At 59.9% G+C, this 56366-nt stretch carries 62 protein-coding genes (2 of these 62 running past the window's edge); 21 read left to right on the top strand and 41 right to left on the bottom strand.

Going from position 1 to position 56366, the window contains the following annotated elements:
* Positions 1-324, top strand: partial view of a response regulator gene (locus NG895_RS11485; RefSeq protein WP_252852634.1) — the 3' portion only. Its footprint begins 867 nt before the window's first position; 324 of the gene's 1191 nt are visible here — the last part of the coding sequence; its start codon lies beyond the left edge, outside the window; it ends in the stop codon at positions 322-324.
* A gap of 14 nt (positions 325-338) precedes the next feature.
* Here the strand turns inward: NG895_RS11485 and NG895_RS11480 are convergent, their stop codons facing one another.
* The 3 genes from NG895_RS11480 to NG895_RS11470 all read right to left on the bottom strand — a co-directional run bounded on the left by NG895_RS11480 (position 339) and on the right by NG895_RS11470 (position 3005).
* A complete protein-coding gene (locus NG895_RS11480; RefSeq protein WP_252852632.1) occupies positions 339-1661 on the bottom strand; it encodes an HD domain-containing protein in 1323 nt (440 codons plus the stop codon).
* A gap of 19 nt (positions 1662-1680) precedes the next feature.
* A complete protein-coding gene (locus tag NG895_RS11475; RefSeq protein WP_252852631.1) occupies positions 1681-2394 on the bottom strand; it encodes a hypothetical protein in 714 nt (237 codons plus the stop codon).
* 113 nt (positions 2395-2507) lie between these two features.
* Positions 2508-3005 (bottom strand): acetolactate synthase, encoded by a 498-nt coding sequence (locus tag NG895_RS11470; protein WP_252852629.1) that lies wholly within the window; start codon positions 3003-3005, stop codon positions 2508-2510.
* 220 nt (positions 3006-3225) lie between these two features.
* Here NG895_RS11470 and NG895_RS11465 point away from each other — a divergent pair, with 220 nt between their 5' ends.
* Both NG895_RS11465 and NG895_RS11460 read left to right on the top strand, forming a co-directional pair.
* On the top strand, positions 3226-3618 hold the full coding sequence (locus tag NG895_RS11465) for an acyl-CoA thioesterase (RefSeq protein WP_252852628.1): 393 nt from the start codon (positions 3226-3228) through the stop codon (positions 3616-3618).
* Between the two features lie 122 nt (positions 3619-3740).
* Entirely contained in the window at positions 3741-4310 is a 570-nt protein-coding gene (locus NG895_RS11460) for a DJ-1/PfpI family protein (protein ID WP_252852627.1), read from the top strand.
* A gap of 349 nt (positions 4311-4659) precedes the next feature.
* On the opposite strand, the gene NG895_RS11455 is transcribed toward NG895_RS11460, so the two are convergent.
* The 7 genes from NG895_RS11455 to NG895_RS11430 form a co-directional block, all read right to left on the bottom strand.
* Entirely contained in the window at positions 4660-5310 is a 651-nt protein-coding gene (locus tag NG895_RS11455; RefSeq protein WP_252852625.1) for a PEP-CTERM sorting domain-containing protein, read from the bottom strand.
* A gap of 529 nt (positions 5311-5839) precedes the next feature.
* Complete coding sequence (locus tag NG895_RS30590) at positions 5840-6397, bottom strand: imm11 family protein (protein ID WP_341871449.1); 558 nt, start codon at positions 6395-6397, stop codon at positions 5840-5842.
* A 10-nt stretch (positions 6398-6407) separates the two neighbouring features.
* Complete coding sequence (locus NG895_RS11445; RefSeq protein WP_252852623.1) at positions 6408-6809, bottom strand: AHH domain-containing protein; 402 nt, start codon at positions 6807-6809, stop codon at positions 6408-6410.
* A gap of 106 nt (positions 6810-6915) precedes the next feature.
* Complete coding sequence (locus tag NG895_RS11440; protein WP_252852622.1) at positions 6916-7218, bottom strand: hypothetical protein; 303 nt, start codon at positions 7216-7218, stop codon at positions 6916-6918.
* 429 nt (positions 7219-7647) lie between these two features.
* Positions 7648-7938 carry a polymorphic toxin-type HINT domain-containing protein gene (locus NG895_RS11435; RefSeq protein WP_252852621.1) on the bottom strand — a complete coding sequence of 97 codons (291 nt, stop codon included), beginning with the start codon at positions 7936-7938 and terminating at the stop codon, positions 7648-7650.
* 122 nt (positions 7939-8060) lie between these two features.
* Positions 8061-8654 carry an imm11 family protein gene (locus NG895_RS30875; protein WP_425267217.1) on the bottom strand — a complete coding sequence of 198 codons (594 nt, stop codon included), beginning with the start codon at positions 8652-8654 and terminating at the stop codon, positions 8061-8063.
* Between the two features lie 4 nt (positions 8655-8658).
* Positions 8659-9333: a polymorphic toxin-type HINT domain-containing protein gene (locus NG895_RS11430; protein WP_252852620.1), complete on the bottom strand. Its 675-nt coding sequence runs from the start codon at positions 9331-9333 to the stop codon at positions 8659-8661.
* Positions 9334-10022: 689 nt separating this feature from the next.
* On the opposite strand from NG895_RS11430, the gene NG895_RS11425 reads away from it, so the two are divergent.
* Both NG895_RS11425 and NG895_RS11420 read left to right on the top strand, forming a co-directional pair.
* On the top strand, positions 10023-10262 hold the full coding sequence (locus NG895_RS11425; RefSeq protein ID WP_252852619.1) for a hypothetical protein: 240 nt from the start codon (positions 10023-10025) through the stop codon (positions 10260-10262).
* 336 nt (positions 10263-10598) lie between these two features.
* Positions 10599-12308, top strand: coding sequence for an esterase/lipase family protein (locus NG895_RS11420; RefSeq protein WP_252852618.1), 1710 nt, complete (start codon positions 10599-10601; stop codon positions 12306-12308).
* 147 nt (positions 12309-12455) lie between these two features.
* Here NG895_RS11420 and arsB read toward each other — a convergent pair whose 3' ends face one another.
* Positions 12456-13550: an ACR3 family arsenite efflux transporter gene (gene arsB, locus NG895_RS11415; protein WP_252852617.1), complete on the bottom strand. Its 1095-nt coding sequence runs from the start codon at positions 13548-13550 to the stop codon at positions 12456-12458.
* A gap of 120 nt (positions 13551-13670) precedes the next feature.
* Entirely contained in the window at positions 13671-14519 is an 849-nt protein-coding gene (gene arsM, locus NG895_RS11410; protein WP_252852616.1) for an arsenite methyltransferase, read from the bottom strand.
* A gap of 98 nt (positions 14520-14617) precedes the next feature.
* On the opposite strand from arsM, the gene NG895_RS11405 reads away from it, so the two are divergent.
* On the top strand, positions 14618-14956 hold the full coding sequence (locus tag NG895_RS11405; protein ID WP_252852615.1) for an ArsR/SmtB family transcription factor: 339 nt from the start codon (positions 14618-14620) through the stop codon (positions 14954-14956).
* Between the two features lie 183 nt (positions 14957-15139).
* Here NG895_RS11405 and NG895_RS11400 read toward each other — a convergent pair whose 3' ends face one another.
* Together NG895_RS11400 and NG895_RS30585 are read right to left on the bottom strand one after the other, a co-directional pair.
* Positions 15140-15883 carry a gamma-glutamyl-gamma-aminobutyrate hydrolase family protein gene (locus tag NG895_RS11400; protein WP_252852614.1) on the bottom strand — a complete coding sequence of 248 codons (744 nt, stop codon included), beginning with the start codon at positions 15881-15883 and terminating at the stop codon, positions 15140-15142.
* Between the two features lie 564 nt (positions 15884-16447).
* Positions 16448-17182 (bottom strand): CPBP family intramembrane glutamic endopeptidase, encoded by a 735-nt coding sequence (locus NG895_RS30585; RefSeq protein ID WP_252852613.1) that lies wholly within the window; start codon positions 17180-17182, stop codon positions 16448-16450.
* A 109-nt stretch (positions 17183-17291) separates the two neighbouring features.
* Between NG895_RS30585 and NG895_RS11390 the strand changes: the two genes are divergently transcribed.
* A complete protein-coding gene (locus tag NG895_RS11390) occupies positions 17292-18353 on the top strand; it encodes a 3-oxoacyl-ACP synthase III (RefSeq protein ID WP_252852612.1) in 1062 nt (353 codons plus the stop codon).
* A 65-nt stretch (positions 18354-18418) separates the two neighbouring features.
* Here the strand turns inward: NG895_RS11390 and NG895_RS11385 are convergent, their stop codons facing one another.
* The 15 genes from NG895_RS11385 to NG895_RS11315 form a co-directional block, all read right to left on the bottom strand.
* Positions 18419-20002: a serine/threonine protein kinase gene (locus tag NG895_RS11385; protein ID WP_252852611.1), complete on the bottom strand. Its 1584-nt coding sequence runs from the start codon at positions 20000-20002 to the stop codon at positions 18419-18421.
* 294 nt (positions 20003-20296) lie between these two features.
* Positions 20297-21124 carry an enoyl-ACP reductase FabI gene (locus NG895_RS11380; RefSeq protein WP_252852610.1) on the bottom strand — a complete coding sequence of 276 codons (828 nt, stop codon included), beginning with the start codon at positions 21122-21124 and terminating at the stop codon, positions 20297-20299.
* 98 nt (positions 21125-21222) lie between these two features.
* Positions 21223-21657: a 3-hydroxyacyl-ACP dehydratase FabZ family protein gene (locus tag NG895_RS11375; RefSeq protein WP_252852609.1), complete on the bottom strand. Its 435-nt coding sequence runs from the start codon at positions 21655-21657 to the stop codon at positions 21223-21225.
* 89 nt (positions 21658-21746) lie between these two features.
* Positions 21747-22196 carry a putative signal transducing protein gene (locus tag NG895_RS11370; protein WP_252852608.1) on the bottom strand — a complete coding sequence of 150 codons (450 nt, stop codon included), beginning with the start codon at positions 22194-22196 and terminating at the stop codon, positions 21747-21749.
* 22 nt (positions 22197-22218) lie between these two features.
* The gene (locus NG895_RS11365; RefSeq protein WP_252852607.1) at positions 22219-23697 is read right to left on the bottom strand and encodes a phytoene desaturase family protein; all 1479 of its coding nucleotides are present in this window, start codon (positions 23695-23697) and stop codon (positions 22219-22221) included.
* 128 nt (positions 23698-23825) lie between these two features.
* On the bottom strand, positions 23826-24644 hold the full coding sequence (locus tag NG895_RS11360) for a hypothetical protein (protein ID WP_252852606.1): 819 nt from the start codon (positions 24642-24644) through the stop codon (positions 23826-23828).
* Between the two features lie 174 nt (positions 24645-24818).
* Complete coding sequence (locus tag NG895_RS11355; protein ID WP_252852605.1) at positions 24819-26144, bottom strand: hypothetical protein; 1326 nt, start codon at positions 26142-26144, stop codon at positions 24819-24821.
* A 108-nt stretch (positions 26145-26252) separates the two neighbouring features.
* Entirely contained in the window at positions 26253-26912 is a 660-nt protein-coding gene (locus NG895_RS11350; RefSeq protein ID WP_252852604.1) for a hypothetical protein, read from the bottom strand.
* Positions 26909-27676, bottom strand: coding sequence for a hypothetical protein (locus tag NG895_RS11345; RefSeq protein WP_252852603.1), 768 nt, complete (start codon positions 27674-27676; stop codon positions 26909-26911). Before NG895_RS11345 ends, NG895_RS11350 begins: the two co-directional genes overlap by 4 nt.
* On the bottom strand, positions 27673-28302 hold the full coding sequence (locus tag NG895_RS11340; protein WP_252852602.1) for a hypothetical protein: 630 nt from the start codon (positions 28300-28302) through the stop codon (positions 27673-27675). Before NG895_RS11340 ends, NG895_RS11345 begins: the two co-directional genes overlap by 4 nt.
* Entirely contained in the window at positions 28299-28943 is a 645-nt protein-coding gene (locus tag NG895_RS11335) for a hypothetical protein (RefSeq protein ID WP_252852601.1), read from the bottom strand. Before NG895_RS11335 ends, NG895_RS11340 begins: the two co-directional genes overlap by 4 nt.
* Positions 28940-29602, bottom strand: a complete 663-nt coding sequence (locus NG895_RS11330; RefSeq protein ID WP_252852600.1) for a hypothetical protein — start codon at positions 29600-29602, stop codon at positions 28940-28942. Before NG895_RS11330 ends, NG895_RS11335 begins: the two co-directional genes overlap by 4 nt.
* Positions 29603-29750: 148 nt before the next feature.
* Positions 29751-31133, bottom strand: a complete 1383-nt coding sequence (locus NG895_RS11325; RefSeq protein ID WP_252852599.1) for a phytoene desaturase family protein — start codon at positions 31131-31133, stop codon at positions 29751-29753.
* Positions 31134-31209: 76 nt separating this feature from the next.
* Positions 31210-31470, bottom strand: a complete 261-nt coding sequence (locus NG895_RS11320; protein WP_252852598.1) for an acyl carrier protein — start codon at positions 31468-31470, stop codon at positions 31210-31212.
* 55 nt (positions 31471-31525) lie between these two features.
* On the bottom strand, positions 31526-32770 hold the full coding sequence (locus tag NG895_RS11315) for a beta-ketoacyl-[acyl-carrier-protein] synthase family protein (protein ID WP_252852597.1): 1245 nt from the start codon (positions 32768-32770) through the stop codon (positions 31526-31528).
* 170 nt (positions 32771-32940) lie between these two features.
* On the opposite strand from NG895_RS11315, the gene xylB reads away from it, so the two are divergent.
* Positions 32941-34467 carry a xylulokinase gene (gene xylB / locus NG895_RS11310; RefSeq protein WP_252852596.1) on the top strand — a complete coding sequence of 509 codons (1527 nt, stop codon included), beginning with the start codon at positions 32941-32943 and terminating at the stop codon, positions 34465-34467.
* Between the two features lie 46 nt (positions 34468-34513).
* On the opposite strand, the gene NG895_RS11305 is transcribed toward xylB, so the two are convergent.
* Positions 34514-34849 (bottom strand): hypothetical protein, encoded by a 336-nt coding sequence (locus tag NG895_RS11305; RefSeq protein ID WP_252852595.1) that lies wholly within the window; start codon positions 34847-34849, stop codon positions 34514-34516.
* Between the two features lie 431 nt (positions 34850-35280).
* Here NG895_RS11305 and NG895_RS11300 point away from each other — a divergent pair, with 431 nt between their 5' ends.
* The 3 genes from NG895_RS11300 (at position 35281) to NG895_RS11290 (ending at position 37883) form a co-directional block, all read left to right on the top strand.
* Positions 35281-36765 carry a DUF6798 domain-containing protein gene (locus NG895_RS11300; protein ID WP_252852594.1) on the top strand — a complete coding sequence of 495 codons (1485 nt, stop codon included), beginning with the start codon at positions 35281-35283 and terminating at the stop codon, positions 36763-36765.
* Between the two features lie 15 nt (positions 36766-36780).
* Complete coding sequence (locus NG895_RS11295) at positions 36781-37518, top strand: HAD family hydrolase (protein WP_252852593.1); 738 nt, start codon at positions 36781-36783, stop codon at positions 37516-37518.
* 98 nt (positions 37519-37616) lie between these two features.
* Positions 37617-37883: a hypothetical protein gene (locus NG895_RS11290; RefSeq protein WP_252852592.1), complete on the top strand. Its 267-nt coding sequence runs from the start codon at positions 37617-37619 to the stop codon at positions 37881-37883.
* Between the two features lie 220 nt (positions 37884-38103).
* Here the strand turns inward: NG895_RS11290 and NG895_RS11285 are convergent, their stop codons facing one another.
* Together NG895_RS11285 and NG895_RS11280 are read right to left on the bottom strand one after the other, a co-directional pair.
* A complete protein-coding gene (locus tag NG895_RS11285; RefSeq protein WP_252852591.1) occupies positions 38104-38376 on the bottom strand; it encodes a hypothetical protein in 273 nt (90 codons plus the stop codon).
* Positions 38377-38397: 21 nt separating this feature from the next.
* On the bottom strand, positions 38398-39504 hold the full coding sequence (locus tag NG895_RS11280) for a hypothetical protein (protein WP_252852590.1): 1107 nt from the start codon (positions 39502-39504) through the stop codon (positions 38398-38400).
* A gap of 187 nt (positions 39505-39691) precedes the next feature.
* Between NG895_RS11280 and NG895_RS11275 the strand changes: the two genes are divergently transcribed.
* Positions 39692-39979: an acylphosphatase gene (locus NG895_RS11275; RefSeq protein WP_252852589.1), complete on the top strand. Its 288-nt coding sequence runs from the start codon at positions 39692-39694 to the stop codon at positions 39977-39979.
* 106 nt (positions 39980-40085) lie between these two features.
* Positions 40086-41573: an ABC transporter permease gene (locus NG895_RS11270; protein ID WP_252852588.1), complete on the top strand. Its 1488-nt coding sequence runs from the start codon at positions 40086-40088 to the stop codon at positions 41571-41573.
* 24 nt (positions 41574-41597) lie between these two features.
* Here NG895_RS11270 and NG895_RS11265 read toward each other — a convergent pair whose 3' ends face one another.
* The 4 genes from NG895_RS11265 to NG895_RS11250 form a co-directional block, all read right to left on the bottom strand.
* Complete coding sequence (locus NG895_RS11265) at positions 41598-42665, bottom strand: Gfo/Idh/MocA family protein (protein WP_252852587.1); 1068 nt, start codon at positions 42663-42665, stop codon at positions 41598-41600.
* 109 nt (positions 42666-42774) lie between these two features.
* Positions 42775-43581 carry an acyl-ACP--UDP-N-acetylglucosamine O-acyltransferase gene (gene lpxA / locus NG895_RS11260; protein WP_252852586.1) on the bottom strand — a complete coding sequence of 269 codons (807 nt, stop codon included), beginning with the start codon at positions 43579-43581 and terminating at the stop codon, positions 42775-42777.
* A 106-nt stretch (positions 43582-43687) separates the two neighbouring features.
* Entirely contained in the window at positions 43688-44566 is an 879-nt protein-coding gene (lpxC, locus tag NG895_RS11255; RefSeq protein ID WP_252852585.1) for a UDP-3-O-acyl-N-acetylglucosamine deacetylase, read from the bottom strand.
* 146 nt (positions 44567-44712) lie between these two features.
* Positions 44713-45339 (bottom strand): OmpH/Skp family outer membrane protein, encoded by a 627-nt coding sequence (locus tag NG895_RS11250; RefSeq protein WP_252852584.1) that lies wholly within the window; start codon positions 45337-45339, stop codon positions 44713-44715.
* A 379-nt stretch (positions 45340-45718) separates the two neighbouring features.
* Between NG895_RS11250 and NG895_RS11245 the strand changes: the two genes are divergently transcribed.
* The 4 genes from NG895_RS11245 to NG895_RS11230 all read left to right on the top strand — a co-directional run bounded on the left by NG895_RS11245 (position 45719) and on the right by NG895_RS11230 (position 50031).
* Complete coding sequence (locus tag NG895_RS11245) at positions 45719-46477, top strand: SGNH/GDSL hydrolase family protein (protein ID WP_252852583.1); 759 nt, start codon at positions 45719-45721, stop codon at positions 46475-46477.
* Between the two features lie 420 nt (positions 46478-46897).
* On the top strand, positions 46898-47851 hold the full coding sequence (locus NG895_RS11240) for a PEP-CTERM sorting domain-containing protein (protein ID WP_252852582.1): 954 nt from the start codon (positions 46898-46900) through the stop codon (positions 47849-47851).
* A gap of 406 nt (positions 47852-48257) precedes the next feature.
* Positions 48258-48923, top strand: a complete 666-nt coding sequence (locus tag NG895_RS11235) for a helix-turn-helix domain-containing protein (protein WP_252852581.1) — start codon at positions 48258-48260, stop codon at positions 48921-48923.
* Between the two features lie 271 nt (positions 48924-49194).
* Positions 49195-50031 (top strand): serine hydrolase, encoded by an 837-nt coding sequence (locus tag NG895_RS11230; protein ID WP_252852580.1) that lies wholly within the window; start codon positions 49195-49197, stop codon positions 50029-50031.
* A gap of 36 nt (positions 50032-50067) precedes the next feature.
* Here NG895_RS11230 and NG895_RS11225 read toward each other — a convergent pair whose 3' ends face one another.
* Both NG895_RS11225 and NG895_RS11220 read right to left on the bottom strand, forming a co-directional pair.
* Positions 50068-51261, bottom strand: a complete 1194-nt coding sequence (locus NG895_RS11225; protein WP_252852579.1) for an exo-beta-N-acetylmuramidase NamZ family protein — start codon at positions 51259-51261, stop codon at positions 50068-50070.
* A gap of 15 nt (positions 51262-51276) precedes the next feature.
* Complete coding sequence (locus NG895_RS11220; RefSeq protein WP_252852577.1) at positions 51277-51897, bottom strand: TetR/AcrR family transcriptional regulator; 621 nt, start codon at positions 51895-51897, stop codon at positions 51277-51279.
* Between the two features lie 173 nt (positions 51898-52070).
* On the opposite strand from NG895_RS11220, the gene NG895_RS11215 reads away from it, so the two are divergent.
* Entirely contained in the window at positions 52071-52634 is a 564-nt protein-coding gene (locus NG895_RS11215) for an OsmC family protein (protein ID WP_252852576.1), read from the top strand.
* 78 nt (positions 52635-52712) lie between these two features.
* Here NG895_RS11215 and NG895_RS11210 read toward each other — a convergent pair whose 3' ends face one another.
* Positions 52713-53180, bottom strand: a complete 468-nt coding sequence (locus NG895_RS11210; protein ID WP_252852575.1) for a hypothetical protein — start codon at positions 53178-53180, stop codon at positions 52713-52715.
* Positions 53173-53970 carry a methanethiol S-methyltransferase gene (gene mddA / locus NG895_RS11205; protein ID WP_252852574.1) on the bottom strand — a complete coding sequence of 266 codons (798 nt, stop codon included), beginning with the start codon at positions 53968-53970 and terminating at the stop codon, positions 53173-53175. Before mddA ends, NG895_RS11210 begins: the two co-directional genes overlap by 8 nt.
* Before the next feature lie 175 nt (positions 53971-54145).
* On the opposite strand from mddA, the gene NG895_RS11200 reads away from it, so the two are divergent.
* From NG895_RS11200 to NG895_RS11190, 3 genes are read left to right on the top strand one after another with little or no spacing between them, the layout of a single operon-like run.
* Positions 54146-54733, top strand: coding sequence for a TetR/AcrR family transcriptional regulator (locus NG895_RS11200; protein WP_252852573.1), 588 nt, complete (start codon positions 54146-54148; stop codon positions 54731-54733).
* Positions 54730-55056: a hypothetical protein gene (locus NG895_RS11195; RefSeq protein ID WP_252852572.1), complete on the top strand. Its 327-nt coding sequence runs from the start codon at positions 54730-54732 to the stop codon at positions 55054-55056. The genes NG895_RS11200 and NG895_RS11195 overlap by 4 nt, the downstream gene beginning before the upstream one ends.
* 52 nt (positions 55057-55108) lie before the next feature.
* Positions 55109-55699 (top strand): cysteine hydrolase family protein, encoded by a 591-nt coding sequence (locus NG895_RS11190; protein WP_252852571.1) that lies wholly within the window; start codon positions 55109-55111, stop codon positions 55697-55699.
* Positions 55700-55726: 27 nt separating this feature from the next.
* On the opposite strand, the gene NG895_RS11185 is transcribed toward NG895_RS11190, so the two are convergent.
* On the bottom strand, positions 55727-56366 hold the 3' portion of the coding sequence (locus NG895_RS11185) for an Nramp family divalent metal transporter (RefSeq protein WP_252852570.1). The gene runs 743 nt beyond the window's last position; the window shows 640 of its 1383 coding nt (coding positions 744-1383); its start codon lies beyond the right edge, outside the window; the stop codon is at positions 55727-55729.

The following is a 56366-nucleotide window of genomic DNA, read 5'->3' as shown; positions in this document are numbered from 1 at the left end:
GCCGAGATGCGGCAGTTGCTGCCGAAACTGCATACGGTGTTCGACCAGGAACTCGAACGAACCCCCATCTGCTCCGATCATCTGACGCCGGTCAGCTTAACACTGGAAGAGCTGGAAGAGGGCATGGTGTTGTATGCCGACGTCATGACCCGCGACGACTCGCGGCTGCTGCGTCGCGGCCAACGCCTGTCGGCCGTGGCTCTGGAAAAGCTGCTGAACCACTACGGCAACCTATTGGCGAGCGACGTGGTAACAGTGTGTGCTTCTTCATGCCCGAACGATGTCACTCACCTGGCGGTCGATAACGCCACGGTGACGGTCTAGCACCACGAACTCCGCTAGCTGGCCACCAAGGTAAGCAGCTCGTCCAGATCCAACTGGGCTACGGCATTCGCCACCGGCGGGCTGGCGAACACGCGGACTCGCTTCACGTAGTTGTCGAACTGCTCGCGGGCGAGCGTCCGCACCACCGGCGAGACTTCGCCCAGGGGACGGTAGGTGTTCGCCTTGCTGGAGTAGACGTCGACATTAAACTGCACCTCCAACTTCACTGGCGGGGCATCGATCAGCACATCGTGCGACGCAACCACCTCGCCCGTTTTATCGGCGATACGTTCCGCCAGTCGCGTGCTGCAATTCACCAACCACTCGTACGGCCGTCGGGCCACCAGTTCGTACACGGCTGGCGAGTCGAGCAAACTGTACTGGCCCACTCGCTTGTAAAGTTGTCGCTGTCCGCCAAACAGCGACCGCACCAGCCCCTCGGCAGGCCGCCCTTGGCCGACGGCCAACAGATGGCTGGCGAACTGTTCGTCGGTGGCCGAAAAAATCAGCCCCCAGTCCAGCTCGTTCTCCAGATCGTACACAGCCCGCTGCAACATGGCGGTGGCCGACCGCGCTGCATGGTGCCAGTACACCTCGCTGAACATCACATAGCGGGCAAACACCATCAATTCGGCGGCCGTCTTGCCTTTCTCAGTCACCGCCAGGCGATCGCCCGATGCATTCAAGCACAGGCTCGACACCAGCCGCCGCTGATCGAAGTTCCGCCCGTAGGGCACGCCGCAATGCATGCTATCGCGGGCCAGGTAGTCGACCTTGTCGACATCGATGGGACCCGAGAGCATGCTGCTGAGCGCCCGCTCGCCAGGCGTGTCGACTCGGCCTTCGATCAGGTCGGCCACCTGCTGCGGCGAGACGTTCCAATCGTCGGCCAAGGCCGCCGCCACGGGTCCTTCGGTAATCGCGGTGCGGGCGGTCGCCTCGTGATGAATCACGCTGTCCAGGGCGATGTCTTCCAACGGGTGGCAGTACGGGTAGTGGCCGATGTCGTGCAGCAATGCCGCCAGCAGAAAGCACTCGGCCTGGCGAGCGGTCACCAGTCCGGCGAAGCGGGTGTCGCTCGCGAGTCGCTCCAGGAAGTCGAGCGCCACGCGATACACGCCCAGCGAATGCTCGAATCGCGAGTGCCCTGCCCCGGGATACACCATGCGAACCAGCCCCAGTTGCGAAACGTCGCTCAATCGCCGAAAGGCGGGGGTATCGATCAGTCGACGGATCCGCGGCGTCAGCGGCACGTCCTCGCCCGGTGGCAGGCGAAGCAATCCTTGCGGCGCGTGACGCGAAGCGAACTCGGGAATGGAGTGCAGATCGTCCGTCATGGCGGCCGTCGGTTTGTGGTTAGCCGCCTAGCACCAGGCCCGGCAGGAACGACAGGCCCATCAACAGCCGCAAGAGTCCGGTGAAGATGAAGAACAAGGCAAACAGCATTACCGCACTGGCGGGGTCCAGCTCCAAGCTCGCGTAGGCCGAGAGCAAACCCACCATGAACATCACGGCCAGCGGTATCAAAAGTTGCCATAATTGCAGGCCCGACTTTACATCCTCCGGCGTGGTAAGCCGGCTGAGGATGAACGCGAACAACAGCCAAGCCAGGGCGAACCCCACACCGCATGCCGCGGCCCGCAACCAGAGCTGCGCCCCGCGATAGGGCTCGAGTTCGTCGTCGCGCAGGAACATGTATCCTCCGGCCGCGACAAACGGGCCCAGCACCGCCGCGGCGCCACACATCACCAGCACGGCGGGGACCACGCTCGCCGTTGCCACGAAGCCCTTGAGCAAGAAAGCCACTAAACAGGCCACCACCACGACACCCAACGCACTGAGGGCCATCAGCGGCGAGAACTTGCTGTCCTGGCGGCGGAAGGTCTTCAGAACGCTGCGACCCTTCGAGTCCACCGGACCCGAGGGCTGCTCGTGGATGACCACCTGGTCTTCCAGCTTGGGAATGGTGATCGTCTTCTTACAACTGGGGCACGGGCCCTGCTTTCCCGCGTGCTTATCGGCAACGGTAAAACGCTTCAGGCAACCGGGGCAAGTTACTTGGATGGGCATCGGAGGGGGAGGTCGATCGAGGTGGAAGGCGGCCGCGGACTAAGTCGCTACTCTGCAAGTGTGGACAGCCCTCTGCGACGGGTCCATACCGGGCTGTGAGGAAAATTCGCAACTCACGGCGAGTCGTATTGCTTCAGCTCATCTTCGTTGATCAGCTTGAAGCCCTGGCTGGTGAGAGTATCGAGCGCCATTTCGATGTTGTCGACCATCACCGCTACGGCCGGCCGGCCCGTGGGGCGGACCAGCAGCGGATAGACCTGGGTAATGTTGATTTCTGCCGCCAACAGGGCCGTACACATCTGTAGCATCGGCTGGGGCGTATCGGGCAATTCGATGCCAATCAGGTCCGATTCCACCAGGGCCAGGCCCGCCCGTTCCAGGATTTCGCGCCCCGCCTCGGGGTCGCTGAGCAGGAAGCGAACCAACGCACATTCGGTCGAATCGGAGATACTCAGGGCCACAATACGAACCTTGCTGCCCTGGAATTTCCGCACCACTTCGACCAATTGGCCGACGCGGTTTTCCAGAAACACGGTGAATTGCCGGATCGACGGATAGTCTCGGCCACGCGCTGTGACAAAGTCGGTTCCCGCTCCCTCGCCAATACTCATAGAGGTTCTTCCTTCAAGTTACGTTTCGGATGGCCGACGTCGATGTCGGCGATGAGATGAGCCTGAGCTGCGAAGTTTGACGTAAGTATAGGTCTATTGGGTAGTTAATTCAACGCGACTCTTTTCGCCCCCCCGACACCGGGCGCTGCCGTGCTGTGGCGGGTCCGCTATAACGGATGGCTGGTCCAATTTCACCCCGCCATGGAGGGCCGTGGCCACCGTGTCTCGCGAATTTAAGTTCTCCGTTGAAGTTCGTTACTACGAAACCGATGCCCAAGGCGTCGTGCACCACGCCAACTTCTTCAAGTATTTCGAAGTCGCCCGCGTGCACCACCTCCGGTTCCTGGGGCACGAGTACGCCGACCTCGAACGCGACGGCGTGATCCTGGTGGTCAACAAGATTGCCTGCGCCTACCGCATGCCCGCCCGGTTTGGCGACACCCTGGAGATCTCCGTCCGGACGATCAAGGCGCGGGGCGCCCGCATCGACCACGAGTACCTGGTGCACCGCGATGGCCTGTTGATCGCCGAAGGCTCCAGCACCCTGGCCTGCGTCGACCGCGAGGGCAACATCCAGCGGATACCCGATTACTTGCTGCTCGACAAAGAGTAGCCGCGGCGACGTCCCGGTAGTTGGCCGGCAGACTGTCGCATGTTAAACAGCAAACAACGTTGCATCGCCCAACGTCCCGGCGGGCGACCATCCCCTCCCCCAACTCAGGCCTGCACAAACTCATGTCCAAGATTCTGATGATCGTTGGCGACTTCGTCGAAGACTACGAAGTGATGGTTCCCTTTCAGATCCTGCAGGCGTTTGGCCACGAGGTCCACGCGGTGTGCCCCGACAAGTCGGCCGGCGACACCGTGGCCACCGCCATTCACGACTTTGAGGGCCAACAAACCTACAGCGAAAAGCGAGGGCACAACTTTGCCCTGAACGCCACGTTCGCCAAAGTGGAACCCGAAAGCTACGACGCCCTGGTGGTGCCCGGCGGGCGGGCGCCCGAGTACCTGGCGATCGATCAACGGGTGCTCAAGGTGGTGAAGTACTTTGCCACGGCCGACAAACCGATTGCGGCCACGTGCCACGGCCCGCTCATTCTGACGGCCGCCGGCGTGGTGAAAGGCAAACGCTGCCAAGGTTACCCGACCGTCCGCCCCGAAATCGAATCGGCCGGCGGCACGTGGGACACCCCGGCCGAAGGCCTCGACAGCGTCTGCGTCGACGGCAACCTGGTAACCGCCCCAGCGTGGCCCGCCAACGCCGTATGGATGAAGGCGTTTCAAGAGGTGCTGGTTGGGTAGTGGCGAGTTTCGAGGAGCCGAGAACCGTTACTCAAAACACTCAAAACTCCAGTTGGCCAAGCTACAGCTCCGGTGAGCCGGAAGCGTCAGCGTCTGGAGTATCCGCTGCCGTAACTCATTGGGTGGCAGCGACAGTCGGTCGGAGTAGGTTTAGCCATCGGGAGAAGCTGGTTCGACCGATTGTCGGTGTCGCTGGCGACAAGAGGTTTTGCAGGCAACTGGATGCATTCCCCCCGACCTCTTGTGCTACGCACACGGACAACTGGCCGGGGAAGACGCAACAAGTGGCAGGAGCAACTCCGCCCAGCTGTCCGTGCTATCCGGCCTGCGTTCTAAGAGACGGCGGGTACTACTTCGCTCGCCATCGGTACGAGCCCAGCAGCCCCAGGCAGAAGAGACCCGACAAGGTTAGCGTGCCCGGTTCCGGTACGGCTGTTGTGACATCGAAACGCAATGTCGGCCAGTCGGCCGCTAGTTGCCCACTCCAGTCGGTACCGTAGGCAACCGTCACCGAATCGGCCGTCCAGGTGACGACGGGGTCGCTCGGTCGAGTGGCGCCAGTTGGGTTGGAATCGGGATCGAACAAGTAGGACGAGTAGTCGCTATCGGCAAAGTTGAAACTGGCGCCAATGATATCGACCGTACTGCCCGGCGATGACTCAAACTGCAGGTCGGACAGCGTAAGCGAGAAATCGAAATTGGAGCTCGCCCCCTCGATGGCGATGTCGAAACTATCGTCATCGGCCCATTCAATGTAAACGTCGGGGTTGGTTAGCACCGACAAACTGGACATGCTCGCCGTGGTGGTGGTTGGGCCAATCGAGCTGCCGTCGAGTTGCCCATCGATTTGAATGCTGTCGCCCAGGATCGACGCAGCAGGGGCCTCGGCAGATGCCAGCAGCAGAAGAGCACATACCGGCCCCATGGCCAATCGGAGTGATTTACTGTCGCAGAGACATTGCAGAGCAGCCTCACACGCCGCGTGGTCGTCTTTTCGCATCGCTTTCTCCTGTGCAGTTGAGCAGAGTTGATATTTCTCGAGCATGCCGAAGGCACCTGGTTCGGACGGATGATGAGCTGCTTGACCCGCCCCACTCCAGCCCGGCATTGTAGGGGTTCGTGCTTCCAATCGATACCATTTGCGACGAAATTCTGCGAAACTTTGGAGGCTTCCCCTCAGAGTGGCCCACCCGCCGTCGACAGCACCTGGGGCTCAACCTGACGAGTCGCGGTATTGCTGGCGTTCTCGAGGTTCCATGCAGTTGGAACGCACGGCGGGCACGGCCAACGCAAGTCCCCCTGGCCCCACCGGTGTACGGCCCGAATGGGGCCAGCCGACGATTCTGGGACTTCGCCAGGGACAGCTATCTCAGTGCCTCCACAACATGAGCGGTGCCGTGAGACTGCAATACCCAAACGTCGAACGCCAGGTCCGCTCAGGGCGATGAAGTACGTAGGATACTCGCTGACGCGGAAGTTGTAGACCGTGACCGACTGGTGGGTGTCGGTGATTGACAACAATCAGATCGTCAATCCTCTGCAGAAACTGGCCAAAAGTCAATGCCGGATATGCCAGTGTCCTGTAATGCCATCCTAAGTCTCTCCGACACAATGGTAGCCACACGCCACCCCTTTGCCATAAAAAGATCATGTCCCTGAGTTCGATTGCCGTTGATCACCAGCTTGACTACCATGCGAGGGTTTCCTGCGAGCCTTGGATGATCGGGCGGATAGTATTGGATATCTGATCGATCATGGTCGATGCAATCAACTACATGCAGTGGATTGATCAACTCCCAGCTCCCTTCCGCGGCTATGACCGTCGGAATTCGCTGAATTTCATCGGGCGCGATTTCGTCGATGATGTTCGCCATCCGCGTCGACATAATCTCAGAGCCAAAAGCTGTAGGCACATAGTCTACGGGTCTACCCTCTCGCTGCACTAAGATTGGCACTGGTTGCAGCCCTGAGTATGCTACTCCCTTTCGAAACGCCCAAACGTCTAAATCTTCCCCGTTCGGAAACGTATCGGGGAGCTGCAAATGCCAACTTGAATCATCGTCTGCAACCAATCGAAAGTAATTCATATTCGCTAGCTCAGAATTTCCCCAGAACATCAGCTCTAGACGCCGCAGCTTTAAAAAGATCACCAAAGTCAGTATTGTGAATTTGACGACGGAGATCCCAAAGTTCGTCCAACAATTGGTTCCTAAAGGATGTGCCGGACAGGCCTTCAGTTGCAGTGACTAATCGGTCAAGAATGATCTGATTGACGACTTTTCCATGCGGCCCAACATGGCCTGGCAGGCGCGTGATATTCAGAGGATGCTGAAGCGAGAGTCCAGCTTTCTCAAATAGCACTTCTAACTGTGGGGCAAACAGTGCATCTTTATCTGTTGCAATATGATGGAGTTCGCCACGTAGTCTCCTTATTTTCCTGAGTCCAAGGGTTCCAGCTTCGATCGCGTCATCTACCTGTTGACCATAGCTATTATGCACCCAAACGTCGAACGCCAGGTCCGCCGGGGCGATGAAGTACGTATGATACTCGCTGACGCGGAAGTTGTAGACCGTGACCGATTGGTGGGTGTCGGTAAACTCAACCCTACTTAAGTAGGTGGATGATGGCTACGGCCGTAGGAAACTTTCCCTCAATGTCAGCTAGGTCCAAGATCTCTCGCCAAACAACAAAATGAGTTGACTTCAGAACGTTGCGTTCAAACTCAAAGCAACGCATATCAGGTGAGAACAGAACGCCCGCCTCCAACCCTTCACCATTCTCAATAAACCCGACCAGCTTAGCCGTATTTGGATCAATACCATGCGCAAGAATCGCTCGCCTAAGGTCTTCAAGTATCGGTTCAGTGCGTAACAATTCTGTAAGCTCATTCATCTCGTCTTTCAGCATGTCTGGCTTGAACCTCTCCGATCGGCACATTTTCACTTTCTCCCCGTCACGATCTTTAAACGTGGGATCGCCGCCTGGCAGTAAGTGCAGATGTCACGTGTGGCCCCAATGGCCTCAATAATAGCTCCCTCACGTCTGGCGGTTCGCATGATGTGCCTCTCTGCATCATTGATTCGCGGCACCAGAGCATGCTGCGGCAGAGCTGGGCTTTTCACGTTACGAGAGGCCCCACGAATGGCACGGCGCGCTGACCCCGTACGCCCAGCACCTGCGACCCACATCTCAGTCAAACCTTCGCTCGTTCGAACTTCAGCTGCAGCATATGTTGTGTTGGCAATTTCATAGTCCGACATATTGAGCTTGATTCTATCAATCTCCTTGCGGACATTCGCGGTGGCTGCTGCGGCAGCATTTGGTTTTCGATACGCATTATGCACCCAAACGTCGAACGCCAGGTCCGCTCAGGGCGATGAAGTACGTATGATACTCGCTGACGCGGAAGTTGTAGACCGTGACCGACTGGTGGGTGTCGGTGATTGACTCGACGGCTAGCCACTCGCCAGTGGCCGTGCTGACCAGGTCGCCCGGCTGCAATTCGCCGGCGGCCGTCCAGCCCTGGCCCTGGACAAAGAACGGATGCTCGGGCGTGGTCCGCAGCACCCGCCCGGCAATTTCGACCTCAAGCAGCTGCCCTTCGCGAGTGAAAACCTCCTCGACCACTTGCGGCGTGGGAACGGCCGTGCCATCGTCGCTCGTTGGTGGTTACTTCACAAATTTGTTTACGGTATTCTCACATGGAAGTCTTGTTGCTACTCATTTGTGCGAGATAGAGTAATTGATATCTAGATGCCAAAATCTACGTGATAGTCTTGTTGACCAATGAACTGGAAGTTTGTGAATTTGTTCGAGTAGACGAAGTCCACGAATCGTTGAGAAGTTAGGATTTCACCAAAAAGATTGGCGGTCCTAAAAATGTCTTCGCCTAACCACGTCTCTTCTCTCAATACAACTCGATCAATACTTTTGATCGACATAGCTCTACACTTGTCACATCCACGAAAATTATTGATGGCGATTCCACTCGCGGACTCATCCAAGAGCGTGTAGGTGCATACAGGCGATGCCATGTAATATGCAAGTGCCGTATTGCACAATTCGATGGTAGTATCTGAAAACTCTAAGCCAGAGAGACCCGAAACACTATATGATTCTACGAATCTTGTGGATACGGCGATATCCATGCCATCGGTTAACAGATCGCCTGGATGGTTGCCGTGCTTCAGTCGATAGCGATGAGGCGGAAGACGGCGGAGATTAGACAGTCTTGCTCCACAGGCGACACACTTGGGAGGCTCGGCACGCTGTGGCCTGTCAACCAACTCAAACTCTGCGTATGTAGATTTTGCAGTGGCGAGGGAAAGTATATAGAAGTGCATAATTCTAAAAGCCCAGGTTAACTCCAGGAATCCTCCAACTCAATTCCGGCTGCTGGTAGTAGTTGTGTATATGTTGAAGAAGGGCATTCTCCGTAAGGTCCGGACCTTGTTGTCTAATGTATCGCACCATGTCGTCGTCCATGATTCTGTGCCAATCTTCGTAGCCTACATGCCCACCAGGAGAAGACATATATTGAAGACTTCGTCGGTTGCGTAGCGCATGACCACCAGCGAATCCAACGTCATCCAACGCACTCAGCATCTTATTTGAAACTAGGTGGTGATTCTCAATTACATTGATCGCTGATCTCTGGGCCGCTTGATGCGTTCTCCATCCGTCAACCAAATCGTCGATAAAGTCGTCCAGATGGTGTGCACCGTCAACGGCAGCCAGTGGCGCGTTGCACGCGTTATGCACCCAAACGTCGAACGCCAGGTCCGCCGGGGCGATGAAGTACGTATGATACTCGCTGACGCGGAAGTTGTAGACCGTGACCGACTGGTGGGTGTCGGTGACTGCTTGGACCGGTAGCCACTCGCCAGTGGCCGTGCTGACCAGGTCGCCCGGCTGCAATTCGCCGGCGGCCGTCCAGCCCTGGCCCTGGACGAAGAGTGTTTCCCTTTGGTTCGTTTGGTCCCCGTTTGAAGCGTGGATAGTGGCGGCGCGGTCGGGCGTCAAAATCTCGGTTGTAATAAAATCGCCGTAGATATCGCGCGGTGGTGTGATCTAATGAAGATGCCGCGCGGGCTGGGTGGATGGGCCGAAGGTGCGCAAGCCAACTGAGCCGACGGCGCTAGCCGCGGGGGAGTAGGTGTTGGCTGGGGGCTCGTGGAGCTCGTCCCCAGGCATCCCGCGGACGTGAGTGGCAGTGCACGGGAACCTGTGAGGAGTTTTGGGCCTGCTCGGTGAGTTTTGGGCCCACCTGGGAGTATTGGGACAACTCGCTGTATAGGTGGGGACTACTCTCGGGGTTTTGTCGCACCTTGCGGGTGGTTGGGCCTGGAAAACAAGGGGTTTCTCCACCTGGGGGGTGACCAAAACCCTCCGAGTTTTGGGCCCACGAATGCGAATGGGGGAGGCTGGGGAGAAAAACCAGCTGTAGCAAAACTCGCCGGGGGTGTCCCGATACGCCGAGGGGTGGCTGCTTGTTGTGGACCTGCGGGAAGGAAGGTTGGGGGCCGATCCGCCGCGCCGGCTAGGTTGTCCCTGTTTTCACCCTACGACGCCAAGAATCGCCCTTCGCGGGCGAAACGTCTGTTGAGTGCCGCTTTTGCCCGATAGACTGTCAGGTGGTTCGCTTCGCGATTTGAGCCAATGATGCGGCCGAGGCCCTTGATTCGAAACGCTTGCTGAAAGCAAACATCGTCATGTTGCAGACTATCTACGAGAATCCCTGGCTGCTGCCCGCCACGGCCGGCGCGGTGCTGGGCTGTCTGGTTCCGATCGTTGCCATTATCACCGACCACCAGCGCAAGCTTCGCCAGGCCGAGCTGGACCATGAACTGAAACGCGAGTTGCTCGCCCAGGGGAGAACTCCCGACGAGATTCAACAGATCCTGGAATCAACGTCGGAGCCAAGCCCCTGGTGGGTGAAGCACACGCAGTAGTCGCCCCGGCGATGATGCAACGGATAAGTGGTACTCACGAGCATCTCATCTCCTGCGGAGAAAGCCCCAAAGCACCTGTTCGCCCTTGCTCGAAACGCATCGCGCCGCCTGGGTAAACTCTGCTGCCTGCGCAAACGTCGACAACTGCCATCGTTGTAGGCTCCGCGGTCCAAAAAACTCCGCAGCATTCCGCGGAATCTGCCCCCTTCGCCCAGCCGCGCGCAGCAGGTGGTGTATGTTCCCATAGAGGTGGTGATCCGTACCGAGGCGGATTCCCCCCCTGCCCCGTTGCCATTCCTGTTTCGTCCTCGATGCGTGCCCACGGAAGGGACCCGCGTGCGTTTCCTGCCTGCCAACCCGACCCGGCAAGTCGCCGCTGCCGCAGCGCTCTGCTTGCTGCTGGCCACGGGTTGCAGTTCGCACCGCAACACCTGGCGGTCGCCGGCGGTAGTGGCCCCCCTCGATCTCCAATCGCCACAGGCCCTGGCCGGAGGACTCAGTCCGGCCGAATGGAATTACGCGCAGGCCTTTGCGCTCGAGCAATCGGGCCAGGCCGAATGCGTCGACTTCTACTACCAGGCGGCTGTCGCGGCATGGCCTACCATCGCCGCATCCCATGGCGGCGGCGCATCCCGAGAGCAGGACCTGTACCACTCGGCTGTAACGCGAATGCTCGTAGCAGCACAGCACCACGGCCGGTGGCGACCAGGGCAAGGTTTGCTGGTCGCCGGTCGGGGCGGACTCGTGCCGGTGCCAACCGCGTACGATGGATTTGCCTGGCAGCCTGCGGAGTTCAGCGAACTGGCGCCCGTCGGCGAGTACGAGCTGGCCCACCTGAAACGGCGGTATAACGCCCCGGGACTTGGTGTGCCGCTGGTAGTGGTGCGGCGGGGGCCGTGCATCGAGCCGTTCATGCAGGTGGAAGAATCGTTCGCCGCGACGGCTGTCCTGCGTCCTTGCTCGGCGAGCGCGGACGGTAGCGCAGGCGGGGTTTTCACGCTCGAGCTGATCAATCCCCTGGCCAGCGATACGATCTCCACCAGCGGCCGCAGCACCCCGCTCGCCCGCGACATCTCGGCTCCCTTCGCGTACCCGCCGCCGGAGAACAACGATTTGTGGCTGCAGGACTTCCTGCTGCCGGGATCTAGTACCGAGGATGGTGGCCTGTACATGCTCGAACCATACCAGCCCAATAAGATTCCTGTGGTGCTGATCCACGGCCTGCTGTCCGATCCGGCCACTTGGCTCAACATGGTGAACGACCTGCGGGCCGACCGCGATATTGCCGACAAGTACCAGTTCTGGGCGTTCCGTTACTCCACCGGCACGCAGTTCTTCCGCAGCGCGGCAACCTTGCGAAAGGAGCTGCACCAACTGCGGGCCACGTACGATCCACAGCGGGACCATCCCGCCCACGCGCAAATGGTGCTGGTGGGGCACAGCATGGGAGGATTGGTAGCCAAGCTGCAGGTTATGTTCGCCGGCGACGCGCTGTGGAGCACGCTGGCCAATCGCCCCCCATCGCAGATCGTCACCACGCCAGCGACGCGTGATGGTTTGGTAAGCCAGATGTTCTTCGACCCCAATCCCGATGTGTCCCGCGTGGTATTCATCGGCACGCCCCATCAGGGCTCGTCGGACGCCTCGCGGTGCATTGGCCGGCTGGGTTCGCTACTGGCCGAACAGTCGCCCGAAACGAAACAAGAGCACGATCAGTTGCTGCGCGACAACCCGGGCGTGTTCACCGCGGAGATCGAGCGAAGGATCCCCAGCAGCATTGACCTGCTGAAACCGGACAATCCGTTCCTGCTGACGATGCTGGGCATGCCCTTCTCGCAACGGGTGCGAGTGCATTCGATCTGCGGCGTCGTGAACCGGCCGCTCCGCCCGGAGCCGACCGACGGCGTAGTGCCGCTGTGGAGTGCCCAACTGGCCGGCGTGTGCAGCGAAGCGATAGTCGACAGCAAGCACACCGAACTAACGCACGATAACGCCACGATCCGCGAGGTGGCCCGCATCCTGCGGCTGCACACGCAGTGCCGGTGAGCTTGGAGTGTTTTGAGCGCCGGACGGTTGTACGCAGGTAGGTGGCCGAGGCATTCTTAGCCGCGGAGCGGCTGGGAGAAGCAGTTCCAGCGTGACACACCTCTGCTCCCGTCGCGACCTGTGCCATCGCAAACGGCGTAAACCACGTCATACCGCTGGAGTGGTCGCAAAATACCGTCGTTGGAACCAGAAGGCGACGTTCACCAGCCCGATCATGACAGGCACTTCCACCAGCGGCCCAATCACGGCCGCAAATGCCGCACCTGAGTTGATTCCAAACACGGCAACCGCCACGGCGATGGCCAGCTCGAAGTTGTTGCTCGCCGCGGTGAAGGCCAGCGTGGTTGTCTTCGAGTAGTCCGCACCCACTTTGCGGCCCATGAAGAAGCTGACAAAAAACATCGCCACGAAGTAGATTAACAGCGGCACCGCGATCAGCAGTACGTCGCCGGGGATACGGACTATCTGATCCCCCTTGAGGCAAAACATGACGAGGATCGTGAACAACAGGGCGACCAGCGTGAGCGGACTGATCCGCGGGATAAACGTCTGCTCGTACCACGCGCGTCCCTTTGCCCGCAGCAACACCCATCGGGTCAGCATTCCGGCCAGGAACGGTATGCCAAGGTAAATGAAGACACTCTGGGCAATCTCGCCCATGCTCACTTGCACCACACTACCTTCCAGCCCCAGCAGCGGTGGGAGCCAGGTGATGAAGAACCAGGCGTAAACGCTGTAGAACAACACCTGGAACACGCTGTTGAAGGCCACCAACCCCGCGGCGTACTCGGCATCGCCCTTGGCCAGGTCGTTCCATACAATCACCATGGCGATGCACCGCGCCAGACCGATCAAGATGAGCCCGGTCATGTACTCGGGGTAGCCCCGGAGAAAGACGACCGCCAGCACGAACATCAGCACCGGGCCGATCACCCAGTTCTGCACCAGCGACAGGCCGAGGATCTTCCAGTTGCGAAATACGTCGCCCAATTCCTCGTACCGCACCTTCGCCAGCGGCGGGTACATCATGAGGATCAAGCCGATGGCAATCGGTACGTTGGTGGTGCCCACCTGAAAGCGGTTTATAAAAGTTTCGGAGCCTGGCAGGAAATAACCGATCGCCACGCCTGCGGCCATGGCCAAGAAGATCCACAACGTCAGAAAGCGATCCAGAAAGCCCAGTCGGCCATCAGGACAAACCCCCGTGGGGCAGGTCTGTGTGCTGCTTGTTTCGCTCGCCATGATCGCTAACCTCCAATGCCTCGGGAAGCGTCATCATGCAGACGCGAATCCTTCGGCTGCACGTACAGTGCCGATGCTTATTGAGTCTTCTGAGGACGCTCTGGCCCTGTTCGCGCAAACTTAACCGCCGGGCTTCACCGCATACACTTTCACGCTGGCAGCGTAGTCGTTCACGTTGTAGCGGGCCAGCAAGTCCTTCAGCCGCTCGTGCAATCCTTCGTCGCCCGACGACACGACCGGCAGGTCGCCGTCCGTCGAGGGCGAGCAGCAGGCCGACTGGTTTTCGACCTTAGCGTAGGCGTTTAGATCGCTGTGGGTGTCGACCACCTGCACGGCGTCGAACCCAGCGGCCACCAAGCCCGCCTGGTACTCCTCGATGGGAATCGCGCCCGCGATGCAACCGACGTAGGCCAACAAGTCGCCGGCAAGGTCCGGCGGCAGTTCGGCCTTCAGGGCAATGTCGCTTACCGCCAGTCGTCCCCCTGGCTTGAGTACGCGAGCCACCTCGGCGAACACCGCCTGCTTGTCAGTCGCCAGGTTGATGACGCAGTTGCTGATCACGCAATCCACCGAACCGTCGGGCAAGGGAAGCTGGTCGATGGTGGCCTGGTGAAACTCGACGTTCGTCGCGCCCGACTTCTCCGCGTTGCGACGCGCCAACTCGAGCATCTCGGGAGTCATATCGATGCCGATGGCACGGCCGGTCGGTCCGACCTTTCTGGCGGCCAGGAACACGTCCAAACCGCCACCACAGCCCAGGTCGACCACCACCTCGCCTTCGGTGATCGAGGCCGTGGCAGTTGGGTTGCCACACGAGAGTCCCATGTTGGCTTCGGCTGGAATCGATCCCAGTTCCTCCGACGAGTAACCAAACGCCTCGGCCACGGCCTTTACGCCCTGGTGATCGCTGGAAAGTCCGCTGCCAGCAACGCTTCCGTATTTCGACTTCACGGCATCTTGTACGTTCATCTCAACTCCTTCCGCCAAACGGCTCGGACCAGCGGGGACAAGGATCTGGGATTCGAAACTCTATTGCCTCGTTACGACATTTTTAATATTATGGAATTATGGAAGTCAAGACCGCCGTCACTGCCTTGGCCGCCCTGGCCCAAGAATCGCGACTCAGTATTTTCCGACTGCTGGTCCCAGCCGGTCGTGTCGGCATGCCCGCCGGCGAGATCGCCGAAGCGCTGGACATCCCCCCGGCGACGTTGACATTCCACCTCAAGGAACTGACTTACGCTGGACTGATCGATTCGCAGCGTGAAGGCCGATCGATCCGCTATTCGATCCGCGAGGAGGGGGTCTGCGAGCTGTTCACCTACTTGCTGCTGGATTGCTGCAACGGCCAGCCCGAACTATGCGGAGGAAGCTGCGGCCCCAAGAACAGACGCGGGAAGCGATAGCCGCACAAGCTTCGCCAGCGTTGAGGCTTTGAGCACCGCTCGGCAGGTGACGCGAAACACTCGCCCTGCGCGGGGTACCCCAAAAAGTGAGCCCGCCTCGTACGATCCGTGTACAAGGCGGGCTCTAACGACGTCGATCGGAAGGCAGGAGGCATCCAGGCCTGCTGTTGGTTGCGGCGACGTTTAGGCCACCAGGCGAACCGCTTCGTGGTTCTCTTTCACGCCGATCACGAACTCTTCAAAAATACGCATATCGAGTGCCGAAGCGGTGTTGGCTTCGGGGTGGAACTGAGTGCCCAGCGCGAACCACTCGGGACCCTGGTACTCGATGGCCTCGATAATGCCGTCAGGGCATTTGGCCGTCACGGCAAAGCCTTCGGCCAGTTCATCCACAGCCATGTGGTGACGACTGTTCACACGCAGCTCGCCATCGCCGTACACGCGATCGAGCAACGATCCGGGCATGATCTCCAGCGTGTGGCGATGCTGCGAATCGATGGCGTCGCGGTGCGGCAGGGCGTCGGGACGGTCCTCGGGGATATGCAACAACAGGTTGCCTCCCATGGTGACGTTCAACAGCTGCATACCGGCACCAATGCCGAACACGGGAACGCGACGTTCGCATACGAGCCGTGCGAGGGCTCGGTCGAACACTTCGCGGCGGGGATCAAGCGGCTTGATAGTGGGATGGAGCATCCATCCATCGCGACGCGGATCGAGGTCGGCACCGCCGACCATCAACATGCCATCGACGATATCCAGCATCTGGTTCATATCGTCCAGATCTGCCACAGGGGGCAAGATCAGCGGAATAGCATCCGCTTTTATAATGGCGTCGTAGTATCCGGCGCCAACGTAGGAGAAAGCGGGGGTATCGCCCTGGGCGGCACGATAGTCTGCATTCAATCCAATGACCGGCTTCGACATCTCTCAACACTCCCTGTGAGGTGACTGGGATAGACGGCACAGGCCCCGACTTTCTCTTAAAGCCGGTGGTATGGCGCTGCTGAAATCCGTCCTCCGTGCATGCCGGAGTTGCTATAGAAGGACAAAAGGAAAATCACCACCCACCAAAATCCGTACCTGGATTGGATCAGAGCTTGCGCCCGGATCTCAAACCGATGGCACGGAGATTTCTACGGTAAGCGAGCTTGGTAAGTGAGCGCCAGGTAGGGTGAGGCACTCAGGCGGAAGAAAGTGTAGCGAGCCAACTCCCTGGCTTAGCTATCACAACCCCCAATGTTCGTCGCACACCAAGACACAAGCCATGTGCGACAACGCCCGATTTCCCTATCGTTCGTCTTTTTGCAATCTCCTTTTGCGGGTAAGCCGTGTCACTCGGCAGTTGAAAAGATGCAAGTCGTGGATGAATCTAGTCCATCAAGACCAAAACGCAAGTGCGGCGGAACATTTTGCGACAAATAAACTGTTGAACCCCAATATGCTGTGCTAGATGGGACTATCCGTAGTGTGATAGCATTTTCACGCCAGCTAGCCAGAAAACAGTGGTCCGGCCAAGTGGAAGCCCAAAGAAAAGATGGCCGCGTCGACCAGCAAATGGCTTATCCATGCAGGAAATATAGACTCTGAGCGGCTATAGAGCCAAGCCCAAACGCCGCCACCCATAGCCACGCATAGAGCCAGGAAAATCGTCATGCCGGGGGAGTGTGCGAAGTAGGCCCACAGCACCACCACATGGTGGGCGGCAAACGCGAGGGAAGAAATCACGATCGCCCAGCTTAGATTTACGTATTGCCGCATGCCACTGAATACGAACCACCGCCAGTAGTACTCTTCGAGTAAAGAGTGAAACAGAGAATAGAACACTCCCAGGGCGATGAAACCGACGGGACTGTCGACCCCCATCTCCCTGATCTTCTCACGAATGGGCTGCAATGCCTGCTCCAGCAGTGGTTGACCCTGCAGCCCCCAATACAGCAGCCATAATGCAGCGGCCACGGCCAAACCGAAAGCGATACCAAGGCCCGTGCCGCGGGTGCTCCAACGCGGCCAGCCCAGGCGTTCTCGCCACGCTACGGCGGTCCAGACCACTGGCAGCGAGAACTGCACCACCTTGGCGATCGAGAACACCACCTGCTGCACGCCCGACGGCCAACTGGCGGCCCACACAAAGTAAACCAGCGTTACCAGTGTGGGCAGCACGCAGGCGAACGCCAACACCCAGGGATCAAGCTTCCGCCGTCGCTGCATCGATCGATTGCCCACTGTATGTGCTCCGCCGCTTTACCCGACTGGCTGCGCCGTCTATCTTCGCTGGAAACGTCTCACGTCCCTGCTACCCCCGCGAATCGCCTTCAGAGAATTGCCAACTGCCATGCGTTACTCTCGTGTCCACGTCGAATCGTTGGGTTACACGCTGCCCGCGAAAGTGGTGACCACCGAGGCCATCGAGCAACGTCTAGCGCCCGTCTACCAGCGACTGAGGCTTCCCGAGGGCCGCCTCGAGCTGATGACCGGCATTGCCGAGCGGCGATTCTATGCTCCCGGCACGCGCCCCAGCACTATCAGCATACAGTCGGCCCGACGGGCGATCGAGGCCAGCGGCATCGACCCGAGCCACTTCGGTGCTCTTGTGCACGGCTCGGTTTGCCGCGATTTCCTTGAGCCGGCCACCGCGTGTCGAGTGCACCACGAATTGGGACTGCCGGACAGTTGCGTGATCTACGACGTGTCGAATGCATGCCTGGGACTCCTCAATGGAATACTACAGGTGGCCAACATGATCGAGCTCGGTCAGATTCGGGCCGGCGTGGTCGTCGGCACCGAAAGCGGTCGCAACCTGGTCGAGGGCACCATTGAGCAACTCAACACCAATACGTCGCTTACCCGCAGCGACATCAAACTGGCCGTCGCTTCGCTGACCATTGGTTCGGCCAGCGCCGCGATCGTACTGGCCGATGCCGAACTGACCAGCACCGGCAATCGGCTGGTGGGTGGCGCGGTTCACTGCCGTACCGAACAGCATCAGCTTTGCCAAAGCGACGGCCACGCAGAACTGATGCAGACCGACAGCGAAAAGCTAATGCACGAAGGCGTTGCCACAGGCCGGGCGACTTTTGAGTCTTTTGAGTCCGAAACTGGCTTCTCGCCAGCCAGCATCGATCGGACGTTCTGTCATCAGGTGGGCGTGGCGCATCGCAAACTGCTGTTCGACCAACTGGGACTCGACACCGCGCTCGACTACGCCACACTCGAAGTGCTCGGCAACACGGGCTCGGCCGCGCTACCGATCACGATGGCTCGCGGCCTCGAGGAGCGACCTGCAGCACCGGGCGATCGGATCGCGATGCTCGGTATCGGATCAGGCATCAACTGCGTCATGCTGGGCTGCCAATGGCAAACGACCAAGGTCGCTGGCGGCCTCGAAGAAGCTTAGCACTCGGCACCGGTGCCACGAGAGCCGCTTTCCAGCGATAGAGAAGAGATTTGGCCGGACCGCGATCAACCGTTGGAGATGATGATCATCAAAATGCCCACGGCGGCCACGGCCACCAGGCCAATGGTGACGATCAGGCCCCAAGGCGTCTTCTTATAGGGGCTCGTGTACCCCGGTGGGTGCAGCGGGTTGTAGTCGTATTCGCCCGAGAAGCGCGGCTTCACCTCTTGTTGCTGCTCCAGGAACTCTTCCTCGAACAACGACTTGGTGGGAGGTCCGCTGGAAGAAGTGGAGGGAGACTTGGGCTTGGTACCCGGACCGCCCAACACGTCCGAGGAGCGTGCTCGATCCCTGTCCTTCTTGCTCGATGTGGGCTCGTCGTCTTCGATCGGCGCCAGGCTAATGTCGTCGTCATCAATAATCACATCGGAGTTGGCGGAGTCGTCCAACCGCCGGGTGTCGCGATCGGCCGCGGCGTTCGACATGGTCTCGCTGCTGGGCGGAGTGCTGATGGCGCTGCTCGGCGGACGGACCCCAAAGCGGGTGAGAATACCGCTGCCAACTCCACTGCCTTCGTCGCTCGGCTCAATGCTGCCGCCACGAACCTTGCGGCCGCGGCTCGCCAGCCACTGCGTTAGCTTGTCGGCCACATCGCTGGCCGTCTCAAACCGCAGCTCCGGCCGCTTGTTCATCATCTTCTGGCAGATTTCGACCAGCGACATCGGCAACTCGGGCCGCAACTTCAGCAGGTTGTCCGGCTCTTCGACCTGATGCTTCAGCAACCGTTCGCTGATGGTTCCCTCGGGGAACGGCGGCCGGCCCGTCAACAGGAAGTACAGCGTACAGCCCAGGCTGTAGATGTCGCTGCGATGGTCGGCTGAATGGCTGTTGAGTGCTTGCTCGGGCGCCAGGTAGTCGGCTGTTCCCAGCACGTTCTCTTCGTTGGCCAGGGTGAGCGAAGTCTGGTCTTCTTCGGCCAACTTCGCCAGTCCCAGGTCGAGCAGCTTGACGGTTTGTGCGCGATCGACCAACAGATTGGCCGGCTTGATATCGCGGTGCACCAGTTCCTTGGCGTGGGCGTGGGCCAGTCCGGTGGCGGCCTGGGCGATGTAGTCCGCGGCCATATCCGGTTCCAGCGGACCACTATCCGACACCAGGCGGTGCAGGTCCTTGCCGTCCACGTACTCCATGACGATGTAGTGGATGTCGCCTTCGTTATCGATGTCGAAGGCACGCACGATGTGCGGATCGTCGAGCTTCGCAACAGCGCGGGCTTCCAGACGGAACCGCTCGAGGTACGACGAGTCCTTCACACGACTCTTGGGAAGAACTTTGATGGCCACCCGGCGACGCATCAAGATGTGCTCGGCCAGATAGACGGCGCTCATACCGCCCTTGCCGACTTCGCCCAGCAATTTGTACTTGCCCAGGCGGAAACCTTTGTGCTTGCCGGCCAGCAGCTTCTTGCTCTGCCATTCGGTCAACAGACCTTGATCGACCATCTCGGCCGCGAGCACTTCGGGGTCGTCAGGTACAGACCCTCCGTGCTTCGCAGCGGTTTTCTTGAGGAACGACTCGATTTGGTCGTCTTCAACGAGTTCGCTGCGTTTCAGGTCGTGGAGCAGTTTGTTAGTGATGGCCTCTGGCATCAGTTTGGGGGCTGGATGAATCGGCCGCCTGAAAAGTGTGTCTCTGTTCCGCTTGTTCTCTACGGTATTGCGTGCGCTGGAACAACGAAATGTGGTATCCGGCCGGGCCCCTCGCGCAGCCCTGCGCACGCGTTGCGGCCCCCAGCGGCCATCGACCGCCAGCTTGTGGGGCCGCCGTAGCGGACCCGAGGGTCGCCTTCTCCTCACCTATCACGATAGCACGACCGGCCTAAATCATCCAGTAGATTTCACTTGGGATTGCCGGCAATCCCCCTGCCCCGCCCGGTCCAATCGCTAAGATCCCTCCACGCACCGCCGGACGATATCTGCATCGAAATAGTTGGTTTCCATCCCTGCATCCACGACCACCCGCTGCGTGTTAATCCCCGCAGATCGCGGACTTAGGAGAAAAACCGCCGTGCTGGCCACCTCTTCGGTGGACACTGCCCGATGCCGCAACGTGGCCTGTTCGGCGAACAAGTAGCTGTCCACGTAGCCCGGTATGCCCGCAGATGCCGAGGTTTTTAGCAATCCGGCCGCCACCGCGTTAAACCGAATCTCGCTGTCTGCGCTGAAACTCTTTGCCAAAAACGCTAACGACGAGTCGAGGGCCGCCTTGATCGGGGCCATGTAGCCGTAATTCTCGCTGGCCATGCGAGTGGTCGAAATCGAGATGGTCACCACCGAAGCATCTCGGGCAAAACGTTCTTTTAGCGCCCGAGACATCGCCAATAGCGAGTAGCAGGAAACGTCCATCGTGCGCAAAAACGCTCGCTTCGACGTTTCGTGAAACGCCTTCATCCCGTCTTCATAGTCGGCGAAGGCGATCGAGTGCACGAATCCGTCCAGCACCTCGCAGCGGCTGGCCACTTCGTCGGCCAGTCGCTCGATCTGATCCTCGTGCTCTACGTCGCAAACCAGCACGTCGTCTGGATTGCCGCCGGAAATATTGCTGACGAGCTTCGCCACCTGTTCACGCCGTTCGGGACTCCGCACCGAGTACAGCACCCGACAGTCCGCTTCCGTCAGCAGTCGCGCGATGTGCCAGGCCACGCTTTTGCGATTGGCCACTCCGGCTACCAAGACGGTCTTACCAGCAAGTTGTAGGAAATCGGCAGGCATGATTGTAGCCCGACACTCCGTGCCGGTGGATAGGCTTGCGACGGACAGTTGAAATGATGGTGGCTTTGGTCAACAAGGTAACGGATCGGAGCTTCACACTAATTTGGGCTGGTAAGCGTACAGGCAAACTCGAACCGGCAGGCCAGCTTACCGGTTTCGTGATTGGTGACCTTGGCCTTCAGGAAAAACGCGTCGGCCAGTCGTTCGGTCAGCTCGACCTCGATCTTTACGCTACTCCCCGGCAGCACCATGTCGCGGAACTGCACGTTGTTCGCCCGCGTCGCCACCGGTACGGCTCCAGGCTTGTCAGCCGCGTGCTTGGAGAGCAGAACCGCCCCGGCCTGCATGCTGGCCTCGCACAGAATCACGCCCGGGGTGATGGGAAACTCTGGATAGTGCCCCGCGTACCAGAACTCCTCGCCAGTGAAACGCTTCAGGCAGACAATGCGGTTTTCTTCCTGCTCCACGATCTCGTCGATCAGCAGGAACGGCTCGCGATGCGGGATGGCGGCTTTGATTTGGTCTAGGGACATAGGCTCTTGGTGGATCTTAATCAGTCGCGGATGGACGCGGATCTTGGCGGATTGTCGCGGATCAGAATTGGATTGGTTGCGACTACATCTCAGTCCGGCACGTCGACGTACTCGTGGCACTTCGGGCAGGTTTCGGTCATGCCCCGACGGTCGCCAGGGAAGGTAATTTCAGCACCGCAGTCTTCGCACTCGAAAGTGATGTCGCCTAGGGCTTCCTTCGCCTGCTCGGTGGTTTGCACTTTTCCAAGCAGCTTCGCGGCGGTCTCCAGGTGCTCCTCTGGCACCAGCAGCTTCACCCCTCCCACGGCGTTCGACCACAACCAGTTCACGCCAACGGAGCCTTCGTTCTCCAGAAAACTATCAATGCCTTCCTGCCGCAGCACCGCTTGACACACCTGGGCATCGGCAATCGTCAGGAACGACGTCAGTTTAATGAGTCGCGAATCGTCCGCCTCGTCGAACGATTCCTGGTCAACGTGCTCGCGGGAAACGCCATTCGCCCGCGACTCGGGCGACTTGTACGGATTCTCGTCATTCATGATGCAGTGGTGCGAGCCCCCCTCATTCCGTGGCGAGCTGCTTCTCTACGCCCGAGGTCGACGTCGAGTTGTTGGTCTCGAGTTGACTGTCCACTTCGTTGGCGACGATCACCCCGTAGTTCATCGCGCCCAGCCAGCCACTCATGATGATGCCGACACTGCCGGCGTGGTACAGGCCGGTCACTTGTTGGGGCAAGGCGCGGCTTACGGCCAAGCCTTCGAACTTGGTCCCAAAGCTCGCGCCGGCGACATGAGCCGTGTAATGCTTGAACGTCAGCGGCGTTGAGGCTTCGACGTGCACCACACGGTTGCGGACGTTCGGCACGTACTTCTCCAGCGCGTCGAGCGTCGTCTCGCACAGGTCCTGCTTACTCGCCTCGTACTCGTCCTCGGGCAGCTTGGCCCAGTCGTCGTAGTTGGCGTTGGTGCTCGAGACGATCATGCACCGCGGCCTGCCTTCAGGGCGGGTCTTCGGATAGTAGAACGAATAGGTGCGGCTGGTGATGTCGCGTGACAGCAGCGCCTCGGTGCGGAAGTAGGGCGCGGTGCTGCTAAAGAGCAAATCGCCCAACTCTTGGACATCGAGCCGGTCGTCCTCCTGCAGGGCCATGTACACCTGCGTGCTGCTGTTGTTGAGCCGCACGGCCTGGGCGTCGTCGATGAAGTTCTTGTCGAACTTGTCCTCGCCCACCAGATTGAAGATCGTCGCCTTGAGGTTGGCGTTCGACACCACCGCGTCGCATTCGATGGTGTGGGTCGCTCCCTTGGCGTCGACCTCGATCGACTGAACCGCGCCGTTCTTCAGGTTGATCTTCTTGGCGTCGCAATTGATGGCGATGGTGACGCCGCTCTTCTTGAGTTCCTCTTCCATCTGCCCGATTAGCTTGTCGGTGCCACCCTGGAAGGTGAACACGCCCTTGGACATGAAGTTCGAAAACACGATGCCGTAGCTGATCGCCGGATCTTCGAGCGTCGAACCGTTGGCATAGGTGATCGGTTCCATGAGCAGCCGGATCACGTCTTCGCGGCCGGGGAAGAACTCGTCGAACAGCTCCCGCGTGGTGGTCTGCTGGTCGTCGTAAAAGTTCATGCCCCGCGCTTTGTCGAAAAACGCGTGCACCTGCTCGGGCGCGACGCCGAACTTCTCGATCAACTGATTGGTGAAGTCCTCGCGAGTGAACGAGGTCCACAGCGAGAACATCGGGTTGTCGAACCGCACACCGTCGAGCTGGACGATCGAATCGGCGATTTCCTTCGACCAGTACCGACGGCAGCTCTTCACCATGCCATACGGAAAACCGTGCAGCGAGATGTCGAAAATGTGGCCGCCCGGGCGTTTGAACCACGTGGCCATACCGCCGAGTTTGTAATGCTGCTCGAGCAGCAGCACGCTGCGGCCCTGCCGAGCCAGGATATTGGCCGCGGTGAGCCCGGCCAGGCCGGCACCGATCACAACGACGTCGTAGCGACTTTGGGCGTCTTTGAGGAAGTCTTTGGGCACAGCAGTGGGGTCAGGGATCAGGGGACGGGGGTCAGGGACGAACCCAAGAGTTTACCAGGATTTCTCGGAACGCTCGATGGGGCCCAAAATAGCCGAGGATCTACGCTTCCGCGGTTCGCCGTGAACTCTCACAAGTCGGCCACCGAGCGTTTCCAGCGTCGCTCCTGCCTGAGCAAAGCTAGCCAGTGATGGGCCTGCGAGAAGTGCTCCGCCTCGGGGGTATCCTGCCAGCGGAAGAAGGCGTCTTCCATGAGCTGGAAAATCCGATCGCTCAAGATCCACTCCACCGCTTCGGCATTTTGAGCGTCGAGTTTAGCATAGTAATCTTCCAAGACTTTATGGCAACTGATGGCCGGCCAATCGTATACGCCGACGCTGGTCGCAAGATGCGTTGTGGCAACGTACGCCAACTCCTCATCATGCAGGTCGCTGTCCCAAATCTCCAGGAACTCAGCAATCGAGTCTTCGGCATGTGCAATGATGCTAAGCCATACCCTCGGCGCCGCCAGCACCTTCGAGTCGCTAGCAAGTAGCGCCGACCAGAGTGCCAGGTAGAAACGGTGAATGGCCTCACGCTCTCGCTCAGGCCAACTGCTCCACCGACCATATCGGAGCTTGTTGCTTACCATGCAGGGCTCGAGTTCGGATGCCATATCCGACTCAATGGGCACGACCCGAGGGACAATCAGCTCCAGCAGTCGCGGCACAAAGTGCTTGAAATCTTCCTCCGTACCCCAAGTCGTCATTGCCTTCCAATGATACGGCGTGAGATCGGCGCCCGTCAGCTTTCGTAGGGGTGTGCTCCTAAGTATTTCTTCCTTCGTGAACTTCGGATCGCAAAGTTGCTCACGCCACCCTTCCGGGAGTCGATAACCGCCAAAAGTGGCATACAGCTCCTCGATGCACTCCTTGAGCTGCGCTTCGCGATTGGCAGTAATATCACTCACGGCACATCATGCACCCCTGGGACTGAATCAAACCTCAACTACCCTGACCCTGGCGAGACTATACGGGTTCGCGAAGTAGGGGACTTCGGCGGTTGGATCACCTTGGTTCCCAGGGCTGCGCCCTGGGCTTTCGAAGCGCGCTGCTTCGCAGCTAGCCTGAGGGGCTTCGACAGACTATTCCACCCGCTTCGCCCGAAACACCACCTTGTACTCCCTGCCCTCCTCCACCGTCCGCGGGTTCGGCACCAGGATGAAATCGTCGGTCACCACGGGCTTCAATTCCTCCCCCTCGACGATCTCCACTTCCCCAATGCGATTGGGCAGGAAGGCCACCATCGGGCGCCAGCCACGCTCTGAGCCATTCATGTTTATCGGCTCGAACGACTTCGCGCCGCGGCGGGGAGTGAGGGTGAGCGTGTAGGTGTCGCCATCGACCTTGAGCTCTTGGTCATAGGCGCAGTCGCCCGGGGCCATTTTGGCTTGCCAGGCCGGGTCGCCGTAGAAGGCCAAGGTGTCGCGGTCGTACTCCAGGCCGCGGCGGTCCTGGTCGGTCGTCTCGAGTTTGTGCAACAGGGCAATCTGGTTGGCCAGAAAGGCCTCGCTAAACGTGTAGCGGCCCGGCTGTTCGACGAAGTAATCGAGGCAGCCCCAGCCCGCGTACCCAAACCAAGTGGGCACCGTGTAGCCGATCATCTGCCGGACGCCGGCGTCGTGCATCCAGGCCAGCGCCATCGCGTCGGGCCCGTCGATGTGGCCCATCAGACAGTTGCCGATCGGCATGTAGACCTTCACGTTCGGCGAATCGACCTCGTGCACGTCGCCCGCGGTGTCCTGACCGATCATCTCGCCCGCGTGCGATTTGAAGTAGCCGTTGCGGTAGCGGAAGCCGATTTGCCAGTTTCGCTCTGTGGCGTGGCCCGACGTGACGAACAGGTCGGGCTGGTAGTCGTTCAAAGTATCGACGAGTGCTTTGGTCGAGTCGGCCGGCCCTTTGGTCAGTTCTGCCTCCCCGCCCTGCTCTTTGACCACCAGCTTGCCCTGCACCAGTTCGTCGAAGCACCTGCCCTCTTCGCACATCTCGAGCGCCACCTCGGTGCCGGCCGCCACTTTGTGAATGGTGAGTGGCTTGCTGGTCTTGGCAATTTCAAGTGCGTTGGCTGCGTCGTAGCCGGTCAGGATGCCCCAGCGGGTGTCGGTGTAAGGATCGTCGTCGTACTGGCGGGTCAGTTGATGCACGGCGGCCACGAACTCCTTCGTGGCTTCCTCGGGCCGGGCGACAAAGCAGGTGAACCGTGGATGCTGCTGCTGAAGTTCCGACTTCGCCTCGTCGAGGCGGTCGGCATACATCACCAATGCACCGCCATGCTTCTCCTGCAGCGTCTCAATCACCTCGTTCCACCCCTCCTCATCCAGGGTGGCTTTCGAGAAGACGATGGCGTAGTCATCGGCCACGGCCAGCGGAGCTAGCGAGAGTAACAGGCAGAGCGAAGCGTATTTCATCGGGAGGGCCCTCGGAAGGAATGTGGCGGGACAGCATCAGCATACCGCACCGCAATGGCTTATTCCAACAGGGCCGAATAACCAAGGAGCTAAGCCTCGCCTCGAGAGTTAAAGAGTCTCGTCGAGCCGAATCCAAACCAGAATCCCTGAACCGGATGTCTTCAGGTATTCGCCACCCTCGACGTTAACGCCCTTTGGAATAAAACGGCGACGCAAGAGGACAAGTGGCCCTTCGTCGTCACAGACTTGCGTGTTTGCACCAACTCCACTGCCAAAGCTACTACTCTGATCCCGCATTGCCGATAGCTGCTCCTCGGTGAGGACCCGTTTGCTCTGGGAACCACCAAATCTGACCGAGAGCTTCCATTTTTCATCCAAGTCCTGGAAGACAGCTACGGTGACAATCAGCTCTTGGGCGTCGTGACGTAGAGTCCCTACACCGCCAAGTACTTGCATCTGGTCCGCTGCGGGAATATCGCCCACTTTTGCCCCCATCCAGACCTTTCCTGGTCCAGCTGGCACCCAGACCTTCCATCGCCAGACAAGGGGGCTCTCGGACTCCAATCGAATCGCATGCAGCTTGGTCGGATCCTCAATGGTCAAATACCCCGCCTCGTCGCGAAGCCGCTGAACCTCCGCGCGCAAGGGAATCAGCTCCCAACTCAGCACCACGATCGCGAGCGCCATTGCTAGAAACACCGTGGCCAACAAGAGCGTGCGGAGCGAGAACCGTGCGTGTCGAGATGGCTCTGTAGCATCGCCGCTCATTCTCCGTCTCCTTCCTCCTCTTGCGGTGCAATCCACACCATGAAGCCGTCGGTCGGACCGTCGATTTGCTTCGTCGTGTAGCTATCAGGCTGGCCATCGGAGTCGCGCGAGAGAACGACTATCTCATGCGCCCGAGCGCGATACACCAGCATGGGCTGCGTCGGTTCGTGAAGTTCCACCTTTTCGCCAATGTCCTGCCAGCCGTAGGCCATCTGGCCGGTCTCTTTGTTCACGATCCAGTCATTCCACATTTCAGAGATGCCGATTCTGGCACTCTGGCTAGAGTTCACATCTTCGTCCACCGCGTCGATGTCGAAGTCGACCGCCACGGTTCGGGTCGGCTCGCCAGTCTCTTGATCGAAGCGACGGTTGATCTTCACCTTCATTAGATAGGTGCCCGGCTGCAGGACGGACGTGTTCGGGTGATCGCCCACTCCATCTTTGGGTATGCGGTTCGCCTGGTAGCAGGCGAGGTACTTCCGGCCCGGTGGCAAGTAGATGCGATACTTGCGTGGGGCATCGTTTTCGCTGGGGGCGCGAATGGCGTGAATTTTCGCGGGGTCTTCGAGCTCGAAGATGCCGAGCATATTGCGGTACGTTTTGTTCTCGGCATCGAGTTCGTTGTTCCGCGCCTCCAGCCTGGCATTCCGCCGGCCTGACGAATACAACCCCACCCCCAGCGCGGCAATGGTGATTAGCCACACCAGCGTGAGGAGTGAGAATCGCGCACCGAGTTTGGTTTGTGGTGCGGAGGAGTCTGTCATTGTGGTTCCAGCCAGATTAGCAGTCCTGCGGATGGATCTTCAATCGTCGACGACTTCTTGGCAGTGGCCGATACTCGATGGCGAAGCATTACCACGGGTTCGGTTGGCTCGAAGCTCTGGGTGTAGGGACCTACGTCCTGTGTTCTGCCTCTCCAGTCGACCCACTCGGCCCAAGGGTGCTTGCCACCGGAGCGGGAGAAGTCGTCAATCTCCAGGGTGCCGATCGGTTCGCCATCGGCGGAGTCCTCAATCACGCGATAGGCTACCACATGCTCACCGGGTTCGAGAACGTCAGATATTTCTCCACTATCGGGCAAACCCTCTTTGGGAACGGGCCCGCCGTGCATGTTCAATTGGTAGCGTTTGCCGGGCGGAATATAGATTCGCCAGCGCCAGTGGCGACTGCCTGGGCTTGCGATACTTATGGCGTGCAGCTTCGTCCGGTCTTCAATGTATAGTTGCCCGCGACTCTCCCGCATTTCCTTGAGTTCACCGCGCAGCTCTGAACGCGACGAGTACAACAGCACCACGGTTGTACCCAGGCCAACGATGGTGGTGAGCAGCGGCAAGGCAAGCAGCGAAAACCGCGCGCCTCGCTTTGATTGTGATTCTGCAGTTTCGCTCATCGGGGCTCCAGCCAAATCAGAAAACCGGGCAGCGGATCGTCGGCATTTTTGGGCGGGTTGTCTTCGTTCGTAAAGCGGCGGCGGGCAATAAGGATACGTTCTCCCGGCTCGAATACCTTGGTGGAGTCGCCCACGCCATGGCCCCCGCCGGACCAACTGCTCCATTCAACCCAAGGCTGCTCGTCGCTGCCGAGGCTTCCGCCATCGTAAACGAGTTTGCCCGCCCAACCACCTCGCTTGGGATCGCGTTCAATCACGTAACGAATCACCTGCTCGCCGGGCTGGCGGAGATACGTGGTACCGCCACCGATATCTGGAAATCCTTCCTTAGGGACATCCTCGCCAACGGCTCGCATCTGGTAATTTACGCCCTCGGGAATCCAGATGCGCCATTTCCACTCCAGTTTGCTGCCCGAGGGAACCTGGATGGCATGAATCTTCGACTTGTCGCGCACATCGAGCTCACCCACCTCGGCCCGCAGGCGTTTGACCTCGGCCCGCAGGGGAGCGACTTCGCGGTAGAGCATGCCCACGGAAATGGCGAGCGCCACAATGGTGGTCACCAGCACCAGCGTGAGGAGCGAGAATCGGGCACGGCGTTTTGTTGGCAGTGGAGATTCAGTCGAAGTACTGGCATTCATTTCTGTTCCTCCAGCCAAATGAGCAGGCCGTCGGTCGCATTTGGTTCGGGAATGGGAGGAATCGAACCGGTGGCCGATTGGTAGAACACTCGCTTGCGGAGCAACGTGAAAGGCGTTCCCGATTCCGCCACACGGATGGTGCTGCCCACGCCGTTGAATGAACTCCCACGTGATCCCTCGAGCAACCACTTGGCCTCCTCCGTAGCGATGGGCTCGTAGGTGGTCACTCCTTCGCACGCAATAGCACATCGCAATTCGCCGGTTGGCTTGGTTTCTATCCGAGCCGTGATCAGGGTCTCGCGTCCCTCTTTCATGTGTCGGAGCGTAAGACCGCTAACAGCCGGGAATTCGCCCTTCGGCGGGATCTCTTCGACCTTGGTGCCCACAATCCAAGCCGTCTCGGGCGGAACCCACACGCGCCACTTCCAGGCCCAGTCGTTGTAGGTCTCGATCTCGATGGCTTGCAGCTTGGTAGGGTCGTCCACCAACAGTTGACCTGTCTCCTCGCGCAACGTGCGAACCTCGGTCCGCAGCGGTGCGAGTTCGCGGTACAACAAGACCACGGTGATCGAAAGACCCACGATCGTGGTCACCAACACCAGAGTGAGGAGCGAAAAGCGGGGACGGGCGCGATACGTTGAATCTTCTTGAAATTCCATACTTGGCTCATTGTAACACACGGGCACTTGCGCCATGTGTATTCGCCGTGCACAAGAGAATATTGGGACGCTTTCCGGCGAGGGAGAGTTCCTCGTCGTTGGGGGAATGGAGACCGAAAACCGGCTCCGGTATCCGATCAGCCGATCCTCAATCCCGCAGGCAGTGCATATTCGCCATCGAGATACCGCTGATGATGGCGCCGATGATGCCGACGAAGCCCTGATCAGTGCCACAGACGAACAGGTTATCCAGGTGCGTGGTGCCGTCGAGCTGTTTGTCCGGTGCACCATATACGGCGCCATTGTCGTGCCCCGTGTAGCGGACGATGGTGCCGGGGGTGAACATGTCGGTGTCGATCACGCGTGCGCGGAAATCGGGCACAAAGCGGACCGCCGACTCGACAATACGATCCCACCAGCGATGCTTCGCCAGGCGGTAGTCCGGATCGTCGAGCGCCATCCAACGATCCTGATCGGCAAGCACTGTGACGCGCATGGTGCCTTCCTCGCCCAGCGGTCGATCGTAGCCGAAGTTATCTGGCGAGCAGATCACGCCACTCCGCACGTCGCACATTTCGCCGGTCGGCTTGGTCCAATGGAACTCGGGCGAGTCGTTGAAGAACGTGATCGTCTGGTGGTAGTCGAAGGCCGAGGGTGGAACGTCCAAGGTGGCAATCGCCTCGCAGAAGCTGAGCTGTCCACTGGCTCGCGAAGAAACCGGATCGCCATCGTCACACAGCCGCATGGTCTCGCACCAGCCGGCCGAACTGAGCACCCGGCGAGCTTCGATGGTCTCGCCCCCTTCGAGTTCGACGCCGCACACATGTCCATCGTCGGTGAGGATACGCTTGACACCCGAGCGGAGCTTGAGCTCCCCACCGAGCGAGCGGAAGCGTTTCACGAGCAGCTTCAGGATGAGTCGCACTCCGGCGAATGGCCGGCCGAGTCCTTCCAGAAAGATACTGCGAAACATGATGCAGAACTGTCCCCAGTCCATGTCGTGCTCGCGGGCCGAGCCGTAGAACATGAGCGGACAGAAAAGCATTTCGACCAACAGCGGCTCGGTAATGTACGACGACACCACCTCGCGGGCCGAGAGCTGCTGATGCTCGTCGGTCAGGTCGTCGTAATCGACAATCTGGCTGACCATTTTGTCGAACGCGTCGGCCTGACCAGGAAACTGCCGGGCGACTTCGCTCCGCATCAGCTCGAACTCGTTGGAGAACGACAGCTTCGCGCCAGGGAAGACAATCTGCGAACCGTTCTGCGGGGAGATTTCGAAGTCGTCCCAGGAAAAACGCAATTGGCGCAGCAACCGGGCGAGCGGACCACGCTTTGCTCCTTTGGGCGTGATATTCGTCAGCGCGTGCAGACCGACGTCGTAGTTGCGGCCGCGGAGTCGGTAGAACGAGTTGAGTCCACCGATTGTGTAGTGGCGTTCGAGAATCGCCACCCGCTGCCCGAAGTGAGCCAGCCGTATACCGGCCGCCAACCCACTCATGCCCGCGCCAATGATGAGAGTGTCGTACATATCGGGAATGACCAAGTTCGAATGACCAATGACCAATGCCCAATAGTCTGGTCATTGGTCATTCTGCATTGGTCATTCACACCTTCTGAATGTCTTTCATCAGCGGTTCGAGGTACTCCACGGTGCTGTTCATGCTGGCGAGGTTGACGTAATCGTCCTCGGGCACCTGCACGCGATGGCGTTTGCGGAGTTCCATGACGATGTCCAAGAAATCCATCGAGTCGAGTTCCATCTGCTCGCGGAAGCTTTGCGAGTCGTCCAGGTTCGAGAGGTCCTCGTCCGGAGCGATGTCGGCCAGGATGTCGAGTACTTCTTCGCGAATCTCTTCTTTGGTCATATTTATCACTCTCTGCTCATAATCGTGGCGAACCGAACGCACTATCGTCGCTTGTTCACACGCGTTTAATGACGACAGCCGAATTGATGCCCAGCATGCCGAAGGAATTGTTCAGAATGGTGTCGACACCCTTGGTCTGGCGCGGCTCGCCCAGCACCAGGCCGGCCAGTTCGCACTCGGGGTCCAAGTTGTCCACGTTTATCGTAGGGTGGCAGACGCCATCGTCAAACGAAGGCAGATTTCCGGCCAGTTCCAAGGAGCCGGCGGCGCCCATGGCGTGGCCAATAAAGCTCTTGGTGTTGTTGATCAACGTGGGGCTGTCGCCGTTGAAGACATCTCGCACCGCGGTGCACTCCTGGATATCGCCACTGGAGGTGGCGGTGGCGTGCGTACTGACGATGCCGATGTCGCCGGCGTTCAGCTGGGCCCGCTCCAGGGCCATCCGCATGCAGCGTGCCTGCTGCTTGGGATTGGGCAGCACAAAGTCGCTGGCATCGCTGTTCATGGCGTAGCCAACCAGCTCGCCGTAGATCTTTGCGCCCCGTGCGGCCGCATCGGAGTATCGCTCGACGATGAACAAACAGCCCCCCTCGCTGACGACGATCCCGTTGCGATCGCGATCGAACGGGCGCGAGGCCTTGGTGGGATCCTCGTTCGAGGCCAACGCGCCTTGGCTGGCGAAGCCGGCGAAAATGCCGAACGTGCGGATGCTCTCGCTGACACCGCCGCCGATGGCGACGTCGCACTCGCCCAACAACAGCTGCTGAGCGGCCTGAATTAGCCCAGCATTACCGGCGGCGCAGGCCGCGCCCACCGTGTAGTGCGGGCCGGTGATGCCCATGTTCAGGGTGATTTCACCAGCCGGGTTGTTGGCCACCGTGCGGGGGTTGTGGTGGTGGGTCCAGACACTGGTGTCGTAGTCGTACTGCTTGATCTCGTAGATTTCGTTCTCGGTCTCCACGTTACCGTGCTCGGTAACGCCGACGTACACGCCAACTCGCTCGCGATCGGTGTTTTCCCAGTCGATGCCCGAGTCGGCAATCGCCTCGTTGGCGCAGTAGATGCCAATGCTGCCAGCCCGGGTGCCGCGACGAACGTTCCGCCGCTTCTGGTACTTCAGCTCGTCGAAGTCGCACACACCAGCGAGCGTTTCGCCGATATAGCGGATATCGTACTGCTGAACTCCACTACGCCCACTGAGCAAAGCGTCGCGGTATTCGGCTAAGGTATTACCATTCGGCGCAGTGAGACCAACACCGGTAATGACGATCCGTTGGTTGTCGGGCGCCTGGCTGGTCATATGGGCTTGGTAATGGGGGTGGGTAGCGTGGTGCGGCGAATCTACGAAAATAACGTTTCCTGGCTACGCTGGCAAGAATGCCGGCACGTCCGAATGCCGGCCTAGGGGGGCCCGCATCGCGGGAAACGGGCAGTATTTCACTTGTCTTATAAATTTAAGGATCACGGCACATGAATGCGTTTTTGGGCGTTGATATCGGCACCTCGGGCACCAAGACCATCGCCATCGCCCCCGACGGCACGCTAATCGCCCAGGCCAGTGCTTCCTACCCGTGCCACCATCCGAAGCCTCTGTGGAGCGAACAAGACCCGGAAGACTGGTGGCAAGCGACCGTCAGCACGATTCGTAAAGTGGTGAAAACCGCCAAGCTCAAGCCAGCAGACGTCAAATCGATCGGCCTGTCGGGGCAAATGCACGGCTCCGTGTTTCTGGACAAGAACGATCAGGTGGTCCGCCCTGCACTGCTGTGGAACGACCAACGCACTTTCGCCGAGTGCGAAGAGATCGAACGCCTGGCCGGCGGCAGGCGAAAGCTGGTGCAGATGGTGGCCAATCCCGCCCTTACGGGCTTTACGGCGCCAAAAATCCTCTGGCTGCGGAACAACGAACCGAAGAACTTTGACCGCGTCGCCAAGGTACTGTTGCCCAAAGACGACATTCGCCGCAGGCTGACCGGCGAGTATGCCACCGAAGTGAGCGACGCCAGCGGCATGCTGCTGGTGGACGTGAAACGACGCAAGTGGTCGAAGCCGCTCTTGTCGAAGCTCGAAATCGACGAGAGCCTGCTAGCCACCATGCACGAGTCGGAAGACGTCACCGGCACGCTCACGCCCGAAGCTGCCCAAATGCTCGGCTTATCAACCGACTGTGTGGTGGTAGGCGGAGCGGGTGACTGCGCCGCCGGGGCCATTGGCAACGGTATTGTGAAAAGCGGCATTGTTTCCACGTCGCTCGGCACCTCGGGCGTGGTGTTTGTGCACAGCGATGAGCCCCAGGTCGATCCAGAGGGGCGTTTGCACACGTTCTGTCACGCCGTGCGGGGCAAGTGGCATATGATGGGCGTCACCCTTTCGGCCGCTGGCTCCTTTGGTTGGTTTGCCGACCAACTGTGCCAGGTGGACGCCGAACGCGCCAAACGGAAGAAGTTCAATTTGTTCGAGGAACTCACGGCCGAAGCCACCTCGACGCCAGCCGGCGCCGAGGGACTGTTCTTCCTGCCCTATCTATCCGGCGAGCGCACGCCGCACGCCGACCCGCTGGCCCGTGGGGCATTCATTGGCCTGACGGTCGCCCACACGCGGGCGCACATGATCCGCGCCGTGCTCGAGGGGGTTACCTACTCGCTGCGCGACTGCCTGGAGATCGTCGAGTCGCTGGGCGTCGCCACCAAGCAGATTCGCACCACCGGTGGCGGTGCGAAAAGCGCCTTCTGGCGACAGCTACAAGCCGACATGTTTGGCAAACGCGTCTCGGCAATGGCCAGCGACGAAGGCCCCGCCATGGGGGTCGCGCTGTTGGCAGCCGTTGGGGCGGGCGAATACAAGGACATCGTCGAAGCGACCAAAGCCACGATTCGCACCACCGACCAGTGCAAGCCTTCTGCCGCAGCAAGAAGGTGCTACGATCGGGGATTTCCGGTGTACCGCGACTTGTACCAGTCGCTGAAAGACGACTTCCGACGGATCGCCGAACTATGAACTAGATTGCGATCCAGCCGCAGGCTCGATTTCGCCCCAGCCCTGTCTAGCCCTTATCAGAGGGAGTCTGCGTGGCGGGGGGAGTGGTGTCGGTCGGCTGGTTCAGTTGAGCCAGCACCGGCGAAGTTGCAGCGGCCGTTGATTGAGGGTTATAGAACTCCACCAGATCGGTATGCAACTGAATCATGCCGACGTACTGGCACCGTGCCTGCTGGCTATCCAGCAGCAGCGATTCCAGCTCGGTAACCTTCGGTTCGTCCAGCTCGTCGTCGAGCATCAGACTGACAAGTTCGTCGACCCGCTCGAGCTTGGTCGCCAGTTCCTTGTCGTCCAGAGCCGGTTTCTGATAGCCAAAGGGTTCTTTCGGTTCGTGTTCAGCCACTCTCGCACCTTTCGGATGTTACTCTTCTCTGTTGGTAATTAACTGACTAAAGACTCGATGTCTGCCGACTTCCAAGCCTTAGCGTTGGGTGCCAGTTTGAATTACGTCTACTGGGCCCCTGTTGTTCTTCCAGTCTCACTAATAAAGACTAGCTCACGCGTGTTAGGTTCCGATGAGGAACTTTGCAGCGGTCCTTTAGTCTTTATCGGCCTCACAAATCAAGACAGGATAGGGAAACCTCTCTACCTACTAATCACCCAAGTCGTCGTTTTTCACACCACAAAAAGCGAAAAAATCGGTAATCGGTAACTTTGGTGCGTATCTCCTCAAAAGAGTCGGAATCGAGCACCCCCCCATGGTGGTGGGTTTGGGGCGAAATTGCCCTAATTGGGGCTATTTTCTATATCAGCTCCCCGGCCCCACCTCCCGGAGTGAACGAGCCGCACTATTTGTGTCGCCTGCAACATGCGGTCGACCCCAGCTACTGCCCTGGCGATTTATTTCTCGAATCGCCCGATGCCCATTACACGTTCGTGCTCGTTTTCGCCCCGTTCACCCGTTGGATGAGCCTCTCGGCACTGGCCTGGCTGGGAAGGTTCATCTGCTGGACGCTCGTGGCCTGGGCCTGGAGGCGATTGTCGTGGACGGTAGTGCCGCGGCCCCTGTTTGCGGCGTTGGCGGCAGCGCTAGTGATTGTGGGCATTGCCGAAGGCAACTTCGCCGGCGAGTGGCTGGTCGGTGGCTTCGAGTCGAAACCCATTGCGTACGCCTTCGTACTGCTCGGTTTGCGGAGCTGGATTCTGAACAAATGGAACTGGACCTGGATCCACTTTGGCATCGCCAGCGCCTGGCACGCCCTGGTGGGCGGCTGGTCGGTGCTCATCCTGCTAGCACTGTGGTTGGCTGGATGGCGACGCCAGCAGTCGCTGGTGGGCATGCTTCCGGGCTTGCTGCTAGGAGGAGTGATTTCGCTGGCAGGCATCATCCCAGCACTTTCCACCTCGGCGGGCGCAGCCCCCGAGGTACGCGCCGAGGCGGCCCAAGTGTACGTATTCGAACGCCTGCCTCACCACTTGGCTCCGCTACATAAGCCTGCGGAATGGATTGCCGAGCGAGCGTTACGCCACTCCACGGTGGCAACGCTGTTTGCGCTGTTGTTTGTCCTCAGGCTTCGTACACTCCGCATGGAGGAATGCTCCACACTGCGCGACGATCCCGCCTGCCGCATGGCGTTCTACGCGGCAGGCGCCATTGTACTGGCGCTCATTGGTGTGGTGATCGAACTGGCATTTTGGAACCACCCCGCAACGTCTGCGTCACTGCTGCGCTACTACTGGTTCCGCATCGTCGACGTGGCGGTCCCCATGGCCGCGGCCCTGCTGTGGATTCGCTTGCTGGCCGACTTGTTGGCTGCCCGCTACCGTTGGGCGCCAGCGATGCTCGCCATCATGCTGCTGGTGGCCGGCGTGCCACTGGGTCTCGAGCTTCGCGACTACACGAAGAAACCGGTCGCCGTGTCGGATGCCCGCAGACGCGACGTGTCCGACTGGCTCGATGTCTGTACGTGGGTCAAGGAAAACACCCCCAGCGACGCGCTGTTCCTCACCCCCCGCGGAAATACGTCGTTCAAGTGGCACGCCGAGCGGGCCGAAGTGGTCACCTACAAAGACATTCCGCAAAATGCAACGGGGCTCATCGAGTGGCGCCAGCGGCTGTACGATGTATTCAAGCCCGACGGCGACCCTGACGCCCTGTGGGTCGGCAACCTGGGCGAACTCGGCACCGCCCGTATCATGCACCTGGCCGACAAGTACAACTCCCGCTACGTGCTCACCCGGCACGGTACGCCGGTTAGCCTGCCCATCGCTTACGACAATGAAACGTACGTGGTTTACGAAATCCAAAAGAGTGAATAACGACTGTCGTTCTGCATGGTGATTCAGTCGTACATCCACCCCATCACGGCCCTGCCGGGCCCCGCTCACGAACAGCCAATGCCTATGTTCCCTGCTCCCGATGCTCCGATTCGTGCCGTGGTGTTTGATCTCGACGGCTTGATGGTCAACACCGAAGACGTCTATCAATTGGTCGGCACCGAACTGATGCGACGCCGAGGCAAGACCTTCGACGACGACCTGCGTGGCGCCATGATGGGCCAACCCGCTCACGCCGCGCTGGCGGTGGCCATCGAGTGGCACGCCCTGACCGATACGCTCGAAGACCTGGCGGCCGAGTCGGAAGCGACGTTCTGGGAGCTCGTCGAGGACAAACTGACCACCATGCCCGGCCTGCACGAGTTGCTGGCAGCCATCGATGAGCTCGGTCTGCGCAAAGCGATTGCCACCAGCGGCGCGCGGCACTACGCCGAAGAGCTGTTGAAGCGAGTCGACCTGCACGAACACTTTGAGTTCCTGATGACGGCCGGCGACATCACGCATGGTAAGCCGCATCCGGAAATCTACCAGAAGGCGGCCGACAAACTTGGCCTACCGACGGCCGAGACCCTGGTGCTGGAAGACAGCCAGAACGGCTGCAAGGCGGGCGTTGCGGCCGGTGCCTACACGGTGGCCGTACCGAGCTCCCACAGCGCCGATCACGATTTCTCCGGGGCCAAGTTCGTCGCCAATACGCTAGCAGACCCACGCATTCGAGAGGTGCTAGCGGGGTAAATTCCGCTCGCCCACCAGGTAACGCTCAAAGTTTCGCGAACCTTACAGCCGATACCACCGACAAAGCTGCATTTCTTTTCCTGCAGAAGGTTGGTCGGATGAAACGTTTCGTGTTTGCTGTTGTCTTGGGCCTGGCCTCCGTATCGTTCGGTACCGGTTGCCGTAGTTGCCAAAGTTGCCACGACTACGATCCACCAGTGGCCAACTGCCAATGCGCTGGTTGCGACACCTGCGGCGGTGGCCGCGCCGGTTCAGTGCTCTCCGGAGGCTACGCCGGTGGCGAGGTGATCGCCCAGCCTGAGATGTACGACGGCGAACTGATGTACGCCGACCCGATGATGCCTGAAGGCGAAGTGACCGAGTAGCAGGCTGTCGCCGTTCGAATGCTCATTCAGTTGCTTGGCTGCCCTTCCTGGATTCGGGACAGACGCAACGGAATTGATGTGCACCGGCGATCGCTCTCCTAGCCAAAGTGCATAGATAAATCCTACCTCGTGGTGCATTGCTTGCCACGTGAAGGTAATTGTCTGGGCGGCTTTGCACAGAACGTCGCGAATTGGTGCGGCCAGCACCCAAGCGAACTCGCTACTCCGAGACTGTTTTGCCCGCGGCCGCTTCAAGGGCTGCCGCCTCCTGTACGAGATTGAACTCCGGGCCCGGCGGGAAGTACTGGATTTCGTCCCCAACGTAGTAGGCCGATGGCGGCTGATGCCATGGACTGCAATACCGTAGCGTCGCCACTACGGCAACGATCGCCAAGAGGAATGCCAGTCCAGTGGCAAACATGGTAGTGGCTGATTCGCCCAGCAGACTTCGCTTCGCGCGAGGGCACGATAGGGTCTTAGAATGCATGTTCATGGGTATCGGAACTCCAGCAGACTACTCCGAAGCGGGCTCCGCATGTTGCCGGTTGAATAGCTCGGGGTCGAACTCGTCCCGTGGTTCGTACCGTGTGGGTTCCGCGCCGCGTTTCACGGCGGGGGGAGCGTCAGGCGCGTCGGTAAGGGGCGCCGCGCCGGCGTCGGGATCTTCCCAGAAGTGCTTGGGCTGCTTGGTTGGCGCAGCCTGGGCTGGCGTCGCTTGCGGAGTCGGCGTGGCCAATGGCTGTTGATGGGCGGCCAGTTCCACCGTGGGGGGCCCGGTCGGCGGTTTCACCTGGTCCTTGCCGGTTGCCTTCAATACCCACTCGATCAGCTTCTCGCGGACCTTTTCACGATGTCCATCAAACACCGGGCGAGGCAAACCGCCGTGCGGTACCGCCGGTTGCAACAACAGCGGGCTGTACTCGGGAGTCTCCTGGTCGATGGTATTCCACACCGCCTGCAGGTTTCGCAGCGTGCTCTCGCGATTCGCCATGCCCCGCAACAGATCGCGGTTCAAACGCAACTTGCGGGCATCCTCTGTCGAGTGGCAACCACCTGTCGCACATCCGTTAACCAAGATCGGTTGCACGTGGCGGGCGAAGTCTTCCAAGGCACCCGGCGGCAGCGAAGTCGCCAGTTTTTCGAGCTCCGCCAGTTCCTCGGTTCGCTGATGCGAGTCATCGGCCACCGGCTGGGTAGCCTGGGCAGGCTCATGAGCCCGCATGGCGGCGCGGGACATAACATCGTATTGCCGCTGCACGTAGCCGACCACCGGATTGTCGGGCGCGATCTTGCGGGCATCCTCGATTTCGGCAGCGGCCTGCGGCCAGATTTCCTGTCGCATGCACCATTTTGCCAGTTCCAGGTGGTCGGAGATGGAACCTTCACGAACCTCGATCCGTTTGGCTGCGTACGCATCCAGGAGCGTTGCGGTGATGCGTTCCACATCACGCACAGGCAAGTAGTGCTCGCTGGTTTCGGTGGCGACTCGAATGGCGCCCTGCAGGCGATCGACCTCGCCCTGCAGCACGTTACCATTGCGCAGCACTACTACCTCGGCCGCGTGGCTGGCGAGGGCGGAGGCAATAATCAGGGCGGTCGTAACAAGAATGCGGGCTTTCATACCGCGGCGTGTAGCCGATTTTGCCGGTTGGCGTCAAGGCGAACTGGGACCAATGCTGGCAGGGCGGAAGCAAAAGCCGCCCTGCCGACGGGACGAAACGGTCTTTTCGGCTTTCGGAAGCCACCTTTCCGCGTTCCCGTGCGGCGATCCCCTGGAGTCTGTCACCTGGGACAAGTACACTGCTATCATGGCCAAATCGCCGAAAAACGAGCTGCGAGAGCTTCACTACAAGGGTCACGTCCAGGGCGTGTTTTTCCGGGCCACGGCTCGGAACATCGCCAGCGGCCTGGCGGTGACCGGGTACGTGATGAACCTGCCCGACGGCCGTGTGAAATTGGTGGCCGAAGGTGCCCCCGCAGAACTCGACCTGCTGGAGCGGTCCATCGCCCAGGAAAAGGCCGACAGCATCCAGGACGTACAACGCGACACTCGCCCGGCCACCGGACATTACGACACTTTTGAGATAAGGTATTGAGAGAGACTTCCGGGCGAGTAGACAATCTGGTTTATCGATCGCCTAATCGCCACTCACTCATCCCCCCCTCCTTCACTCACTTACTCACCACTCCCCCCCGCACGCCATGCTCAACGCCGTGATGCTTCCTCTGGCCAACGTTCAACTGTGGATCACACCGCTGTGGATTCTGTCGCTTGGGGTCACTGCGGCCGTGGTGATCTTGGCCGTGCTGTATGGATTGATGGTCCTGGTGTGGCCGGCTGGCGCTTACTCGGTACGGCAAGCGGCAGGTGACGGTCTGCTGACGCCGATTGCGTGCGTGGCCGGGGCCTTCGTTCTGCTCACGGTGCTGGCCTCCGCCTCGATGCCGGTGGATGACATGTGGGACTCCCTCACACGACTTCCCACAGCCCATGAGCACACCGCAACGTTCACCATCGCCCCCAACGCCGAAGACCAACCACTGGATGTCGACATTCGGGCCGATGAACTGCTTTGGTACACGCTGGCCACCGATGGCGACCTGCGACTATCGACCGAAAAAGGGCGAGGATTCGTGGCCGTCGACTTCACCCTCACTGGTGGCGACGACTACGACTGGGACCCTGCAAAAAAGTACCCCCGCATTTTTCAGGACCGCATCACCACGCTGTACGCCACGAATCCCAACGACCAGCCGGTCGACCTGGCGCTAACCTACGAAACCGACGTCGAAATGCCCGAGGTGCATCACCTGCCCATCGTCATGATGTCGGTGCTGGCCGTGGTGCTGCTGTATTTCATGTTGGAAATCCTGTTTCCAGGCATTGCCACGGTGGCGGTCGGCACGGCCAAGGAAGCGATCTCGCAACCTCTGTTCATGGTGCTCACTATCCTGGGCGCCGTGGCGCTGGTGATCTTCGTCTTCATTCCTTACCACACCTTCGGCGAAGACGTGAAGATGCTGACCGACTCGGGCCTGACCACCATCATGGTGCTAGGCATCCTGTTCGCTCTGTGGACATCCAGCACCAGCGTCAGCGAGGAAATCGAAGGCAAGACGGCCCTCACCATGCTCAGCAAGCCGGTCAGCCGCCGCCAGTTCGTGATCGGCAAGTTTCTTGGCATTCTGTGGCCGCTGTTGGTGATGTTCGTCATTCTCGGTGCGATCTTGCTGATCACCATCAGCTACAAGGTCGTGTACGACGCCCGCGAGTCGAGCCAGCCAACGCCGGACTGGCAGTTGTGCTACACCACCATGGTGTCGGCTATCCCCGGACTGGTACTGGCCTACATGCAGGCAGCCGTGCTGGCAGCCATTTCGGTGGCCATCAGCACCCGGCTCTCGATGCTGCCAAACCTGATTATCGTGGGATCGATTTACGTGATCGGCAACCTGCTGCCGCAGATCGTCCGCACCAGCGCCGGCGACATCCCGTTCATCGCGTTCACGGGCAAGCTGCTCAGCGTGATATTACCGGTGCTGAACCACTTTAATATTCAGCCGGCCATCGCGGCCGGCGTGGCGGTGCCGTACGAATACCTGATAAGAGCAGGCATCTACTGCTTGCTCTATTGCGCAGCGGCCATGGTGCTGGCTTTGCTGCTGTTCGAAGATCGAGACCTGGCGTAGCGCCAGCTTCGCGTAGGGCCTGCGCTAGCCGGCCTTCCTGAGCGGCACAGCCGGGGTGAGTTGTGCGCCGCGGCGGCCCAGTGGCGAGGCGTCCCAAAGGTGCTTGTCGATGGCCTCGAGTACTTGCTCGGCCACCGCCAGGGCATTCCGCCCCGCTTGACCAGTGACGCGAACATCGCGGCCGGTGCGAATGGCCTCCGCGAAGTCGCGATGCTCTTCGGCGATGGCGTTGGTTTGCGACGGCTCGTGCTGCTTCTTGACCAGCAGCTCTTCGAACAGGTGGTCGCGATAGTGGGCCACCTGGTCGGTAGTGAGCGAATTGAGATCGAACTGACGCGTAAGCAGTTCCGCGGTGGGGCGCACGGTAGTGGCACTCCGGCCGGCGAAATCGATATCGGTAAAACCAGTGGGGGTAAACACCTGCATGCTGCGGGCGCCCTGGTAGTTGACCCGCGACGCCGTTAGCTGGGCGATGGCCCCGTTGGCAAAACGCAATTGGGCTTGGGCAATATCTTCGCTGTCGCCCATCACGGCCACGCCAAACGCATCGACGTGCACCACGCGGCTTTTGACCAGCGACAACACGATGTCGATGTCGTGAATCATCAGGTCCATCACCACGCCAATATCGGTGGAGCGGAACGTGAATCCACTGGCGCGAATGCCCTGGATAAAGCGAATGTCTGCAAGGTCGTCGGCCACACAGTCCAGACCGGGATTGAACCGTTCGACGTGTCCCACTTGCAGCTTCAGACCGTTTGTCTTGGCCAGTTCGACCAGTTCGTCAGCCTCTTCCACCGTGGTGGTGATGGGCTTCTCGACCAGTACGTGAATGCCGGAGCCCAGCAGGTCCTTCACCACGTGGTGATGATAGATGGTGGGAGTGGCAACAATGGCCGCTTCGATTTCGCCTAGCACCTCGCGGTAGTCGGCCACCGCGCGACAACCGGTTTCCTCGGCCACCCGCTCGCGGGCTTCCTGGTTAACGTCGACGATCGCCACCAAGTCGATGTGCGGCGCCTCGGCGGCTAAACGTGCATGAATGCGACCCAGGTGTCCCGTGCCAATAACGGCGGTGCGTAGCGGAAGCATGATAGAGCAATCGGATTGGTAGGTTAAGGTTCGAGGAATGGCCAAACCGCGATTCCGAATGAACCATGCTTCCATTCAACATGGAGCATTCGGCAGGACGAGTCTCCTCTTAAGCGGCCCGGCGGGCTTCGCGGCCGCGACCATGGCGACCTTCCTGTTGTCCTTCGATAAACGCCAGGAGGTGATTCACCTGCGGCAGCAGGCGGTCGTTGCCGCGAAGGACTTCGCGAGCAGCGTCCAGACCGATCTTCGAGCGGTACATCAGGCGGTGAGTTTCGGCCAGGGCGTCGATCACCGGTGCGTCGAAGTTGTTACGCTTGAGCGCCACGATATTGATGCAACGCGGTCGGGCCGGCGAGCCCTCGCACAGCATGTAGGGGGGAACATCGTGCAGCACGCGGCTCAAGCCACCGACAAAACTGAAGCTGCCGATCGTGGTATAGTGATGCACGGCCACACCACCGGAGATCGAAGCGTGATCGTCCACGTGAACGTGGCCGCCAAGCATCGAACCATTGGCGATAATGATATGGCTGCCAAGCTTGCAGTCGTGAGCCACATGCGTATTGGCCATCAGGAAGTTGTTATCGCCGATGCGGGTGATACCATCTTCCTTCTCGCTGGCGCGGTTGATGGTCACCCCCTCGCGAATGATGTTGCCATCGCCCACGATCACCTTGGTGTCGGTGCCGGCATAACTGATATCCTGCGGCTCGCCACCCAGCACCGCATGGGGGTAGATGGTGTTATCGCGGCCAATCGTCACGTGGCCCATCAGGGTCACGCTGTTCATGATCTTGGTACCCGTACCAATCTTCACATTTGGGCCGATGGTGGTAAACGGCCCCACTTCAACCTCTTCACCGATTTCGGCTCGTGGATCAATCCAGGCGGTATTGGCAATACTGATGGCCATGGCTCTGCGGGGGGATAAGGTTTAGGCGATAGTTGTTAGGCGTAGGGCGTAGGTTGGGGTCGGGCATCAGACGCAGGATGCCTGACACCTGGCGAACGACGCCTAGCTATGCGGTTCTTCTGAGCGATTGTTGCTTCTCGTGCTCCAACAAGGCTTCGACCAGCGACGCGTTGAGCTGGTGACCACTGCGGTAGCAGATGAAGTGACCAACCACGGGGCGACCAGCCAGGGCAAAGTCGCCCACGGCGTCGAGCACCTTGTGACGCACGCATTCATCGGGAAAGCGGAGCGGATTGTCCATCGGACCATCCACGTCGAAGATCAACAGGTCCTGGGCAGTCACTCGGGTGCCCTTGCCCATCGCTACCAGAGCGTCGGCTTCTTCGCGAAGCACGAATGTCCGCGCGGGGGCCAGTTCATAGCGAAACTGCTCGGGCGAGATTTCAGCGGCGAACGACTGGCGGCCGATCGCGTTGCCTGGTCCATAGTCGAGGTGAAACTCGATAGAGAGCCCGCCTCGGTTGGTGGGCTGAGCTTCCACCCATTTGTGCTGATTGCCGGCTCGCACGGTTTGCGTGACCACCAGCGGGCGAGTGGGCGTGGATTGCACGACCACGCCGGCCATGTCCAGGGCTTCGACAAAAGCGGAAGCCGAGCCGTCGCAGCCGGGAATCTCCTCGGCCGTGACCCAAACCTCACAGTTGTCGATTTCCAGGCCGGCTAAGGCGGCCATGACGTGTTCGATCATCTCGACGCGACGCTCGCCACTCTTCAGCACCGTACGGCGGGGGCGATCTTCGCGAAGCTCGAGGCCCACCGGCAGGCGTACTGGCGGGCGACCGTCGGGCGTGTCCAGGATAAAAGTCACTCCGCTGCCGGCAGGGGCGGGCCGGAATTCTACCCGGCAGTCTTTGCCACTCCAGTAGCCGAAGCCTTCTACGGCGGCGGCTCGGGCAACGGTGCGCTGATGGCGCAGGGGGATCATCGGAGGGGGCTCCCAAGCGGGGTCAATGTCCGAGGTGGACAAGTGATTGATTCAGCTTCGTTGCATTCGCGATACAACAGCCCCGGACCCAGCCGCCCATGGGGGGGAGAAATGGGCGGCCGGGCTAGTCAGGGCGTTGCACGCGTTTACTTCAAAGGCTGACCCGATTGGGGATTCGCCGCAGCGTTGGTGGCTGCGCCGTTATTCACCAGAGCCACAATGTCGCGAGTGATGTCGACATTGTTCTCGAACACCACGGGACGATTGATGTCCTTCAGGATGTCCTTCGGATTGGTGGGATCTACAGGATCGCCACTGAACCGCAGCACCAGACCAATCTTACGCTGCTTGGCGTAGTTGGCGATTGTGTAGCTGATCTGACGGTACGTGTTGTAGTAGATCTTGCTTTCCTTCTCCATCAAATCCTTACGCAGACGATCCATCTCCAGGTTGAACTGCGCCTTGGCGGCAGCCAACTTGTCGTCCATGTTCTTGTAGTCAGGCGTGCCCACCTTAAGCTGGTTGCGGGCATCTTCCATCTGGGCGATCTGATCGCGCTTCGCCTTCAGGCTATCCTCGATCTTCTTCATTTCGTTCTTCATGTTTTCCATGGTGGCTTTGAACTGAGCGTGCTCCTTGAACACGTAGCTGATGTCCACCACGGCAATTCCGAACGTGGGAGCGTTGGCTGCCTCGGGGTGTTGGGCATGGGCGCTTGGGCTAGCGACACCAATCAATAGAGCGGCCGCGACGGCCAAAACGAGAGTCTTCACGTCAGCACTCCTTGCTGAAAAAACGGGTCATCCTTGACCAAGGCGAAGTATTGCCAGCTGAGCCACGTGCTCGCCCAGCCGGAAAGTCAAGCGGGCGGTATTGTGCCGAGATCGGCCGATCGGGGCAAGGCCATTCTTGGGTAGTTTTTTCAGTGTTTTTTCGAGCCCCCTGCAACGGCTTGCACCCTGCTGCCAATCCGGCCCCGTAATCCCGATGGCCCGCAACGAAACACCTGAAAAAACAGGCTATCCAAGTGCAACTGTGAACTGCGGAATCCGGAGTTCGGCGATCCCACCGATTTCCAGGCGTGCTCCTCGCACCTCGCGCCGCATGCTATCATGGGCGCCAAAATCCACCTTCTCACCTGGAGTTTACCCTATGAGCTTCTCACTCGATCGACGGTCGTTCTTTCAAGGCAGCGTGGTAGCGGCGGGCCTTGCCGCTGGGGGAGCGATTCGTGCCGAGGAAACGTCCCAACCTGCGAGCACTCCCCTGCTTGGACAGGGCACCAGGATTCTGTTCCAAGGCGACAGCATTACCGACGCGGGCCGCAAGAAAGGTGGTCCCGCCGAACCAAACGACCAGTCGGCGCTCGGCGGCGGTTACGCCTTCTTGGCGGCCGCCAACATGTTGACACAGTTTCCCGAAGCGGATTTGCAGATCTACAACCGGGGCATCAGTGGCAACAAAGTCTACCAACTGGCCGAGCGGTGGCAGGCCGATTGCCTGGATCTCGAGCCCGACGTGCTGAGCATACTGATTGGCGTTAACGATATCTGGCATCACCTGAATGGCCAGTACGACGGAACCGTCGAGACTTATCGCACCGACTACCATGCCTTAATGGAACGCACGAAAGAGGCTCTACCCAACGTGAAGATCGTCGTCTGCGAGCCCTTCGTATTGAAGACCGGCGCGGTCGACGCCAAATGGTTCCCCAAATTCGATGGCTTCCGCGCCGCTGCAAAGGAGATCGCCGATCAGTACGCCAACGTGTGGGTGCCCTTCCAATCGATGTTCGACGAAGCCGTGAAACTCGCTCCTCCGGCCACCTGGGCCCGCGATGGCGTCCACCCCACGGGCGACGGTGCCGCATTGATGGCCCACGCTTGGGTTACCGCTGTGAGCGCGGCGTAGCCCGCTCGCGAAAGCGAACCAACTCAGGTCATTTTAGGCTGCAATACGCAAAGCCGGGTCCGCATTACGCAGGTGCGGTCTCCGCTCGTACGTCGCCATCGCCTTATGTCGATTTTTATGCGCGGCTCCGCAATCGTTCTGCGAACCACTTACGGTCTTTTCCGCGCATGCGAGCCGCAGGAAAATGCACACAAATACGTCTACGGCCAACCACAATTCGGACGATGCGGGTTACAATAATTCGCAGTCGCTCAGTTGAGGAAGCTTCGAGCCGCTTCAGCTGCAGTGTCGTCCGTTGCTTAACGCTTGCCACGGAACATGTCCTGGCGGCGAGTGTTCATCACGATCAGCAGGTTCAGGCGTTTTGGGGAGGCCTGCTCGTCGCTACTTTTCCTTTGTCTTCACCTGGGGTTAGTACTAATGTCGAACGATTGGAAATCGAATGTGCGCCAAACAATTCTTGCAGCCCTGCTGGTGGCCCTGTTTGGCGTCGGCACCGCCGATGCAACATTGCTTCACCAGTGGCTATTCCAAGGGCCTGGCGACAACGTGCTGAAAGACAGCGCCGGCGGACTGGACCTGAACTACGCACCGGGCGAAGGGAACGTCGGCGGAGTGATGGGAAAAGCCTATGACGTCGCTTTCGAGAAAGGGTTCAACGACGTCACCCATGCCTACCGCCCCTACTACGTGGACGTCTCACAATCGTCGACAGCCGGCGCTGGCCTGACGGGCTCTGGCTTCACGAGCCCCAGCCAATTCACCATCGAAGCAATCGTGAAGCCCGATGCCAAGACCTCTGGGTCGGCCGTCAACTACTTGTTCCAAACCCGTCCCGGCAGCGACCGTGGCTACTACCTCATTCAGGATGAGGACAACTTAAGTGGTGGTTCGATCGGTGGCATTGGCTCCATCATCGGCAACAATTTTGGCGACGTCGCCATCGGCGCCGAATACGACGCCAACGATACCTGGATTTACATTGCCGCCGTGATCGACCTGACCACTTCGCCTGGCCAGGCCGTGGCCGACGTCTATGCGGCTAATCTTTCGGCTGGTGAAACAACTCCCACGCTGATTCTCAACGATCGCACCTGGAACTCGGCGGACCCCAGCGCACTGGCCGGTGCTACCGGCATTTTTGGACTCGGAAACTTTGCTATCGATCGCGATGGCGATTCCACGGCGGAGGCTTCACAGGAGTGGTTCCAAGGCGCCATCGACTATGTCGCGATCTACGACGAATTGCTTACACCGGCGGATCTGGCCGACAACCTGAATGCCCGCATCAACCTGGTTCCCGAGCCTTCTACGCTGGCGTTGGTTGGTCTGGCAGGCGTGTTGGGACTATGCCTGCGTCGCTCCAAATGCTGAACGCTCGCCGTGGCAAACCAGCCGAATGTTCAACGAGGCCCGAGTCAGTGACTCGGGCCTCATTTATTGAAGTTCGCGTGTTCGATAGCCGGCATCCAAGTACCGCAAAGCAGTTGGCCGTGTACCGCAGAATCGACCGCCAGGTGGAATCCCACTTGCGTCACCCGCAACTGTTTGCGGTTTGCCCAACCGCCATGCGCGTGCTTCGCTGCGCGCGGCGAATGAATATAAACTGACGCTCTCCGACGAGCGCCAGCATCCTCCATCGCGGGCTACCGCGAAATTCACAGCAGCAAGCGATTGCGCATTGCCTCGCATCGGCGAAGGAACTAGCTTAAGCTACAGTCTGTCGTATAGCACGGTCCGCTGAAAGATTGCTCGTGTTACCGGAGAGAGGTGATTCCGGATGCCTTGGCAAGAACCGCCGCAAAAGAGAACTTACGCCTGCAATGGAGAGGTGATTGCCACCTTAAGGCAGAAGCGCGAGTGGACTCAGCACAAGCTTGCGCAACTTGCAGGGTATAGCAACCGACTCATCGCCAAGGCCGAGGCCGGCTTGCCAATTATGGCTGTCACCGTAGTCGACCTAGCCGACTCGCTTTCTACCGATGAGCAACCCGTTTATCCCGAAGACCTCATCAGCGATCCGGTGGCCATGGCCAAGTGCTATATCGGCGCCCAATACGAACATGGCGCCGACTGCATCACGCAAGTGCGGCACTTCCTGGATGAGAACATCCTCATGAAGTGGAATGGCGATCCAGCGGTCTTCCCTTTCACAGGCGAACACCGCGGCGTCGAAGCGTTGCAACGCGCCATCGGCACTTTCTTCTCGATGATTACCCCCCCGCCCGACCACGACTGGCGCCCCTGGTACCGCTTTGTCGGACAGGGCAACGAGGTCATCGTATGGGGGCAAAACTGGATGGGCCCCATCGGCCGACCACTATCCGAGCCCATGAAGCTGGTGCACCGCTTCGTCTTTCGTCGCGGAAAGCTGGTATTTCACGAGGTGCTATTCGACGCCATGCAAGGCGCCAAGTACCTGGAAGAAGCAGGCATGCGGGACTAAGCTCAGCAGTTGCCTGGCTACTCCGACTTCGCCCTGCCATCCTCCGAAGAGCCGATTCAGGACTCGAAGTAGTCGAGCGGCCATCTACGCGGGCCCCGGCTGCAGGCGTTTCGGCTACAATAGCGGGCATTCAACCCGGAAGCGAATTCCGGCCTCCCTACCTGAAACTCTATATCCGCCCATGCACCTGCGACACCTCGCGACTTGCTTTTTCTTACTCACCGCTTTGGCGCTACGCCCCGCAACCGGCGAGACTCCGACCGACAATTCGATGCCCAACACAACACGCAACGAAGGACTGCTCGCCGACGCACCGGCAGGCACGCAATTCGGCGTATGGATAGGGCGACCGAACGGCGATGCACTCTACACCCACCATGCGGACGCGGTGATGCCAACCGCCAGTTCGATCAAGGCTGCGCTACTGATCGAACTGTTCGCAATGCACGAGGAACAGCTCGACACACCGCCCGAAGGCGTGTCGGAGATCTTCACCGCACGCGAGCATCCGGCTTTCGTGCATTACAGCAAGCGCGATCGACAAGAGTCCGAAGAGTTGCTCACCAAGATGAGCGTCGAACAACTCGGCAGGCAGATGATCCGTGTCGGGGAGAATCCGAATCGCGTTTACAACGGCGCAGCCAACGTCGTGATCGCAATGCTCGGCGGGCCCACCCAGGCGACCGCCCGGGTTCACGAACGCGACGATCGTTTCGCCGGTCACACTGTGAATCGCTACATGCTGGCCGACCGCAACGTCACCGGCGACAACACGGCCACCCCCGAGTCGCTTGCCGCGGTACACTCCGCGCTCGCTCGACGCGAGATTAAAGGCCTGCAACCTGAGACAATCGAGCGCATCCGCAACGTCTTGCTGCTGGACAAGGACAGATCGGGCACGAGCCACTACTTCAAGGGCGGTTCGCTCGGGTCCGATCCCGTAACCTACGTCCGCGCCGGCTGGTGGGAAGGCAAGCGGCCCACGGTGGTGTACGCCGTGATGGGCGCTGCCATTCCGGATAGCAACGAGACGGTCGACGCTGAGACGCTCAATACGTATGTCACCAAACTGGAAGGTCGAATCCGGCAGCAATTTTTCGAAGAGTGACGGGCGAACTCAGGCAATGGGGGTGAGTCGCCATTGCTATGAATAGATCAGATGCGGCTCGACGCGCTCCCGCCAGTCGGGCACGGCGGTCAGCGTTTCCACTCTCTGTCGCAAGTCGGCACTGCGGTCTGCGAGCATCGCCGCCACGCCCTGGCGGCCTACCAGCAACTCGAAATGGCAATCGCCTTGAGGGTTGGCGGCCGTTGGATAGCGGTGCCAATGAAACTCGCCACGCGAGTGCTGCATCGCACAGGCTAACAGCAACAGCCCCATCGCAACCGGGCGGAGGGCTTGGGCGTCGACCACTTTCAGCCGCACACCCTCACAGCACTGCCCCTCGTGAGGCGGCACCACTGGCGTGAACTGCACTGGCTGGCTCTCTACACCCGGCAAGCCTAGCGAGGCAAAAGCTGTATTCAGCTTCTCAGCATCGAGCCATGGAGCACCGATCTGCTCGAACGGGTGCGCAGTGCCCCGCCCCACGCTGAGATTCGTCGCCTCGAACAGACAAACTCCGGGATAGAACAACGCACTCGTGTAGCGTGGCATAGCGGGCGACGTCGGTACAAACGGCACGCCGGACGCCGGTTGATGATCCGCTCGATTCCACCCGACTGCCGGCACCACCTTCAGATCCACATCGAGGTGTTGCTCGTCATTCCATAGGCAGGCGAGTTCGCCCATCGTGATTGAATGCCGAATCGGCATCGCGTATCGTCCCAGGAAGCTGGCGCAGGTGCCGACATCGAGCATCGGCCCTTCCGCCGCGGCCAGGTCGCCGCCGATCGGATTGGGTCGGTCCAATACCCACACCGGCAGACCGGCCTGGCCACATGCCTCGAGCATGTGCGACATGCTCCAGATGAACGTATAGAACCGCGCACCGATGTCGGGCAGATCGACCAACACTCCGTCGAGACCATCCAACATGGCCGGTTCGGGGCGCATCCGCTCGCCGTACAGACTCACCACCTCCAGTCCAGTCACCGGGTCAACGCCATCGGGCACGCTCGCCCCGTCCGCCGCCGTGGCGGCAATGCCGTGCTCGGGAGAGAAGAGCCTCACCAACCGCACTCCGGCGTCCAGCAGAGCTCGACGACTCAACTTGTGCGGAGCGCCGGCCGCTCGGGCGGCGTCGTTGGTCAACAAGCCGTATCGCCCGCCCGCGGGTGGCGAGGCGTGTCCACTGACAACCTCATCGATACCGTAACCAACGCGTGGAGAACTCATAAGCTTGGTGGGGCGTTATGGCAACGCTTCGTTCACGAGTGACTCGACCGCGGGCTTGATCACCGCTGCCGCGTCGTCCCTGCCATGCACTTGCCGCAGCACCAGCGTGCCTTCGACCAGGGCCGTGTACCTGTCGGCGAACGATTCCGGGTCGTCGGCACCGGCCGCAGCGGCCAGATCTCGAAAGAAGTCGCGGTTCTTTCGTTTGTGCTGGGCCGCCACGGTGTGGACAGGGTCGTGGGGGTTGGGGAACTCCGCTGCCGCGTTGATAAACTGGCAGCCGCGAAAGTCGGGCGCGTTGAACCACACGTCGAGCACATCGAAGAAAGCCAATAGCTGCTCCTTCGGGTCGTCGCCGGCCATCGTTCGGACCGCATTGGTCCAAGCCTGCATCTCCCACTCGTCCCGCTGCTGGATCGCGGCGACCACTAGATCGTCCTTGCTCTCAAAGTGCTTGTAGAAGGTGGTCTTGGTCACTCCGGCCGCGGTCAGAATCTGATCCACCCCCACGGCCTGGAAGCCATGGCTGTAAAACAGCTCGATAGCAACATGCACCAGCCGTCCCCGCCCGGTTGCCGGTGGCTCGGGTAGCCCAAACAGTTCAGCGACCGGTTTGTGCTTGGTATTGTAGACCATGACGCCATTGTAGCTGTTCGGATCGAGGGTGCACTCCAAGTACACCCAGGGGTTACTTCGAGTTCACTGTAAATTGACGGTATTCGGACGATACTTTCTAGCAGTTCACACCGCAAGCCACACCAGGTGGTCCCCCTCACTAACGCACTCCCAACAAGAAAAGGACCTGTTCTATGTCCACGCCCGCCCAACAAGAAAACACAAACGGCATCGACGTCGCCGCGCTGAAGCAGACGATCGCCGCCATCGAAGAGAATCCCGCTGCCGGCCTGACGCGTTGGACGGTTCGCAGCCGCTGGCAAGGAGGCACCCGATCCGATCACTATGTCGACGGAGTCGACATCGGTGGCCAAAAAGTGGATCGGAAGTTTCAGATTGAAATCGACGAACCTTGCGAGCTATGCGGCACCAACCAACATGCCAACCCGCAGGAGTACCTGCTGGCGGCCACCAACGCCTGCATGATGGTCGGCTACGCCACCGTGGCGGCTGTGATGGGCGTGAAGCTTACCAAGCTGGAGCTGGAAATCACGGGCGACATCGACCTGCGAGGTTTCCTGGATATCGACGCTAGTGTGGCACGCGGCTACGAGCGACTGCACTACACCGTGCACCTGGCCGGCGATGGCACCCAGGAGCAATTCGAAAAAATGCACGAAGTCGTGCAGCGCACCAGCCCCAACTACTACAACATTGCCAATCCAGTGGAGCTGACAAGCGATCTGGTAGTGGAGTAGCGGCCCCGGCTACGCGAGGCCCTCGGCTCGAGTCATCGGGCCGAGGGCCACTCTTATCGGCTTGCACCATTTGCCGTCTTACTTCCCCAAGCTACAACACGCCGCCACGGGTACGGACGAATCCACAGGCCAACTGACGAGCCCGCCCGCACAGGGCTCGCGGACGAATGCTCGCCAGACAAGTGGCCAACTCAGGGGTCCAATGCGGTTCCAGGGGCAAATGCTCAGCAAGCGGAGTAGCGGGCAGTAGCCCACGAGCACCATGGCCGTCGTGCCGACGAGCGGAATCCAGTAGATCCAGTTCATCCCCGGCAACATGCCACACAAGAGCAGTGCCAGGTAGGCCACCCGAACCTGCACCGGGTACGGTCGCACCCGCTTGAGGCGGTGCAGGAAATAGCCTACCGCCACGACGCACAAGCCAATCGCGGCCGGTAGCGCCCATGAGTAGCCGGTCAGGTGCAGTGCGAGCAGCGGCACCGTCGCTGCCCAATGCCACCAGCTGGGATCTTTCAGTACGCTGAAGTCGAAGCGAGACTCAAGCACGGGACCCCTCCGGGCTGGCGGGCAGCGCTGCATGGACACTGCTTTCGAGTGCGTTCGCAGTGCGCCGCTTCCAGAGCGGCACAAACATCGGCACTCTTCGCCGGTACTCTTCGTACTGCCTTCCAAAGTGCGCAACCAAGTCTCGTTCCTCGACTACTGCCGCCAGCCCCATGTAGATCGTCAGCACGCCCGCAAACAACAGATGACCAACCGTCATCGTGGGCGTGGCCCAGAAGGCGATCGCCCAACCGATATACAGCGGATGGCGAACATGCTTGTAGGCCAGTGGCTCGCGGAATGGCAAGGAAGTGTAATTCTGTCGTTTCCAGTGCAGCCAAACTTGCCGCGTGCCAAACAGGTCGAAGTGGTTGATCAGTAGCGATACCGCCGGAATCAGCAGCCAGCCGATGGCGAACAGCGTCCACAGGGCGCCCCTCAACCAGGGCGAATGGACGTCCCACACCACGGTGTCGATGGTCCGCCACTGCCACATCAACACCATCGTCACCAGGCACGACAAGAGCACGTAGGTGCTCCGTTCGATGGGCTCCGGCACCAGGCGGGTCCAGACCCTCTTGAACGCGGGCCGGGCCATGATGGAGTGCTGCGCGGCAAACAGCACCATCAGCAGCAGGTTAATCGCCACGGCCACGCCCACCGGCCCTGCGGGGGCCGAATCGAGGGTCTTCGGCACCCACAGGTCGCCGACAAAGCCGGCCATGTAGGCAAAAGTGCCGAGAAACAACAAGTGGCACGCCACACCATAAACCATGTAAACCGCCCGTTTCATGAGATTTCCTCCCAAAATGCCTGATTAGTACCCGGTCGTTCGGGGAGCAAACCACCGAAAACCGCCCTGGTCTCTGTAAAGCGATTATCGCTCGACTAAAAGCTCACGAAAGTTGACTTCTGGTACACTTGAGGGTGGACTCCAAGTACACCCGGCCAGGGCAACTTCTCACACGATGAGCATTCCTACTCGCCAACGGCTTGTCGAAGCAGCGGTTCGCCGCTTTTACCGCGACGGTTTTCGCAGTGTCGGCATCGACCAGGTGCTCGCCGACGTCGGAATCAGCAAGACGGCGTTCTACAAGCACTTCGACAGCAAGGAAGACCTGATGCTGGCGGCGCTCGAGATGCAGAACGCCTGGCTGCAAGACACCTTCGTCACGATGATTCGCGAGCGTGGCGGCGATTCCCCGATCGACCAACTGCATGCGGTGCTCGATGTGGTCGATTACATCATTGCCTCGGACGATTTCCAGGGCTGCATCTTCGTAAACGCCGCGATGGAGTTTCCACTGCCCCACGAACCAGCCCACGTCGCGGCGGCGGAAAACAAGAAGGCGATTGAAGAACTGTTGCACACACTGGCTGTGGAAGCGGCGGCCGACAACCCGCGCGAGCTGGCCCAGGAGTTGTGCCTGATCATGGAGGGCACCTACGTAACGCGGCACGTGACCGGTAACGAGCGAACCATCGACATCGCGCGGCGTCTCGCCAACCTGTTGATCGAGGCGCACTGCCAACAATCTGGCACGGCAAACGATTGACCAGGTCCTTCAGCGTCGATCGGCCGACCGTACCCGCTGTTCGCAACCTGGACTGGAACATTCCCAACAAGGCCCCCAATTTGACCTTCCCTCACCATCCCGTCACGACGAACGAAGAGAGCGTTTCGGTTTTGGGGTCACGCGCCGCGACTTCGGACGACGATCGACTCGAGATCGAGTTCACCACCATGGGCGGCTACGGAGTCTATCAGCGCTACTCAACAACAAATGCCTCGTCCGTCGACGACATCGTCGCCGTGTTCAAGTCGTACTACAAAAAGGCGGACGACTGGCGAGAGCAGCTGGAGTGGGAAGAGCACTGATCCAGATCCTGGTCTGCCAGTCAGACGCACTAACTTCCGAAAGGTACCAACCATGCCCACCATACGAGAGATTGCCGGCCTGTCCGACACTCCAGCAAAGCTCGGCGAGTCAGCCTTGATTATGATCGACTGCCAAAACACCTACCGCGAAGGCGTGATGCAGCTGGTGGGCGTGGAGCAGGCGCTCGAGCAGGCCAGCGGGTTGCTCGAGCGGGCGCGAAAAGCCGGCATTCCCATCTTTCATATCCAGCACGACGCAGGCGTGGGCTCGCCCTACGACCTGACGGCGACGAATGGACAAATTGCGGATGTGGTGGCACCCGCTGGATCGGAGCCGGTGATTGTGAAGAACTTTCCCGATTCGTTTGCCTCGACGGATCTCCACGAGCAACTACAGGCCATGGGGTGCAAGAATCTCATCCTGGCCGGCTTTATGAGTCACATGTGCGTCAGCTCGACCGCGCGGGGCGGGTTCGATCGTGGTTACGCAGTAAGCGTCGTGGAAAACACCACCGCTACGCGCGACCTGCCCGATGGCCATGGCGGTACCATCTCGGCCGCCGAAGTGCAACGCGCCAGCCTTCGCGGGCTGGCCGACCTGGTGGCGATTGTGGTGGACGACGCAGAAGCGATCCCGGAATGAGTGCCGGCGGTTGCTTGGAGCGCATGCTCACCCTGCTCCGGCCCACCACTTGGCCAGCGTTATCCACAGGCCCACCAGGGCGAACACCGTGATGCTGGCCGCGCTGGCCAGGAGGGCCGAGTCGTACCAGGGAGTCGACTCTACCACGCGATGCGGCGTGAGAAACCGGAAGCACATGGCCGCGTGCACTACCATCAGCAAGATAGCGCTGGTGGCCACACCGCCTAGCAGCACCATATTCACCGCGTTGGGATAGATGGTGTAGACGCCCGCCCACAAAACAGGAAACAACCACGCCAGCACAAACACCAACCGGCCTCGTGTCGCGGGCCGGCGGAAGTCGAGCCCCAAGGGCCCGCAGATCGCGTCGCCGCAGATACGCGTCCAGGCGGCCAGGGCCGAGAACAGCGTGCTAAACAGCACGACAAAGGCCCCTGCCAGGAACAACCACCGCGCCCACTCGCCCAGCGTGTGCGTGTACATGGTGGCCAGCGTCTCCACGAGCTCGTCCCCTTCGGGCACGCGGTCCTGGACGTGCAGAACCGCCGCGCCGAGCACAAAGAAGGCCATGGTGACCACCGTGTAGGCAATCATCGACAAGAACGCGTCGAGATACATCACGCGAATCCATCCCCGAGCACGGGCCCGCCACTGGTCGGTACCGTCG

Origin of the sequence: Aeoliella straminimaris (assembly GCF_024054565.1) — a bacterium.
Lineage (GTDB): Bacteria > Planctomycetota > Planctomycetia > Pirellulales > Lacipirellulaceae > Aeoliella > Aeoliella straminimaris.
Note: the sequence above shows the minus strand (reverse complement) of the source record. Positions and strands in the feature narration are given on the sequence as shown.

Coding starts and splice junctions, on each gene's coding strand:
- NG895_RS11200 (WP_252852573.1), top strand. CDS start 54,146: ATGAGCATTCCTACTCGCCAACGGCTTGTCGAAGCAGCGGTTCGCCGC.
- NG895_RS11335 (WP_252852601.1), bottom strand. CDS start 28,943: ATGAATGCCAGTACTTCGACTGAATCTCCACTGCCAACAAAACGCCGT.
- NG895_RS11460 (WP_252852627.1), top strand. CDS start 3,741: ATGTCCAAGATTCTGATGATCGTTGGCGACTTCGTCGAAGACTACGAA.
- NG895_RS11345 (WP_252852603.1), bottom strand. CDS start 27,676: ATGACAGACTCCTCCGCACCACAAACCAAACTCGGTGCGCGATTCTCA.
- NG895_RS11275 (WP_252852589.1), top strand. CDS start 39,692: ATGGCCAAATCGCCGAAAAACGAGCTGCGAGAGCTTCACTACAAGGGT.
- NG895_RS11220 (WP_252852577.1), bottom strand. CDS start 51,897: ATGGTCTACAATACCAAGCACAAACCGGTCGCTGAACTGTTTGGGCTA.
- NG895_RS11265 (WP_252852587.1), bottom strand. CDS start 42,665: ATGCTTCCGCTACGCACCGCCGTTATTGGCACGGGACACCTGGGTCGC.
- arsM (WP_252852616.1), bottom strand. CDS start 14,519: ATGAACGTACAAGATGCCGTGAAGTCGAAATACGGAAGCGTTGCTGGC.
- NG895_RS11290 (WP_252852592.1), top strand. CDS start 37,617: ATGAAACGTTTCGTGTTTGCTGTTGTCTTGGGCCTGGCCTCCGTATCG.
- lpxC (WP_252852585.1), bottom strand. CDS start 44,566: ATGATCCCCCTGCGCCATCAGCGCACCGTTGCCCGAGCCGCCGCCGTA.
- NG895_RS11480 (WP_252852632.1), bottom strand. CDS start 1,661: ATGACGGACGATCTGCACTCCATTCCCGAGTTCGCTTCGCGTCACGCG.
- NG895_RS11245 (WP_252852583.1), top strand. CDS start 45,719: ATGAGCTTCTCACTCGATCGACGGTCGTTCTTTCAAGGCAGCGTGGTA.
- NG895_RS11225 (WP_252852579.1), bottom strand. CDS start 51,261: ATGAGTTCTCCACGCGTTGGTTACGGTATCGATGAGGTTGTCAGTGGA.
- NG895_RS11470 (WP_252852629.1), bottom strand. CDS start 3,005: ATGAGTATTGGCGAGGGAGCGGGAACCGACTTTGTCACAGCGCGTGGC.
- NG895_RS11475 (WP_252852631.1), bottom strand. CDS start 2,394: ATGCCCATCCAAGTAACTTGCCCCGGTTGCCTGAAGCGTTTTACCGTT.
- NG895_RS11285 (WP_252852591.1), bottom strand. CDS start 38,376: ATGAACATGCATTCTAAGACCCTATCGTGCCCTCGCGCGAAGCGAAGT.
- NG895_RS11320 (WP_252852598.1), bottom strand. CDS start 31,470: ATGACCAAAGAAGAGATTCGCGAAGAAGTACTCGACATCCTGGCCGAC.
- NG895_RS11355 (WP_252852605.1), bottom strand. CDS start 26,144: ATGAAATACGCTTCGCTCTGCCTGTTACTCTCGCTAGCTCCGCTGGCC.
- NG895_RS11370 (WP_252852608.1), bottom strand. CDS start 22,196: ATGAATGACGAGAATCCGTACAAGTCGCCCGAGTCGCGGGCGAATGGC.
- NG895_RS11340 (WP_252852602.1), bottom strand. CDS start 28,302: ATGAGCGAAACTGCAGAATCACAATCAAAGCGAGGCGCGCGGTTTTCG.
- NG895_RS11230 (WP_252852580.1), top strand. CDS start 49,195: ATGCCCAACACAACACGCAACGAAGGACTGCTCGCCGACGCACCGGCA.
- NG895_RS11190 (WP_252852571.1), top strand. CDS start 55,109: ATGCCCACCATACGAGAGATTGCCGGCCTGTCCGACACTCCAGCAAAG.
- NG895_RS11385 (WP_252852611.1), bottom strand. CDS start 20,002: ATGCCAGAGGCCATCACTAACAAACTGCTCCACGACCTGAAACGCAGC.
- NG895_RS11375 (WP_252852609.1), bottom strand. CDS start 21,657: ATGTCCCTAGACCAAATCAAAGCCGCCATCCCGCATCGCGAGCCGTTC.
- xylB (WP_252852596.1), top strand. CDS start 32,941: ATGAATGCGTTTTTGGGCGTTGATATCGGCACCTCGGGCACCAAGACC.
- NG895_RS11400 (WP_252852614.1), bottom strand. CDS start 15,883: ATGTCGAAGCCGGTCATTGGATTGAATGCAGACTATCGTGCCGCCCAG.
- NG895_RS30590 (WP_341871449.1), bottom strand. CDS start 6,397: ATGAATTACTTTCGATTGGTTGCAGACGATGATTCAAGTTGGCATTTG.
- NG895_RS11330 (WP_252852600.1), bottom strand. CDS start 29,602: ATGGAATTTCAAGAAGATTCAACGTATCGCGCCCGTCCCCGCTTTTCG.
- NG895_RS11455 (WP_252852625.1), bottom strand. CDS start 5,310: ATGCGAAAAGACGACCACGCGGCGTGTGAGGCTGCTCTGCAATGTCTC.
- NG895_RS11350 (WP_252852604.1), bottom strand. CDS start 26,912: ATGAGCGGCGATGCTACAGAGCCATCTCGACACGCACGGTTCTCGCTC.
- NG895_RS11235 (WP_252852581.1), top strand. CDS start 48,258: ATGCCTTGGCAAGAACCGCCGCAAAAGAGAACTTACGCCTGCAATGGA.
- NG895_RS30875 (WP_425267217.1), bottom strand. CDS start 8,654: ATGCACTTCTATATACTTTCCCTCGCCACTGCAAAATCTACATACGCA.
- NG895_RS11215 (WP_252852576.1), top strand. CDS start 52,071: ATGTCCACGCCCGCCCAACAAGAAAACACAAACGGCATCGACGTCGCC.
- NG895_RS11295 (WP_252852593.1), top strand. CDS start 36,781: ATGGTGATTCAGTCGTACATCCACCCCATCACGGCCCTGCCGGGCCCC.
- NG895_RS11425 (WP_252852619.1), top strand. CDS start 10,023: ATGTTGCAGACTATCTACGAGAATCCCTGGCTGCTGCCCGCCACGGCC.
- lpxA (WP_252852586.1), bottom strand. CDS start 43,581: ATGGCCATCAGTATTGCCAATACCGCCTGGATTGATCCACGAGCCGAA.
- NG895_RS11270 (WP_252852588.1), top strand. CDS start 40,086: ATGCTCAACGCCGTGATGCTTCCTCTGGCCAACGTTCAACTGTGGATC.
- NG895_RS11280 (WP_252852590.1), bottom strand. CDS start 39,504: ATGAAAGCCCGCATTCTTGTTACGACCGCCCTGATTATTGCCTCCGCC.
- NG895_RS11440 (WP_252852622.1), bottom strand. CDS start 7,218: ATGCTGAAAGACGAGATGAATGAGCTTACAGAATTGTTACGCACTGAA.
- NG895_RS11315 (WP_252852597.1), bottom strand. CDS start 32,770: ATGACCAGCCAGGCGCCCGACAACCAACGGATCGTCATTACCGGTGTT.
- NG895_RS11240 (WP_252852582.1), top strand. CDS start 46,898: ATGTCGAACGATTGGAAATCGAATGTGCGCCAAACAATTCTTGCAGCC.
- NG895_RS11390 (WP_252852612.1), top strand. CDS start 17,292: ATGCGTTACTCTCGTGTCCACGTCGAATCGTTGGGTTACACGCTGCCC.
- NG895_RS11405 (WP_252852615.1), top strand. CDS start 14,618: ATGGAAGTCAAGACCGCCGTCACTGCCTTGGCCGCCCTGGCCCAAGAA.
- NG895_RS11380 (WP_252852610.1), bottom strand. CDS start 21,124: ATGCCTGCCGATTTCCTACAACTTGCTGGTAAGACCGTCTTGGTAGCC.
- NG895_RS11325 (WP_252852599.1), bottom strand. CDS start 31,133: ATGTACGACACTCTCATCATTGGCGCGGGCATGAGTGGGTTGGCGGCC.
- arsB (WP_252852617.1), bottom strand. CDS start 13,550: ATGGCGAGCGAAACAAGCAGCACACAGACCTGCCCCACGGGGGTTTGT.
- mddA (WP_252852574.1), bottom strand. CDS start 53,970: ATGAAACGGGCGGTTTACATGGTTTATGGTGTGGCGTGCCACTTGTTG.